Raw genomic sequence first — 57,671 nt, 5'->3', positions numbered from 1 at the left:
GCAGCAATTTATAGCGCCAGTGCAGCTCATGCTGTCGGTATAGACCAACCATTTAAACAAGCAAATGTTTTAAAGCCAGCTAGTTTCACGACTGAAGAAATCGTCAAATTAACAGAAGAATTTCATACCGCAGACTCGCATAGCATGCTGCAGAATGACGGTTTAAACGTGCAAGTGAATGGCCAAAAGAGCAAATTCAACGCAGAAGGCCTTGATGGCGAGCATGTTTATATTGTGACACTTCGTGAAAATTCAGTTGCTCTAGAAGCGCGTAATTTTGAATCACCGCTTGCCCGCACAATGAAGGCACAAGGTGTTAGCAAAGTATTTGAACAAGGCCAACCAGCGATTGCTGCGGTAACTGAATATCAAAATAAGTTATTAAGCAAACAGCAAACAGTGATGAGCACTGTAACCGCTGTAACAGGCCGTACTGAGATGCGCCGTCAATTCACGAAAGCACTCAACGGTTTCTCTGTAAAAATGACTGAGCAAGAAGCTCGCCGCGTAGCCGAGCTTGGCAGTGTCGCAACGGTGATGCGTTCTAAAAATTATGACTTATTGTCTGATGAAGGTCCAAAGCATATCGGTGCTGATCAAATTTGGAATGGCAGTAGTGTACCAAGCGGTATCAAGGGTAAAGGCGAAGGTCAAATTGTTGGTATTATCGATACCGGTATTAATACAGATCACCCATCTTTTGCAGCCGTTGGCGGTGATGGCTATGAGCACCAAAATCCGTTTGGCGACGGTGTTTACGTTGGTGACTGTGTTGAAGAACCTGAAGAAATTCAATGCAATAACAAACTAATTGGTGTGCGTTCTTATGACGTGATCACTGATGTTTATGATGCCATGATCCCAGGCTGGCCAGCCATTGGTGAAGATTACGGTGGTCACGGTTCTCACGTTGCTTCAACAGCAGCGGGTAACGTAGTTAAAAACGTACCTTACATGGTAATGGGATTAGGTGAGCAATCTGACGGTGTTGTCATCAAAGAAGATGTTTTCCCAGAAATCTCAGGTGTTGCACCGCACGCAAACATCATCTCTTATCAAGTGTGTTACCCAGACAGTGCTGACTATGCGGGTTGTCCGGGTGAGGCATTGGTTGCAGGTATCGAAGATGCGATTTCTGATGGTGTTGATGTAATCAATTTCTCTATCGGTGGTTCTGATTCAAATGTGTGGGCTGATGCTGTACAACTTGCCTTCTTAGCAGCGCGTGAAGCGGGTATCAACGTTGCGGCAGCCGCAGGTAACAGTGGTCAAGCATGTGGCTCAGCTGAATGTTTTGGCTATCTTGATAACTCATCGCCGTGGCTTGCTCAGGTCGCAGCTACAACGCATGGTCGTTCTGTTGTTGTTGAGACGGCTGTAGAGTTCGCTGGTTTTGCCGATGAAACGCTTGGTTCAGAAGTACCAAGTTGGTCAGAAACTGGTTTAATCGGTGGTGCGGTGAATGCCAATGAGATCACCGGTGTGGTTGTTTGGGCTAAAGACTATGAAGATGTAAATGGCTACAAAGACAGCAATGGCTATTGTACTGCTGAGTATCCAGAAAACACCTTTAATTTCTATAAAGACGGCACTGAAATCGCGGGTGCAGCGGATGGTAGCACCAATGTTATTGTTATCTGTCAGCGTCATGAACCAAGCGATCCTAATGCTAACGCACGTACTGCAAAAGTAGATAACGTAAAAGCGGGTGGTGCAGACGGTTATATCATGTTTAACCGCGATAGAGATCAAGCGACTGTAACTGAAGGTTATTCATTACCGGGTGTGCACTTTACATATGATCAATGGAATGGTGTTTACCCGAATGATGGTTTAGAAGACTGGGTTGATAGTTCTTCAGAAAAAGGTCACATGATCACCATCAAAGAGACCTTGATTGAACGCCAAGTAAATGAAGAAGATGCTGACTGGTTAGCAACATTCTCATCACGTGGTCCGTCTTATTCTAATGTTGAAATTCTTGCCCCAACACTTGCTGCCCCAGGTGTGAACATTCTTGCGGCTTACTCAGATGAGCATCCGTTTACAACGCCACACGGTCAAGATTATAACGCAATTAGTGGTACGTCTATGGCTTCACCACATGTTGCTGGTGCCATGGCGTTACTTCGTCAAATTCACCCTGATTGGTCAGCCACTGAAGTGCAGTCAGCATTAACCATGACTGCTGATAACGTGGTTAAATACCATCGCTTAAATGATAAAACTGACGTCGTTGATACTGCTGAAATTTACCGTGCTGGTGCAGGTCGTATTAATGTTGCTAAAGCTGCTAAAGTAGGCTTTGTAATGGACGAAACAGCAGAGAACTTCTTAGCTGCAGATCCATTCAATGGTGGTACTCCACATCAATTGAACTTACCTAACCTAGTTGATTTTACTTGTGCACCTGAATGTCAGTGGGTTCGTACTATCACAGCAACTGAAGATGGTACGTGGACGGTTGAGCACGGTGACGTGGTGAACTGGTCATTTGATACCAATAAACAAGCTGTTCAAAATGGTGTAAACATTGAGGTTTATCCGAAAACCTTCTCACTGAAAAAAGGCGAAACGCAAACTATCGTTGTGAAAGCATCAATCATGGATACCCAAGATTGGTTTAGTAACTCAGAAGTTGAGCTGCATTCAAACTTACACTTTAAAGCCGCTGAAGAAGGTATTTCAGACGCTCATTGGCCAATGGCATTTAAATATGACCGTGGTGATTTACCATCGCGCTTAAATAAGGTGATCCACACTGATCAAGGATCATTTACTGCACCTAACATTCAACTACCAAATGTTGATGCACCTGTTGCGCGTGTATATCAGCCTGTGAAAGCAGAAGTCGAAACGATTTCATTGCCTAAAGATAACGACAAAACTTATCCGTGGTCGATTAATCGTGTTGAAGGTTCAGTCGATGCGAGTGATGTACTGGATGAGGCAACATTCACTAAGTTCATCAGTGTACCTGCTAACAGTAAGCGTTTAACGGTTGAAATCATGGGTTCTGAATCAGAACTTGCTGGCACAAACGATGCTGGTAATGCCCTTATCTATGTAGGTAAAGACTACAACGGTGATGGTCAGATTCAAGTTCAAGACGAAATCCTATGTGTATCTAACCATAAACTTTATAACAACTTCTGTAATATCAATAACCCTGAAGAGGGTGAATATTGGGCTGTTATTTATAACTCATACAAAAATGATTACCCAGAAGGCGATATTATTGAGACATTTAGCTTCACAACAGCTGTTGTATCTGGGCAAGTATCAGAGCAGTTGAGTGCTACTTTACCGCAAAGCAATGGTATTAACACAGTTGATATGACTATTAACTGGGATATGGAAATGGACGTTGATGGCGTTTACTACTCGCTGGTTGATGTTGGCAGTTCTGCGACAAATATGGGCGATTTAGGTTCAATTCCACTTAAACTTATTCGTGGTAAAGACCACGTCCATGTTGATTCACCAAAAGCAAAAGTGAAAGCGGGCGACTATATCCCAGTAACGTTTGAAGTATTGGCGAATAACACTGGTATCGATAGTGAATATAGCTTTGAGCTTGATATTCCACATGGTTTAGCACTGCACAAAGATAACGTACTTATCTCGAGCACAACTGATGTCAATGTTGAAGTGGCTGATGGTAAGTTAGTACTTACTGGTACGCAGCTTGATACCAGTGATGTTGCACCAGATTATATCGTGACAAATAGCATCACTGACGAAATGTGTCGCACGCCTAATTTTGGTAACTCAAATCCGGGTGGTTATGTTGACTTGAGCGAGTTTGGCATGTCACCTGTGTTATCAGGTTTTGATAGTAGTGGTTTACCAAATTATCGTCGTGGTTGGATTATTCCTGTAACTCAAGTTTGGGGTAGTCAATGGGACCGTTTAAGTCTTTACAATAACTATGATCACGTAAACTGGTATAACAACTTTTTCCAAATTAAAGGTATCGGTACTATCGATAACCTAGGTTCACCGTATTTAACGCCTGCGCATAGCCCGTTCCCATACTTCTCGTTCCCGTATGAGAATATTGCACCATTATGGCGTGGCTGGGGTAATGGAACTGGCGGTTATAACCGAGATGTTCTTTCAATGGGCTTAAGTTCATCAGAAGGTATTACTGTTGCTGGTACATCAAGTGGTTGGGCAATTATTGAGTTTGATAACGCAGCTGACTACGGTGAGTTTAACCGCAACCGTGAAACCGGTCTGTACGAAGGTGTGCGTCGCGACAATAGCTTCGATTTCCAAACTATTTTTAATGCACAAACACGCTTTGGTAAAGGCGAGCATGAAATCTACTTTGCTTACGATAATATCGACTTTGGCTCAACAGATGCACGCGGTAGTATCGGTATCGCTGGTTATAAAGGCTTTATTAACGAATACGGTCCGTTAGAAGGCTTCTTAGGTGTCGATATTGCGTACAATAACCTAGATGAAGTGATTCAAGATGATCTTGTTGTATGTATGGACTACGTAGGTCCTGAATCTTCACAATTTGAAGTAACGGCTTGGATGGAAGTTTTACCAAGCGGTGCAGGGCAAACAATGGAGTTTGAAGCACGTACACAAATGTCGGGAACGATTGACAAAGTTGTGACAAATACCATTGAAGTTGCAGGTAACATCACTGTTGTAGCAATTGATGATATGGTAACTGAAGAGCAGACACCAATCAGTTTTGAAGTACATCACATCGACGAAACAAACTCTAAAAATGAAATCTCAATTATTGCTGAAAATGCAAGCTACGTTGTAGAAGGCGATACTGTGACGATTACACCAGATCAGTACTTCTATGGTGACATTGAGGTAACTGTGGTGGTATCAGATATCGAAAATCCATCTGATAAAGCGCAAACATCGTTTGTGTTAACGGTGAACTCAGATGGCGTTGAGAAACCAACAGAAGTAACGCCTGAACCAGAGGATGACTCTAAAAAAGGTTCAAGTGGTTCACTTGCATGGTTCACTGTACTACTTGCTGGTTTTGCTGGAGTAAGACGTCGTAAGCTAAAACGCGACTAATCTTTGCAAAAATGAGTGATTTAACAAAAGGGCTTCTTGGCCCTTTTTTCGTTTATTATTATTACCTTACATTGGTATGGGGGTATGTTTTTACAGCTATAAAGTAATTTTAATGTTAACGGTATGTACAAAACGCTACACAAATGTACACCTAAATTTAATTGTCCCTGTGGTTATATTGTAATCGCAAGCAGTGAAATGGATGTTCACAAGCTTGAATAATTATTCTAATTAACTATCCAGGGGATACTTTATGCAAGTGAAAACACTCTCGATTGCTGTTGCCGCAGCTCTCTACAGTGCTAGTGCTGCTCACGCAGTGGGTGTTGATAACAATCAAGTTAAACACCAATTAAAAGCACCAAACATCACATTTGAAGAAGTAAAAGCATTTAGCAAAGAGATTAACCAAGGTGACTCTAGCAACATGCTGCAAAACGATGGTTTGAATGTTCAGCTAAATAGCCAAGCGAATAAATTCACAGAAGAAGGTATTGATGGCGAACATATTTATATCATTCGTTTACGTGATAATTCAGTGGCACTTGAAGCCCGCGATTTAACGTCGCCATTATCGCAAACACTTCAAGCACAAGGCGTTTCAAAAGTATTTGAGAAAGGTCAAGCGACAGTTTCAGCCGTGACTGATTATCAAAATAAACTACTTTCAAAACAACGTACTGTAATGCAAAGCGTGACAGCTGTGACGGGGCGCACAGAGATGCGCCGTCAATTCACTAAAGCATTAAATGGTTTCTCTGTAAAAATGACAGAGCAAGAAGCAATGCGCGTTGCAGAACTTGGTGCAGTTGTTTCTGTGATGCGTTCGAAAAACTATGATCTTCTTTCTGATGAAGGCCCTAAGCATATCGGTGCGGATCAAATTTGGGATGGCTCAAGTGTTCCAAGTGGCATCAAAGGTAAAGGTGAAGGTCAAATCGTAGGTATTATCGATACCGGTATTAACTCAGACCACCCTTCATTTGCTGCCGTAGGTGGCGATGGTTATGAACATGAAAACCCGTTTGGCGCAGGTGTTTATGTAGGTGACTGTGTTGAAGAACCAGAAGAAATTCAATGTAATAATAAATTAATCGGTGTGCGTTCTTATGATGTGATCACGGATGCATTTGATGCCATGATCCCAGGCTGGCCTGCAATTGGTGAAGATTATCAAGGTCACGGTTCGCACGTTGCTTCAACAGCTGCGGGTAACGTCGTTAAAGACGTGCCATTTATGCTAGCAAGCTACGGTGAAAATACCGATGGTAATATCTTAAAAGAAGGTTTATTCCCTGAAATTTCAGGTGTTGCACCGCATGCAAATATCATTGCATATCAAGTATGTTACCCATCAAGTGAAGAATACGCAGGCTGTCCTGGTGAAGCACTTGTTGCGGGTATCGAAGATGCAATTTCTGATGGTGTTGATGTCATCAACTTCTCAATTGGTGGTGCTGATTCAAATGTGTGGGCTGATCCTGTGCAGCTTGCTTTTTTAGCTGCGCGTGAAGCAGGTATCAATGTTGCTGCGGCAGCAGGTAACAGTGGTCAAGCATGTGGCGCAGCTGAATGCTTTGGTTATTTAGATAACTCGTCTCCTTGGCTTGCACAAGTTGCAGCAACAACGCATGGTCGTACTGTTGCTGTCGAAACTGCGGTTGAATATGCAGGTTTTGCTGACGAAACTTTGGGTTCAGAAGTACCTAGCTGGTCAGAAACCGGTCTTGTTGGTGGTTCAATCAACAGTGAAGAAATTACCGGTGTTGTTGTTTGGGCTAAAGACTATGCAGACGTAGATGGTTTTAAAGATTACAACGGTTACTGTACAGCAGATTACCCAGAAAATACCTTTAATTTCTACAAAGATGGCACCGAAATCGCAGGTGCGGCTGATGGTAGCACCAATGTGATTGTGATCTGTCAACGCCACGATCCAAACGACTCAGCAGCCAATGCCCGTACTGCAAAAGTTGATCATGTGAAAGCCGGTGGTGCAGATGGTTTCATTATGTTCAACCGTGTCCGTGACCAAGGTACTGTAGCTGAAGGTTACTCATTACCGGGTGTTCACTTTACTTATGACCAATGGAATGGTGTTTATCCAGAAGATGGCTTAGAAGACTGGGTAGATAGCTACTCAGAAAAAGGTCATATGATCACCATCAAGCCAACAGTAATTGAACGTCGCGTTGATACGGACGATGCGGATTGGTTAGCAACCTTCTCATCACGTGGTCCATCATATTCAAACATTGAAATTTTAGCACCAACGCTTGCAGCACCAGGTGTTGATATTTACGCGGCATACTCTGATGAGCATCCGTTTGTAACTCCACATGGTCAAGATTATGCAGCGATCAGCGGCACGTCGATGGCATCACCACATGTTGCCGGCTCAATGGCGTTACTACGTCAAATTCACCCAGAGTGGACGGCGGCTGAAATTCAATCTGCATTATCAATGACCGCTGAAAACGTTGTTAAATATCACCGTTTAAATAGCGAAAGTGATGTTGTAGCAGATGCGAAAATCTACCGTTCAGGTGCAGGTCGCATCAATGTTGCATTGGCTGCTAAAGCGGGTTTTGTAATGGATGAAAGCGCGGATAACTTCTTAGCTGCTGATCCATATAATGGTGGTACGCCACATAAATTAAACTTACCAAACCTAGTTAACTTCTCATGTGCACCTGAGTGTCAATGGGTTCGTACCATTAAAGCAACAGAAGATGGTACCTGGACGGTAAGCCACGAAGATGTAGAAAACTGGGCGTTTGACGTAAATACGCAAGGTAAGCAAAATGGCGTAAACATTGATATCTTCCCGAAAACCTTCTCGCTGAAAAAAGGTGAAACACAAACAATCATAGTTAAAGCATCAATCATGGATACCCAAGATTGGTTTAGTAACTCTGAAGTTGAGCTTCATACAAACCTTGTTTTCCAAGCTGAAGAAGCGGACATTCCAGATGCACATTGGCCTGTCGCGTTTAAATATGACCGTGGTAACTTACCATCATCATTAGAGACGACAGCTCACTCAAACGTAGGTACTTATGTTGCTAAAGGTATCGTCTTACCAAGTGTTGAAGCACCTGTAGCACGTGCATATCAGCCTATAAAAGCAGACATCACCACGGTGACTTTACCAAAAGATGATGACCGTACTTTCCCTTGGGCTATGAATCGCACAGACGAAGTGGATGCGGCAGATATTCTAGATGAAGCAACATTTGCTAAATTTGTAACGGTACCTGCAAATTCAAAACGCTTAATTGCAGAAACAGTGAGTGTTGAGTCTGAACTTGAAGGCACTTTAAATGTAGGTAATCCTATCATCTATGTAGGTAAAGACTACAACGGTGATGGTATTGTACAGCCACAAGACGAAATCTTGTGTGTATCAAACCATAAGATTTATAAAAACTTCTGTAATATTAATAATCCTGAAGAAGGTGAGTATTGGGTTGTTGTTTATAACACCAATAAATCGTCAGTAGATGCAGTTGAAGAAACTTTTGAAATTGCGACTGCGGTTGTGTCAGACCAAGTTGCATCAGGTATGACTGCAAGCCTGCCGGGTAGTGATGGCCAAAATACTGTTGAAATGACAGTAAACTGGGATATGGATCTTGACGCTGACAGCGTGTACTACTCACTATTAGATGTAGGTACTTCGGCTGTGAACTATGGCAACCTAGGGTCTATTCCATTTAAGCTAAACCGTGGTAACGATGTTGCTCACCTTGATGCGCCATATACAGGTGCAAAAGTAGGCGATATGGTTCCTTACACGTTTGAAGTGTTAGCGAATAACTCAGGTGCTGATCGTGAGTTCTCATTGGAACTTGCTATCCCTGCAGGTCTTGATATCAAAGCTGAAAACGTTGCGGTTTCTACAGCATCAGAAATCAATGTTGAAATTGCAGACGGTAAAGTGATTGTAACAGGTACGCAAGCAGATACCCGCGATGTTGAGCCTGATTATATCGTGACAGATAACATTACCGATGAAATGTGTCGTACGCCTGATTTTGGTAACTCAAACCCGGGTGGTTATGTTGATTTATCAGAGTTTGGTATTACGCCAATTCTATCTGGTTTCGATGAAAACAATCTTTACAACTCACGCAGTGGTTATTCGTTACCAATCGCAAGTTTATACAACGGTGCTTATGACACATTTAGCCTGTATAACAATGCTGAAAATACCAATATCCAAAACTCGATAATCCAAATTCGTGGTATGGGTACAGTGAATACCAATGGTAGCCGTTACTTCTACCCGGTACATAATCCGTTCCCTTATAACTCATTCCCATATGAGAACATGGGTCCATTATGGCGTGGGTGGGAGTTCACAGATAGTGGCTTATTACGCTCAGTAATGTCAGTTGGTTTATCGTCTAGCGAAGGTATTTCACTCGCAAGTACCGCAACAGGTTGGGGTATTGTTGAGTGGGATAACGCATCAGACTATGACGATCCAGTGTACGACCGTACAACGGGTAAATACACTTACACCAAACGTGATAACTCATTTGATTTCCAAGTGTTATTTAATGCAAATACACGCTTTGGTAAAGGTGAGCATGAAATTTACTATGCATACGATAACCTAGATTATGGGTCGACACGTCCTGCAGGTAGTATCGGTTTACAAGGTTTCCGTGGTGCCCAGTATGAGTATGGTCCACTTGAAAACTACCGTGGTATTCAAATCGCTTATAACAACCTAGATGAAGTGATCAGCGATGGCTACGTGGTGTGTATGGACTATGTAGGTCCAGAGTCATCACAATTTGAAGTGACTGCATGGGCAGAAGTAATGCCATCAGCTGCAGGTCAAACACTTGAAATTGAAGCTAAAGCGGCAATCTCAGGTCTTAACGACATGACTTCAACGGCAACACTGGCCATTCCTGGCAACATCACTGTTGTAGCCCTTGATGACATGGTAACAACGGAAGAAACACCAATTAGCTTCGAGGTTCATCACATTGATGAGAAGAACTCGAAGAATGAAATCTCGGTAATTTCTGATGACGTAACCTATGAAGTTGATGGCGATACAGTCACGATTACACCAAATGAAAACTTCTCTGGTGAGACTGAAGTAACGGTTGTGGTGTCTGATATTGAGTATCCATCAGATGCTGCAAGCACGACCTTTATGTTAACGGTTGAAGCAGTCAATGACGCACCGGTAGTGGTTGTTGAAGCAAGTGCTCAGCAAGTTACGGAAGGCAGCGTGATTACCCTAGATGCATCAGCATCACATGATTTAGATAACGATGAGTTAACTTTCTCATGGGAAGGCCCAGGTACAATCGCAAGCCCAACATCAGCAATCACTGAAGTATCAGGCTTAACGGCTGGTGAGCATCAGTTCACTGTCACAGTAAGTGATGGTGTTGAAGCGATGGAACTTGGTGTTGCTGTGACGGTAACGGCACAAGAAACAACCGTGGTTCCTGAAGAAAAAGCGAAATCATCAAGTGGTTCACTTGCATGGTTAACTGTTCTATTAGCTGGTTTTGCTGGTGTTCGTCGCCGCGTAAAACGAGGCTAAGTACTCCCTAAGTATGTTATGTGACAAAGGGCCTTCGGGCCCTTTTTTTGGTCTAGAAAATCGTGTTGTATATTTTAATAACCAAAAAGAATAACTAACAACTGAAAACCTATGTAGCAAAATGTACAAGCTATTTTATATTTTTTTCAGTGTGTTAGTTTGAATGTGGGGCGTAAATCAGCTGTCTACGCCGTTTTGTTGGTCAAAAAAATTATACAATAAAGCGCGCAAACGATATGATCGTTCCCGATTGGGTAAAGACTAAATAGTTTTTAGTAGTATAGAGTTGTCATAATAATTCTTAATTATGACATAAAGGTGAATTGCGTTAATGAAGAAATTGTTTGGCTTAGTGTGTTGTTTATCTGCATCAACTGCGTTTGCGCAGGCTGATATTAAACAGCAACAATTAATTAAAAAGTCGACAATCCATGCCAGCATCACAGTGGGTTACGGGGGCATTGAGAACCCGGTACTTGATGCCGATGACGTCACTTCGCCAATCCTGCCAAGCTTTGCTTATTATGGTGATAACTGGTATTTCGATGACTTTTCTTTAGGCTACAGCCTCTATGAAACAGAGAACTTTTACGTTGATTTACTGGGGCGCTTTAATGATGATGGCTTTTTCTTTGAGCTGGATGGGGTAGATAAACTCTATGCCACCGGTGTTGTTCGTTCGAGCTCTGGGCGACCGGCATTACCCACCGCATCACCGATTAACCTAACACCTATAGAGCGTGACCTTTCTTACATGGCGGGGCTGTCATCTGCGGTAAACGTCTTCGATGCAATGTGGTTAAGTGCAGCCTATGTCCATGATGTAACCAATGTTCATAATGGTTATGAAATCCTGCTAAACGGCTATCAAGTATTTGAACTGTTTTCTGGTACTGCTGGCATTGAGGCGGGCATTAATTACAAAAATGAAGAGCTGATCGATTATTACTACACGGTGAGTCCATCAGAAAGCAAAACCCGTTTACTAAGCTACAACTTAGAAAGTGCCACTAACTATTATTTAAAAGTAAGTTACGAATTCCCTATTAGCGATAGTTTCACGCTTGATTTCAAACTCAAACATACATGGCTTGATAGCAACTTAGCTAACTCACACATGATCAATAAAAATGGTTACTTCTCAGGTTTTACAGGTATTACTTACCACTTTTAGGCCAGCGAATGGTGATCTCTGCACCGCCTGTTTGTGAGCTGTTAGCTAAGCTAATTTTACCGCCATGCCAGCTGGCAATACGATGCACGATATAAAGTCCCAATCCATAGCCACTCGCAAGCTTATCTCCTTCACCTTGTTTAAAAGGTTCAATGAGCGCATCCGCATTAATTGGTAAGCCAGGTCCATCATCAGTAATGCTTATAAAGTAATAGCCTGCTTGTTCTGCACTGCTTATATAAATAGTGTTTTTTGCGTATTTTGTGGCGTTGATCAGTAAGTTTTGTACTGCAATAGCCATAAAGCTTGCTTCGCAATAGGCTGTCTCTACCTCAAGGGATGGCGTAAATTTAAGTTCTTTGTATAAATCAAATTTAGCAATTTCTGTGTTGATCAGTTTAGTTAAGTTAACTTTCTCTTGATTAAACACACTTTGTTGGTGCTCTAAGCGAGCGAACGATAGGTATTGCTCCAAGCGTAATTCAATCTCATCAATATCGCGTTCTATTTGGCTACTTTCTTGCGATTCCAAATCGGCAATCGATAAAGCAAAGCGCATTCGGGTAAGGGGCGTGCGAATTTCATGGGAAATAATACGAGATAGGTCGTTATGTAGCTGAACAAATTTATTGATGCGTTCAGACATATGGGTGAAGGTGCTAGCTAATGGCGCAATGGATGAGTTAGGTTTTATATCAAGCTCTATCCGTTGCGGTTTTTTGCTGAAGCGGTAAGCTGCGCGTTGTAATAGGCTTAAATCACGAAAGACCGGGCGAATGAACAACAAAATCATCGCGCCAAGTAAAAAGTAAAAGGCAAAAAATGCAAACCAGTCAGTCTTTGCTTGCGAAATCAAAGAAATGGGGCCAACTTTTTGGATGCTGCCATTACTTCCTTTTAAGTATATAAACTGCTGATTGTTTTCGGTGACGCTGATAATGCCATCTTTATCGAAACTGGCTTGTAATGAATTAGGTAATACAAGCTCATTTTGATTAAAGGAGCTGATCCTCGTTTCTTTTTGTTCTGCAATTTTCGCAAGCTCTGCGACACTGATTTGTACGCTGGGGATCTGTTCAGAAAAAAACTGATTATAAAGCTGGCCAAAAGCTAAAACTAAAGCAATTAAGCTTACTGTGATAATTAAATAGAGCTTAAAAAATTGCTGCTTCATATTTTTGAAATATCCAAGCTGTATCCTTTACCTCGTACAGACTTGATATCTAACGCTTCTTTTTGATCGCTAATGGTTTCTTTAAGCTTTTTGCGTAAACGGCTAATTTTTAAATCAATCGCTCGGTCAAGTCCGTCATACTCACGGCCAATAACATGTTTGAATAAGACTTCGCGAGAAACTGGTTGTGGGGTATTTTTAGCAAGGTAAGCAATGATTTCAAATTCACTTTCGTTGAGATTCAACGCTGTATTATGAAAGTAGATATCGCGTTTTTTAGTATCGATACGCAAAATGTCAATTTGGTGTGAAAAGTTATCTTGGCCAACGGTGTGGGCAATAATCGTTTTTATCTTGGCGAGTAACAGTTCAGGCTTAATGGGTTTTACAAGGTAGTCGTAAGCACCTAGGTTTAAGCCCTTAATTTGTGATTGCACAGAATCCAGCGCCGTTAGAAAAATGACAGGGCAACTGTATTTTTCTTTCAATTGAGAAATTAACTCAAAACCATTGCCATCCGGTAGCATCACATCACAGATAATCAGTGATGGCATGAAGGTGATTTCACTGCTACGGTACGCCTCAGCAGTATTAAATACATCTATGGTATAGCCATGCTTTAACAAAAACGTTTGAATTAAGCTTGCTAATTTCACATCATCTTCAATTAAAAAAATATGCTGCATTATAAACTCCAGCCAAAGCGCCGTTTTATACGGTAATCTTTAGCTTCATAGCTTGCTATTGACAGTAGTTGTTGCTTAACAACTTGATTGTTCAATGGATTAATTAATTTGACCGTCAGCGGATGCTCAGTCTTAATCGTTAATTTCTCGACAATTAAACCACCTTGTTTGTAACACTGCGTATAGTGTGGACGTTGAGTTATCTCTAAACAAAGCTCTTTAAAGGGAGCAACACGAAAATGAATCTGTATATTAAATTCACAGGCTTTTTGTTTCGCGTCTGTCACACACACCGTGGGAGAGACTTTAAAAAAAGGTTGCTCGGGATTGTCATCACTTAAGCAAAGCGACGAAAAACAAAGACAAAAAAACAGTAATAGCCAACTTAATCGGTTTATCATTTAACCAAGTCTCTGTTTTTTAATAGTCTTTTTTTCAAAGTAACAATAACCATCGAAAGTTGATGTAACCCGCCCAACTCACTTTGAGTACTCATTTGTATGCCGCTTATTATAATTATTATTTATGCAGCCTATGAGTGGCGATTACACGATAAAAAAGCGGGTCTATCATACCTTATTTATCGTTATAGCTACAAATAGGTGCTATGCAAAGCCAGTATTTTCAGCCTATTGGCGTATTTTTTTATTGCTCTAAAGTTAGCTTGTTGTTTTAAAAAGAAAACTGAATTTATATTTAGTTTTAGCTAATAGTTTTTCACTATCTTTTAGCCGGGCATAAGTGTTTACTATTCTGGGTTATTTGTTAATTGTTTCGTACAAATTGATACAATTTAAATTTTCCCTATCGAAACCATTATTTTAGCTGATGTAATTTAACATTTGCTGAGTACGTGATTAATAATTAACAGATTCGACCTCTATTTTCATTTTATCTGGTAGTATAGTTAGGTTATAAGTAGTTTAAGCAGTGAACAATTATGTTAAGTCCTTATTATCAGCAACATGCTGATTACGTTTCTATCTCACGTGAACAAGGCTGTCGTTTCGCCAAGTTAGTGGCTGATGATTTCAATCCGTTACACGATAAAGATGCTAAAAAGTTTTGTGTGCCGGGCGATTTACTTTTTTCGCTGGTTTTAAACCGCTATGGCATCAGTGAAAAAATGGAATTCACGTTTGCAGGTATGGTTGATGAAAATTCAAAGCTGACTTTCCCTGAAGGTGCTGATGAATTTGCGATCACCGATGGCGAAAAAGTCATGTTAAAAGTGAAACGTGAAGGCGCTGTTAGCAAGTGCCCTGAGTTAACAAATAGCTTAATCAAAAACTATGTTGAGTTCTCTGGCACGACCTTCCCGCATGTTATCATTCCATTGATGAGTAAGCAGGATGTGATGATCAACCCAGCGCGTCCAATGGTGATTTACGAATCAATGCTGATTAACCTTGATCGCCTTGATATCAGTGCACCTGAATTACAATTTGCTGAGCCTGATTTTGAGTTTACGGGCAAACGCGGCAAAATTACGCTTCGCTTTGATCTGTTAGAAAATGGTGAGAAAGTAGGTTCAGGTGAAAAGCATATGCTTGTATCTGGCATTCGTGATTATTGCCAAGCAACGGTTGATGACTTAATTAGTTTTTATAATCAACGTAAAGAATCACTTAAACCGGTGTAGTCATTACAGATTGTATAAAGGGCGCTTATTGCGCCTTTTTTGTTGCTGATGTTCCGCGTACAATAGCGCTTTTATAGCTAAATGTACTTCAGACTATGTCAGCAGCGACCTTTTCAGAATTAAATCTTGCCCCTGCATTGCTAACAGCCTTGCAAGAAGAGAACTATCACACTCCTACAGCAATTCAAGCGCAAACAATCCCCCTTATTTTAGCGGGTGCTGATGTAATGGGTAGTGCACAAACGGGAACGGGCAAAACCGCCGCGTTTGTTTTACCACTACTACACAATTTGTTATCTGCTGAAGTACTTCCAGATGCTGTCAAAGTCCTAATTTTAACACCAACCCGAGAGCTCGCTCAGCAAGTATTTGCAAGTGTAGAGCGCTATGCTGCGCATACAGATATAAAAGCAGCACTGGCTTATGGCGGCGCCAGTATTGGCCCACAAATTAAAGCCATAAAAGGGGCGCAGGTCGTCGTTGCAACACCTGGGCGCTTACTTGATCATGTGATCAAAGGCAGTATTAAACTTTCAAGTATCAATGCGCTGGTATTCGATGAAGCTGATCGCATGCTTGATATGGGCTTTATTGACGAAATTAAACGTATCTTGCGCCATGTGCCAAAAGAGCGTCAAACGTTACTTTTTTCAGCCACATTTGACGACAGCATCTTTAAACTCAGTAAGCAGTTATTAAATGATCCTAAACTAGTTGAAGTGAATAAACGCAACTCAGCAGCGGTTGAAGTTGAGCAGCTAGTTTATGCGGTTGATGAAGACCGTAAGCGTGAGCTGGTATCACACATGATTGGCATGAAAAATTGGCAGCAAGTACTGATATTCACTCGCACTAAGCAAACCGCTGATGTGCTTGCGAAAGAAATGTGTAAAGACGGTTTAAAAACCGAGTCTATTCATGGTGATAAGAGCCAAGGTGCGCGCGATAAAGCACTACAAAATTTTAAATCAGGTGCGACAAGAGTACTGGTAGCGACGGATGTTGCTGCGCGTGGTCTTGATATTTCCTCATTAAAGTATGTGATTAACTATGAGCTGCCTTATGTGGCTGAGGACTACGTACATCGCATTGGCCGGACAGGGCGTGCTGGTGAGAAAGGGATGGCGATGTCGCTGGTTAGCATCGATGAACAGTGGCTATTAGACGAAATAGATATCTTACTCGACACCAGACTCACACCGCAGTGGTTACCAGGCTATGAGCCTGATTTAACCAAAGAGCCGAAGCAAGTTCGTAAAAATACGAATAAGGCACGCCGCTCTCGCGATAAAAAACGTATTTTAGGGCAAAAAAGTAGGAGACGTTCCTAAATCTGGCATATATTTATACTACCCTCCGGCTAAAGTTGAGAGTTTAGTATGTTAGAAGAGAATAAATGGACGTTCCGCCGCGCTGATAAACAGTTCTCCTTAGAAAAGTGGCAGAAAACAATTGATCTCATGACCGAGCTGTTTTCTGCTCCCGCAGGCTTCATCGTTCATAAAACAGATGATGTCTATCGCATTATCGTCTCCAGTGAGCAGCAAGAAAACCCTTACGATGCAGGGGCTGAATTAAGCGCTGACGATAATATTTTTTGCAAAAAAGTACTGCGTGATATGGCACCGCTCTATGTTGATCATGCCAGCCAAGATAGTCAATGGGATGACAGCCCGCTGGTAAAAGATGGCTTTGAGTCTTATCTTGGGGTGCCCATTAGTTGGCCAAGTGGTGATCCGTTTGGCACCTTTTGCGTTATGGATTTTAAACAAACCCATTACCAACCTAGCTTTTTAGAGTTAATCGAGCAGCTTCGCGATATGGTTGAAGATGACCTTGCACTGTTAGACAACTTTACGCAGATGCGTGAAATTGCCATGCTTGATTCACTGACCAATATTTATAATCGCCGTGCAATAGACCTGCTTTGCCAACATAAATTAAATATATCGAAACGTCTTGGTTTTGATATTAGTTGTTTATTTATCGATATAAACAGCTTTAAACCACTCAATGATACGTATGGTCATGAAGTGGGCGATCTCGCACTGATTTGTTTAGCTGACACGATGAAAGAATGCCTACGTGAAACCGATATTATCGGCCGCCTAGGGGGCGATGAGTTTATTGCGTTATTGCAAGTTCAGCCCGGTGATTGCATAGACAGCATCGCTGATAAGCTCAATACCACTTTCCAAGTGAATTTAGAGAAGCGTGGCATTCCTGTTACGAGCTTAAGTATTGGTTCAGGGGTAATAGCTCAGCCAAAAGAAAACTTTGCTGAGCTATTAAAACGAGCAGATGAAGATATGTATGAGAAAAAGCAAGCCTCTAAGGCAGCACGTTAAGCTATTTGCTTCTCAGCTAGGTTTAACTCCATGGTTGCTTTAAGTAAACGGTAAAGGTTAATTGACGCATCAATTTCTTCTTTACGGTTGGTTAAGCTCTCAATATTTAAACCTAGCGGTACATCTAAATGCGCGCAGCTTTGTAAAATTAAATCGAGATTTTCGCGGCAGATACGCACTGATTCACTCAAGGTGTTTTCCGAATCTAACATACGGTATTTAGTCGCTTCTGGTACAGAAATACCTAACCACTCCATAAATTCCAAGGTCTTTTCACCACCACACGGGGTAAACGTTAGAATAATGCGTTTTGGTGCTGTGCCTTGTGCTTTACAGCTACGCGCATAGCTAGTGATCAAATCAATCGTTGCTTGGGCATTGTAAACGGCTTGCGAGATGAAAAACTTACAACCTGTGCTGTTTTTTCAACTAAACGCTCATGTTCATTGCGTTTGCTGGCATGACGCTCGGCAATAGTAACGCCACCTAAAAACACATCATTGTCTTGCTTTGCTAAAGCTTTATACGCATCAGGTAGGCTCAATTTGATGTCACCATCAGATGATGGACTGCCTACTAGCACTAAATTTTTTAATTCAAAGTCATTGCGTGTTTCATTTAACCACTCACTAAATTCAGCTTCACCACGCTGAGCTACGCTTTTATATGTGATCACATCAAGTTGCGACAAGCTGCGTAGTAACTGACTGTATTCACGAGGATCGACAGTCTCTTTAAACGGAAAAGGACGGGGCTTTGCAATACGGCTACTTTCATCTTGAATGTCGTAAATGATTACACCGTCGTATTCAATTTCGTGTAAACGACCAAGTAGCTTTTGGGCAATGGTCTCAAGCTGTGCTTTATCAGTACCTGACTTTGGCGGTGTGGTACCAATTAGGTAGACGCCTTGATTGGTGTCTTCAATTTTCTCTTGTAATGATAAAGCCATAATCCTCATTCCAGCTCGTGCTAATGTCTATGACAAACAATATAGCAGCCATTTAGACGTCTAGATAGATTTTTTTATTGAAAGTTTTTCAATCACTATGAATTTTACTCAAGTTGAATGCTGGGCGTTTCGCTAAATTGACACACCTGTTTACATAAATAATTGCGCTGACCCTCATATTTTCTGGCACTTTGATGCATAATCAAGCAGCAATGAAGATGAGAAAAATAACTAACAAGGGAACATTATGAAATTTAGATTATTAGCAACCAGTGTTGCTGTAACATTGGCGCTGAGTGGCTGCGCAAGTAATTCACAGTCAACCATGGTTAAAGAAGTCGAAATTGAGCAGCTAGTAAGCCAAGACGATAGCCGTGTATTTAGCCAAGATTACCTATTAGAAGAGCTTGAAAATGGCCTTCGCGTGATGGTAGTAAAAACTGATTACCCTGATGTCGTATCACTGCAGATTCCGGTATCGGTTGGTTCACGTAATGAAGTTGAAGCAGGTAAAACCGGTTTTGCACACTTCTTTGAGCATATGATGTTTAAAGGCTCTGAAAAATTTCCGCAAGATGTGTATTCAGATATTTTAAAGAACTCAGGTGTTGATAATCGTGCATACACAACCAATGATTACACTAACTACCACTTAAACTTTTCAAAAGAGCATTTAGATAAAGTACTTGAAATCGAAGCTGATATTTTCCAAAACCTGACTTACAGCGAAGAGCAGTTCCGCACTGAGGCGCTGACTGTAAAAGGTGAATATTTAAAGAATAATGCCAGCCCAATTCGTAAGTTACTTTCTGCCGTTCGTAACGAAGCATTCGAAAAGCATACGTATAAGCACACCACTATGGGCTTTTTTGAAGACATTGAAGCCATGCCTGATCAAATGGCGTACGGTAAAGACTTCTTCGCTAAATTTTATAAGCCTGAGTATGTATCTTTAGTCATAGTTGGTGATGTGGATCCACAAGAAACCATGGCAATGGTGAAAAAGCATTGGGGTAATTGGAAAAAAGGGAATTACCAAGCAGATATTCCTGTTGAACCTAAACAACAAGCAGCAAAATACATCCATGAGAAAAATGATGGTTTACCAGGTCACTGGTTGCTTGTGTCTTACAAAGGCACGGCATGGGATCCTACTCAAAAAGACCGTGCAGCCCTTGATTTGATCTCGCAGCTGTATTTCTCTAACAACTCGGCACTTTATCAAGAGCTTGTTGTTGATAAACAAATTGCCAGTCAAATGTTTACCTATAACCCAGATACTAAAGATCCGGGTTTATTACATGTGTTTGTAAAAGTCGAAAACGAAGCGGACCTTGCTAAAGCCCGTGATGCGATTAACCGTACTTATGCACAAGCACGTACTGAGTTAGTTGATGCACAAAAGTTAGCGGATTTAAAATCTAACTTAAAATACAGCTTCATTAATGGCTTAGATTCATCACAGTCAATTGCTTCAACACTTGCAAGTTACATGCATTTTGAGCGCGACCCAGAGGTGATTAACCAACTGTACGCCACGGCTGATAGTATCACGCCAGAAGATATCAAAGCGGTAGCAAACAAGTATTTTGTTGATTCAAGCCGTACCACGGTGACAATGTCGGCGCTTGATACAGTGCCTGGTTTTGAGCAAGAAGTTGATTTAAATGCCTTGGTTGCCAGTATCGAGCAAGCCCCAACAGAGCGTCATTTTAAAGTACTTGATAAAACCAATAGCTCACCACTGGTTGATGTGAACTGGTTATTTAATACTGGTGCAGCAGCTGATCCACAAGGTAAAAAAGGCTTAGCGGCACTCACAGCTGCGATGCTAGCGCAAGGTGGCTCAGAAACCATGAGCTACAAAGATATTCAAAAAGCGCTATACCCACTGGCGGGAAGCTTTGGCTATCAAATCGATAAAGAGATGATTTCTTTACGTGGTCGTGTACATAAAGACAATGCTGCGAAGTGGTATGCACTTGTTAGCGATCAGATGCTAAACCCTGGCTTCAGAGAAGATGATTTTAAACGCCTGAAAAAAGAGCTTATTGATAGCATTAAAGCAGGTCTGAAAGCGTCAAATGACGAAGAGCTAGGCAAAGAAGTGCTTTATCATCAGCTTTATAAAGGCCACCCGTATGAAAGCTATAACTATGGTGATTTATCAGACCTTGAAGCACTGACGCTTGACGATGTAAAAGCGTTCTATGCTAACCAGTTTACCCAATCTAAGCTAACCGTGGGTCTAATTGGTGCGATTCCGAGTGATGTTAAATCGACTATGATGAAAGATTTAACATCGCTTCCACAAGGTAAAGAAAGCCGCTTAACGATCCCTGATGCGCCAGTGCTAAAAGGTCATCATGCAACGATTGTTGAAAAATCAGCGCAATCTACCGCTGTGTCATTTGGTTTCCCAATCGATACAATTCGTAGCAGTGATGACTGGACAGCGCTTTGGTTAGTGCGCTCTTACTTTGGTGAACACCGCAGCTCAAACAGCTTCTTGTATCAGCGCATTCGTCAAACCCGTGGTATGAACTATGGTGACTATGCATATATTGAGTACTTCCCGCGTGGTATGTTCCAAACTAAACCTGATGCTAACTTAGGTCGTTCAGAGCAAATTTTCCAAGTGTGGTTACGACCGCTTCGTTCAAATAACGATGCGCACTTCGCAACGCGTACGGCATTATTCGAGCTTGATAAGCTGATTAAAAATGGCATCAGTAAAGAAGATTTTGAAGCGACTCGTAACTTCTTAATTAACTTTGTGCCACAAATGGTTGCAAGCCAAGATCGTCAGTTAGGTTATGCGCTTGATAGTGAGTTCTATAACACAGAGAGCTTTGTTGACTATGTGCGCGGCAAGCTTGAAAAGCTAACCCTTGATGATGTTAACCGTGTTATTCGCGATAACCTGCAAACAGAGAATATTCACTATGTGTTTATTACTGGTGACGGCAAAGACATGCAAACACGTCTAGCCTCAGAGCAAACATCACCTATGGTGTATAACGCTGAAAAACCAGCAGAACTTGTTGCTGAAGATAAAGTGATTGCAGACTATAAGCTTGCAATACCTGCAAAAAATATCGCAGTACTTGATGTCGAAAAAGTATTTCAGTAATAACTGGATTAATAGACTCTAATCAATGCCCCTTACTAGGGGCATTGTTCTATGTTTAATGGCTCGATGTTATCAGCAATCACAAGCTGATTTCGGCCTGCTTCTTTTGCTTGATAAAGCGCGCTATCAGCCATTTCAATGAGTAACATGGCATCATCACTGCTACTAGGGTAAATAGTTGCTAAACCAATACTAACCGTCAAGGGATGACCGGCAAGCTCTGGTAATTGAAGCGTATTCAGCGCTGCCATAAAACGCGTCACGAGTTTTTGTGCTTGATGGCTTTGCGTATTACCGAGTACCAGTACAAATTCTTCACCGCCGTATCTAGCGCACAAGTCGCCAGGTCTGCGAGTATAATCTGGTAATAGTTTTGCCAGTTCTTTTAAGCAAATATCACCCACCAGATGACCAAAGTTGTCATTAAGAGACTTAAAGTTATCAAGGTCGATCATCGCTAACGACAAGGGGTGCTTTAAACGTGCGCAGCGACTCCACTCTTGCTCATAGAAATCGTCAAAATGACGTCGGTTAGCTATTTGCGTGAGACCATCGATACGAGCAAGTTCTCGTACTTGCTGCTCGGCGATTTTACGTTCGGTAATATTTAAGTGGCTGATCACAACATAACCTGTTGTGCCAAGTTTTAAAGGCACTGCGCGCATCATGAACCAGCGGCTTTCGGTATCACTATGGCATGGGTATTCAAGGTAAAATTCGGTGAGTTGTTGATTGATAACTTGGTTTATTCCGGTGTAGGCTTTTGCACCAAATTCATCGCCATGGACTGCGGCTGATTTGCAAATAGCAAGGTAGTTTTGATCTTCCCATTGGGTGTTACACTGGCAATTATTCTCATCGCCAAAGGTCTGCCAACTACGATTTACAAACTTGATATCACCCGAATCATTAATCACCACAATATGCTCTGAGATCGTATCGAGTATTGATTTTAGAAACTCTTTTGATTCAACCACATTCGTTCCTAGCCATTGCCACTTCTTTAAGATTAGCAATAAATGCTGGGTTTTCACCGTGGTTTGTATAAATAACAATTAATAAGGTGTTGTCTTTTATTTATAGCTTGGCTATTTGAAAGTAGATATCTACAGATATTTGTAGGTGCTGATATGTAAAAACTGCCAGCACCTAGCTCAACGCTCAGTTCTGACAGTTATATTTTATTTATATGCTTGGAAATACTAAAGCATTGCGCCAATTTTAACTGCTAGCGCAAATAGCATGGTTGCTATTACAAAGCCGAACAGTGTGGCGTGGCCGCGTTGTTCTTTGGTCATCTTTCACTCCTAAAAAATAACAAATACCGTTGCCATACCAAGGGCAAAACTGACAAACGAAGAAGCGGCTACGATTGCAGCGAGATTCTGCTTACTCACAGCATGTGTTGTGCTTTGTTCTGATACTTCGTCATCGAGCTTAATGAGTTCACCTTGGCGTACTTCAAACACTGCACATAGGCTCATGGTGGTTTCTTTTGATGCCGCACCCTCTTTTTCAACTCGTTGAATGGTACGTAGGCTTACATCACAGGCATCGGCCAGTTGCTGCTGCGTCCAATCGAATTTAAGCCTAAGTGCTTTTATTGTATTGGGGTTCAGTTGCATTACTTACTTCCCAAGAAATGGTTCAATAAAAGTAACGACAGCGTAACCCGATATTGCGCCACCAAGAAAACAGCCTAAGGTAACCAAAGCCACTTGTTTTGGATTATCAGTAAGTGAGGTTTGAGTACTCTGTTTTACTAATTTACCGGCTTTATAAAACGAACATTCAACCTTGCCTGTGAGTATATTTTGCATCTCGAATTTGACTGTATAAGCATTACCTTGGTAGTTAAAGTCATGATTGCTTTTAAAGCCAAAGCTGCGCTTTTCACTCACCAATTCGTCGTTTACATATATTTTTTCTTTACCGCTCATGATGTGACCAAAGCAGGCGATTTGGTTATCACCATCTTGAAAGTAAAATTTATTGCCTAGCTTATGTGAGTTTAGTACGTCGTTTTTCATCATCGTTTCCTTGTTAAGTTGATGATGTAAATTTAATGATTATTTTTGTTTTTTACGCCGTCAGCGATATGTCAGTGCCTATTTTGGCATATGACAAACAAGATGTCATATCTGTCTTGTTATTGAAAAATAAGCACTTTAATTAAATAGCTCGCCTATCATCTTAATTTGTTACTGTCATATGAGTTTGCCTAAAAAGCGCCTATGAATCAGTAAAGAAGACGTTTGTTGTTCTGGTTATTAGATATAACCAGAACAAATAAACAACGGGTTAGTACATCTTGCTACAAATCCGTTAAACTTAAGGCTTAGCAGTTAGGTACAACTAGAAAGGCAATATTATGCGTCATGAAATTTGGCAAAAGCTTCGAGATGAAGCAAACGAAGTCGTTTCCCGTGAACCGCTTTTAGCAAGTCACGTTTATTCGTGTGTGTTGAATCATGAATGCTTAGGATCGGCGCTCAGCTTTATTGTGGCAAATAAACTTGCTGATGCAGTAGTATCGGCATTTACTATTCGAGAATTATTCGACCAAGCCTTTGTTAAATGTGACCTAATGCTGACGCATGTAGCCCATGATATAAAAGCAGTTAAAGATCGTGACCCTGCGGCCGATAGTTATTTAACTGTAATTTTGAATCTTAAAGGCTTCCATGCAATACAAGCACATCGACTCGCACACTGCTTATGGCTGCAAAACCGAAAAGAGCTTGCTCGCTTCATTCAGAGCAGAACCTCAGAAGTATTTGGCGTTGACATCCATCCTGCTTGTAAAGTTGGTCATGGTATTATGTTTGACCATGCAACTGGGATTGTAATTGGTGAAACAGCGGTTATTGAAGATAACGTATCGATTCTACAATCTGTAACCTTAGGTGGTACAGGTAATGAGCAAGGTGACCGCCACCCTAAAATTCGCGCCGGTGTTTTGATTGGCGCAGGTGCTAAAGTACTGGGTAACATCGAAGTAGGAGAGGGTGCGCGTATTGGTGCAAACTCTGTCGTGTTAAGTGCGGTTCCAGCGCACACGACAGTGGTTGGGGTGCCAGCTAAAGTGGTCGGCAAACCGAGCTGTCCCTGTCCAGCAGAAAGCATGAACCAAAACTTTTTAGACGATGGTACGACTACCGCTAGTAATGCCTCTCACACCAGTGCTATGTTGTAGTTTTACACTATAAAAGAGCAATGGAATTGTCTAAATTATTCTTCGGATTAGCTGTTACAGCGTCATTTATATGTGGCGCTGTCGCTATGTCACTTTTTCAATCTACTCCACAACAGCCACACACTTATCAGCAACAATTTGTTGAAGAACAAATAGCTCAAGCACCAGAGCAGCAAGCCACTGCTATAGCGCCTGTTATTAATAAACAAGTTGTTGAAATTAATTCAGATAGTTCAGCAGCTGTTAGCAAAAGCGAGCTTGAGCAACAAGTCGCAGAGCTAAAGTTGCAAGTTCAAAACCAACAAGCGGTGATTGCCAGTTACCGTTCAAGTGCGATACCTCCACAGCAAATCGACTCACATCTAGATGAACTTTATACCTTGTTAGAAGAGCAATCTCGCGATGAGGCGTGGGCTTATCAAGTGGAAACAGCCATGAGTGATTTTTTAATCATGGCAGATTTACCTGTGCAACCACAGCTGAGTGTTTCTTCATGCAAAAGCTCGGTGTGTCAGTTTAAGCTATTACAACCAGAGGGTGTTGATGACTTGCCAAGTCATTATTGGCGCAACATGACCGATAAAATGATGGAACAAAGCTGGTGGAAGCAATTTAAATTTACCTCCACCACCTCAAGTGACGATAGTCTAACAATCATCGCAAGCACGCAGTGATATCAAAGATATCAAACAACTTTTGATTGTAGTTGACCATCAGCAAGCTCGGTGGTTATAAGCTCACCAGAGCTTACATCGTTAACTGATTTCACCACGCCACCGAGCTGGTTTTTAGTAATACTATAACCACGCGCTAACACACTGAGAGGGCTCACAGAATCTAAACGGCTCGCTTGTAATGAAAGCTGGTTTCGAGAACTTGAAAGTTGCTGCTGCATCGCTTGTGTAAGCCTTGCATGTAATTGCGCCAGTTGATGCTCGCTTTTCGCTAGCTGCTTTTCGGGTGAGCGTTGCATTAAGCGTGGTGTTAGGTTGGCAAGTGCTCGCTCATATCGCTGGATTTTGCCACGCATTGCGCTGTGTAAGGCCAAACTAAGTTCATCTAGTTTTTGCGTTTGTTGGTTAAGTTGATTGCGCGGATGGCAAAGCTGTAAGCGGTGTTCAAATTGAGTCGCGGTACTGCGCTTTACTGCTAAAGCGTGTTTAAAGGCGTGATTTAAGTGCCTAACTAACTGCGTAACCTTGTTATATAGCTCCTCGGTATTTGGGCTAACAAGTTCTGCGGCTGCAGAAGGGGTTGCGGCGCGAATATCGGCGACATAATCACTAATCGTGGTATCGACCTCGTGACCAACGGCGCTAACGATGGGTAAGTGACTGGCAAAAATAGCGCGGGCTAGTTGCTCATGGTTAAAACACCATAAATCTTCAAGTGAACCACCACCGCGTCCTAGTATGAGCACATCTACTTCGTTACGCTGGTTGGCGATGTTTATTTTTTCTATTAATTGGCTGTGGGCATCTGCGCCTTGCACCATTGCTGGGTAAATCACGACTTCAAGCTGCGGTGCACGGCGTTTAAGCACCGTCAGAATATCGCGAATAGCCGCTCCTGTGGCTGAGGTGATCACCCCAACACGGTTAATATTAGTTGGTAATGGTTTTTTGTGGGCTGAGCTAAATAGGCCTTCGGCAGCTAAGCGCATTTTAAGTGCATCAAATTCTTGTTTTAGTAAACCTTCACCCGCAGGGGCCATGTGTTCAACAATTAGTTGATAATCACCACGAGGTTCATACAAAGATACGCGGGCACGCACGGTTACTTGTGCACCATTGCTCGGGCGAAAAGTTTGGCCGCGATTATTGCCGCGCCACATCGCCGCTTTTACTTGAGCTCGGTCGTCTTTTAACGTGAAGTACCAGTGTCCTGATGCTGGGGCTATAAAGTTAGAAATTTCGCCATTTAAGATAAGCGATGAGAAGCCTTGTTCTAAAACATGGCGAATTTCCTTATTTAGGCGCGAGACCGTATAAACAGGCTGTGTTGAGTGCGTAAAAGCCATTAAAAACCCCAGTAAAAAATTCTCTGTGTACTTTAACACAAATAAATGAATAATTTTATTTACTCGTGCTCATAACGCTGATAAAATTTGGCCGCAATTCCTTATACTCAGATCCACATGTGAGAAGTTGCACTATGCTAAGAATCGCTAAAGAAGCTCTTACCTTTGACGACGTACTACTTGTACCAGGTCATTCTACTGTTTTGCCACACACGGCAAATATTTCAACTCGCTTAACGCGTGGTATCAATCTTAACTTGCCGCTAGTTTCAGCATCTATGGATACTGTAACTGAAGCACGCTTAGCGATTGCTCTAGCGCAAGAGGGCGGTTTAGGTTTCATCCACAAAAACATGACAATTGAAGAGCAAGCTAAAAACGTACGTAAAGTTAAAACGTACGAAGCGGGCATTGTTTCTTTCCCTGTTACTGTGACTGCGGATCTTACAATTGCTGATGCTATCGCACTTTCAGAAGAAAAAGGTTTTTCAGGTTTCCCTGTAACCGACGCTGACAATAACCTTGTAGGTATTGTTACAAGCCGTGATATGCGTTTTGAAACGAAACTTGAGCAGCCTGTTTCTACAGTGATGACGAAAAAAGATTCGTTAGTAACTGTTAAAGAAGGTGCAGACCGTGATGAGATCTTAGGTCTAATGCACGAGCACCGTATTGAAAAAATTCTTGTTGTTGATGATGCATTTAAACTAAAAGGCATGATCACTGTAAAAGATTATCAAAAAGCACAAGACAAGCCACACGCATGTAAAGATGAGCAAGGTCGTCTTCGTGTAGGTGCCGCTGTTGGTGTTGGTCCTGGTACTGACGAGCGTATCGCAGCTCTAGTTGAAGCAGGTGTTGACGTATTACTTATCGATACATCACATGGTCACTCACAAGGTGTAATCGACCGTGTTGCTCAAACACGTCAAGCATACCCAGATCTACAAATCGTAGCAGGTAACGTTGCAACAGCTGAAGGTGCGATTGCCCTTGCTGATGCGGGTGTTGACGCTGTTAAGGTAGGTATTGGCCCAGGTTCTATCTGTACTACTCGTATCGTAACAGGTTGTGGTGTACCACAAATTACAGCGATTTCTGACGCAGTTGAAGGCTTAAAAGGCCGCGATATTCCTGTTATCGCTGACGGTGGTATTCGTTTCTCAGGTGACATCGTAAAAGCACTTGTTGCCGGTGCATCATGTGTAATGGTGGGTTCAATGTTAGCGGGTACTGAAGAAGCACCGGGTGAAGTTGAGCTATACCAAGGTCGTTACTACAAGTCTTACCGTGGTATGGGTAGCCTTGGCGCTATGAACCAAAAAGAAGGTTCATCAGACCGTTACTTCCAAAAATCGAACGAAGCAGACAAGCTTGTTCCTGAAGGTATCGAAGGCCGTGTTGCTTATAAAGGTCCTATCGCGACAATCATTCACCAACAAGTGGGCGGTCTTCGCAGTGCAATGGGCTTAACAGGCTGTGCAACAATTGAAGAGTTAAATACTAAACCTCAATTTGTTCGCGTTACTTCAGCGGGTATGGGTGAGTCACACGTTCACGACGTACAGATCACTAAAGAAGCGCCAAACTACCGCTTAGGTTAATTACCTTAAGGTATTGAAATTACATGGGCTAGCTTTTGCTAGCCCTAATTTATTTATCATCTCCCTTTGGGAGAGCAGTTCCTGACTAACGAGATACTCCATGAGCAAAGACATTCACGATTCACGAATTCTCATTTTAGATTTTGGTTCGCAATACACACAGTTAATCGCACGTCGTATACGTGAGATTGGTGTTTACTGTGAGCTATGGGCATGGGATGTAACTGAAGAGCAAATCCGCGAATTTAATCCACAAGGTATTATTTTGTCGGGTGGCCCTGAGTCTACAACACTTGAAAACAGCCCACGTGCTCCTGAGTATGTATTTAATGCAGGCGTTCCAGTACTTGGTATTTGTTACGGCATGCAAACAATGGCAATGCAACTGGGTGGTAGTGTACACAGCTCTGATAAGAAAGAGTTTGGTTATGCGCAAGTTGAGAAAGTAGGTAACTGTGCGTTATTCGATGCTATCGAAGACCACATTACTGACGGCGGTGCTGGTGTACTTGACGTTTGGATGAGCCACGGCGATAAAGTGATGGAAGTACCAGAGACTTTCAAAACAACTGCTAAAACATCAACATGTCCACATGCGGCAATGTCATGGGAAGAAAAGCGTTTCTACGGCGTACAGTTCCACCCAGAAGTAACTCACACTCATCAAGGTCAACGTTTACTTGAGCGTTTTGCAATTGATATCTGTGGCTGTGAAAAGCTATGGACACCAGCTAAAATCATCGATGATGCTATTGAGCGTATTAAGCAAACAGTGGGTGATGACGAAGTTATCCTAGGTTTATCAGGTGGTGTTGATTCATCTGTTGTGGCTATGCTTATTCACCGTGCAATCGGCGACAAGCTAACGTGTGTATTCGTTGATAACGGTCTTCTTCGTTTAAACGAAGGTCAGCAAGTTATGGACATGTTTGGCAACAAGTTTGGCCTAAACATTGTTAAGGTTGATGCTGAAGATCAATTCTTAGCTGACTTAGCTGGTAAATCAGACCCAGAAGATAAGCGTAAAGCGATTGGTCATACCTTCATTAAAGTATTCGATGAGCAAGCTAAAAAGCTGAAAAATGCTAAATGGTTAGGTCAAGGTACTATCTACCCAGACGTAATAGAATCTGCTGCATCAGCAACAGGTAAAGCACACGTAATCAAGTCTCACCACAACGTTGGTGGTTTACCAGACGACATGAAAATGGGTCTTGTAGAGCCATTACGTGAGCTATTTAAAGATGAAGTACGTAAAATTGGTCTTGAGCTTGGCCTACCTTACGACATGCTTTACCGTCACCCATTCCCGGGTCCTGGTTTAGGTGTTCGTGTACTTGGTGAAATCAAGAAAGAGTACTGTGATTTACTACGTCGCGCAGATGCAATCTTCATCGAAGAGCTACACAAAGCTGAGCTTTACCATAAAGTAAGCCAAGCATTCACTGTATTCTTACCAGTTAAATCGGTAGGTGTAATGGGTGATGCACGTAAATACGACTGGGTTGTATCACTACGTTGTGTAGAAACAATCGACTTTATGACGGCACGTTGGTCACACTTACCTTATGAATTCTTAGGTGTGGTTTCAAACCGTATCATCAACGAAATCGATGGTATCTCACGTGTTGTTTACGATATTTCAGGTAAGCCACCGGCAACAATCGAGTGGGAATAATTTTATTATTCTGACCTGAATTGGTACAAAAACGGCGAATTAGCTTGCTAATTCGCCGTTTTGTTTATTTAAGAAGCAGTTAAACTAAAAACTGTGTTTTTTTACTTTACCTTTGAAAAAAGCTCTATATAATTCGACGACATTGCAGGGGCGTAGTTCCAATTGGTAGAACAGCGGTCTCCAAAACCGACGGTTGGGAGTTCGAATCTCTCCGCCCCTGCCATTTCTTCCTTCTTTACTTTAATCGCAAATCTCCCTATATTACTTGCTCTTAATCATGATTGAGTTGTTATGAATCCAAGTTACGCTGCGATATTCTCTGTACAATCTTTAGAGTTAAATCAACACTATCGAACTGCGCCTGATATTTCTGGCGAACAGATGCCAAACACTCAACAAGAAACCCTCACGCTACCGTTACAGTTTCACCAAGATCTCGAGAAAGCGTTTGCGCCGTTAGTGATCACTCAAATCGTAAAAGCAGCAAGTATTAGTTGGCAACAGGGCTGTTTAGCTTTACCTAGCGAGAAGCTTAACAGTGAACAGAAAAAACAACTTTGGTCTTTAATCGGTGAGCAACTTGATAAGCTTTAAACCTGTAGATGCAAGCTATATTAGCCAGTTAATGGCTATTGAAAACGCCTGCCATAGTCACCCGTGGACAGAGAAAACCATGCTGTCGTGTTTAGCTGGGCGTTACTTTAACCTGGCTGCTTTTCAAGGCGATGACATGCTTGGATTTTATATCGGTGAACAAGCGGGCCCTGATTACACCTTAATGGATATTTGTGTTGCGCCTAAGTATCAAGGGCAGGGCATTGCTAAGCAATTGTTAAATGCCTTTATTGAGCATGGCGAGCAGCACCAAGCTGAAAATCTTTTCTTAGAAGTGCGTGAGTCTAATGCACCCGCTATTGGCCTGTATGAAAGTGCTGGCTTTGCACATATGTCGGTGCGTAAGAACTATTACCCAACCGCGACAGGCAACGAAGACGCTATTTTAATGGGGATGAGCTTTTCCCTTTAAGATGCCTCTTCAAGGGCATCGATAAGTGCGTTGTAACATTGTTCAACTTGCTCTGTTTGATTACTGCGTAATGCATTTTCAAGTTGGCCTGCGGTCTTATGAATTGCTTCAAAACTAAAACACCCCGCACTGCCTTTAAGACTGTGCGCCAATGAGCGGAGTGCTTCCCACTCTTTAGCACGATACAACTGCACGACTTGAGATAAGTAATCAGGTAGTTTTGAACGGTAGTTGTCGTTAATTTGTTGGAACTTTTCACTTTTCAGTAAGTTTTCCCACTTGTTTTGACTGTCTTTTTCAATGTGTAGGTAGCTTACAAGCACTTGCTCTAGAGCATCTTTGTCGATTGGTTTGGCTAGAGCTTCATCACAGCCAGCCTCTATGTAGGTATCGACATCGGTTTTCATTACATTGGCCGTAAGCGCAATGATAGGGCCATCATAGGCTGCGTGACGTAACATTTGCGTTGCTTCTAAGCCGCCCATGACAGGCATCTGCATATCCATGATGATCAGCTGATAATCATTTACCAATGCCATTTCTACTGCTTCAGCCCCATTTTTGGCAATGTCTGGCTCAAGCCCCCAAGTTTGTAACAGTAGTTTGATCAGTAACTGGTTATCTGGGTTATCTTCGGCTACCAGAATATTGGCATCAAAGCTATTCGCTGCGAATGACAGCTGAACGTCTTTACTTGGTGAGAGCTGCTCATAGCTATGAATAAAGCCTTCATTTTGTAACTGCTCGGCATTTAAATGGGCAGCAACTTGGACGGTAAAACAACTGCCGTTTCCAGGTTCGCTAATAAGTTGCACATCACCGCCTAGCAACTGGGCTAAGTTCTTCGATATACACAAGCCAAGGCCTGTACCACCGAAGCGGCGTGTGGTCGTCGCATCGGCTTGTTCAAACGGTTTGAACACCCGTTCAACCTCACGCTCTGACATACCAATACCGGTATCTTGAATCGCAAACTCTAAATGTTGTTTATTGCTGTTGTAACTTATATCGATTGAGATGCTGCCTTTCTCAGTGAACTTAACTGCGTTGCTGGCAATATTGATTAAAATTTGTTTTAAACGTGTGGTATCGCTATTAATGGTTTTGGGTACTGGCAGCTGGTAGTTAATATTAAACGCCAGTTGCTTTTCATTAGCCAACGGGCGAATAATCGAATCAATATCATGAATAAGCTGCACCACATTGCATGGGCCGCGTTCAACAGCCAGTTTTTCAGCCTCAATTTTTGATAAATCAAGAATGTTATTAATAAGCTCAAGTAAGTGCTTAGAATTACGTAAAATAGTACTTAAATGCTGCTCATCATTCACCGCATCTTTGTTGTGCAGGAGCTGCTCTGTAAAGCCCATAATTGCGGTTAGTGGGGTGCGAATTTCATGACTCATATTCGCTAAAAAGCGGCTTTTCAGTTGGTTGGCTTGCTCAGCTTGGGCAATGGCCACTTCTAGCTTGCTATTCATTGCTTCGAGCGCTTTGGTACGGCTTTCTACTTTTTCTTCTAGGTGATGCTTATATTCCTCAAGTTCGTCTTGGTAATGACGAATTTGACTCACCATGTGGTTAAAGTCGTTGAAAAGCACACCTACTTCATCGTTTGTATGGGCAGGTAAGTAAACAGATAAATCACCATCACCCACCCGATGGCTTGCAGCCCCTAATAATTCGACTGGGGTGAGGAGTAAGTTGCGCACCACAATGTAGATCAAAATAGGCAGTGAAATCACAGAGATAATTACAATTAACGCAGTAATTAAGCTGATGGCTTTACCTGATTGATACAGCAAATCTTTGGGAGTGGTTGAGATAAAGTAATCACCGTCGGTCATTTGTACCGCGTAGATAATGCGCTCTTCTTTGTCGATACTCGATAGTTCAATACTGGCTAGTTTACCGTAATCAGCCAATCGCTTAATTTGTTCAAGCTCATATTCACTTAAATAGCTGCCACGTAAGTCATAGTCTGAGCTAAATAAAATCTGCCCCTTAGTGGTCAAAAACAAATTTAAGGTGTTATTAAATGGCGCTTCTAAAATGCTGGCGTTTAGTATTGATGGTTCAACATGAACAACAATAAACCCTAGCTGCTGCGGCTGTTTTAAGTAGTAATCGATATTATAAATTGGGTGCACAAAGTACAGGCTAGTTGAGCCATCTTCTTTGGGGATCATAAATTGCTGTTGACGTAAGTTTGACTGCAGCACTTGATCAAAAAACGGGTAGCTGTCGGGAGCTGGGGTTAATTGACTTGAATAAAACGCATCGCTTTTACCATCTGGGGCAACATAGTTGATACTCACAATATCAGGGTAAGCTTCTGAATAGCTGGCAAATACATTCATCAACTCGCCAAGGCGCTCAATATATTGATTTTTTGATTCGGGTTCGCGGGCTAAAAAGTCTGCCAATACCGGGGAGGTCGAAAGTAACCGAGTAATCGAATGAAATGAGTCAATGTAATTGAAGATTTTTTGCTGCTGCTGCTCTACAAAGCGACTGACAATTAGCTCAGCTTGTTTTTTTGTTGAATTGGTCACATTGGTTAACGTAAAGCCACCTAAAAACAACAAAGGTAAGATCACTAATGGTGTGATATACCATAATAATCGAATACTGAGCTTACTGGTTTTCATGACCTAAATTGATATCCCTCCGTGCAATTTATCAATAGTATGCGTTACAACTTGATTACACAAGCTTAGCAAAAAAGTGAACAACGAAAATAGCAAAGCAAAGGTGAATAATTACTTACAATCGCTGCTTTTTTGGCTAAGACAAACAAGGTATAATGCTTGGCAATTCTATTTTATTTTTACAGTGCGCACCGAGCTTTATAATTTATAAGGCAGTTAAGTGCGCTTTGTTATGACTAAAAGCAGCTTACATGTCTAATTTAACTACCGAAATTAATAAACGACGCACCTTTGCGATCATCTCGCACCCGGATGCGGGTAAAACCACCATTACAGAAAAAGTTCTGTTATTCGGACAAGCGATTCAAAAAGCGGGTACCGTAAAGGGTCGTGGCTCAAACCAGCACGCAAAATCAGACTGGATGGAAATGGAAAAAGAACGTGGTATCTCGGTAACTACGTCTGTTATGCAATTTCCTTACAATGAACGTCTGGTTAACTTACTTGATACTCCAGGACACGAAGACTTCTCTGAAGATACTTACCGTACATTAACGGCGGTTGACTCGTGTCTAATGGTTATCGACGCGGCGAAAGGTGTTGAGGATCGTACCCGTAAATTAATGGAAGTAACACGCTTACGTACTACGCCTATCGTAACTTTCATGAATAAGTGTGACCGTGATATTCGTGATCCAATGGAGTTATTAGACGAAGTTGAGACTGAGCTTAACATCGCCTGTGCGCCAATCACTTGGCCGATTGGGTGTGGTAAAGAGTTTAAAGGTGTGTATCACATTCACCGTGAAGAAACGATTTTGTATAGCACAGGTCAAGGCCACACAATCCAAGAAGTGCGTGTTATTAAAGGCTTAGATAATCCTGAGCTTGATACTGCAATTGGTAGCGAACTTGCTGAGCAGTTGCGTGAAGAACTTGAGCTAGTTGTCGGTGCATCACACGAATTTGACTTAGATCTGTTTTTAGCGGGCGAGCTATCACCGGTGTATTTTGGTACGGCATTAGGTAACTTTGGTGTTGACCATGTACTTGATGGTTTAACTGAGTGGGCACCTGCGCCATTACCTCGCGAAACAGAAGACCGCCAAGTAGCAGCAACAGAAGAGAACTTCTCTGGCTTCGTATTTAAAATCCAAGCGAACATGGACCCTAAACACCGTGACCGTATTGCCTTTATGCGTATTGTATCTGGCAAATATAGCCAAGGTATGAAAATGAGCCATGTGCGTATTGGTAAGCAAGTCAGTATTTCTGATGCCGTAACCTTTATGGCTGGTGATCGTGAGCGAGCGCAAGATGCGTACGCGGGTGACATCATTGGTTTACACAACCACGGTACAATTCAAATTGGTGATACCTTCACACAAGGCGAAAAAATGAAGTTTGGTGGTATTCCTAACTTCGCACCAGAATTATTCCGCCGTATTCGCTTAAAAGATCCTTTAAAACAAAAGCAATTGTTAAAAGGCTTAGTTCAGCTATCTGAAGAAGGTGCTGTGCAAGTATTTAGACCGCTTATTAATAATGATCTTATCGTTGGTGCGGTCGGTGTACTACAGTTTGATGTGGTTGTTGCGCGTTTAAAAGCAGAATACAACGTAGATGCGATTTACGAAGGTGTCAGTGTAAATACAGCACGCTGGGTACACTGTGATGATGCGAAAAAATTCGAAGAGTTTAAGCGTAAGTGCGAAAGCAACTTAGCGCTTGATGGTGGCGATAACCTTACTTATATCGCGCCAAGCCGTGTAAATCTAAACTTATCGATGGAGCGCTATCCAGACATCAAGTTTAACCACACACGCGAAAACTAATACGCTAAGTCTGCTTCAAATTTAAGTGCCCGCACAGCGGGCCATAAAGGTAAAAATTACAATGAATATTCGTACTCTTTTAATCGAAAAAGCAATTGCTGCAATGGTTGCAGCAGGATTACCAGAAGATACAAATCCAGCGGTAACGCAAAGCACACGTCCGCAGTTTGGTGATTACCAAATTAATGGTGCAATGGGCGCGGCTAAAAAATTAAAATCAAACCCGCGTGAACTAGCACAAAAAATTATCGATAACCTAGACCTTGCTGATATCGCAGAAAAAACTGAAATCGCAGGCCCAGGTTTTATCAACATTCACTTAAAGCCTGAGTTTTTATCAGCAAGCTTAAAAGCGGCAAACGAAGACGAAAAGCTGGCTGTTGCACCACATGCAACGGCGCAAAAAGTGGTTGTTGATTACTCATCACCTAACCTTGCTAAAGAAATGCACGTAGGTCACTTACGTTCAACCATCATTGGTGATGCGGTTGTTCGTGCCCTTGAGTTCCGTGGTGATGAAGTTGTTCGTCAAAACCACATGGGTGACTGGGGTACTCAGTTTGGTATGTTAATCGCGCACTTAGAAGATCAAATCAATCAAGGTGTTGATTTAGACAAAGTGGCGCTTGCTGACCTTGAAACCTTCTACCGCGATGCGAAAAAACGCTTTGATGATGAAGAAGGGTTTGCTGATAAAGCGCGTGATTACGTTGTTAAATTACAAGGTGGCGATGCACACTGTGAAAAACTGTGGAAGTTATTCATCGCGACTTCTGTAAAGCACTCTGAAGAAGTTTACAAGCGTCTAAACGTAACACTTACAGCAGATGACATCATGGCTGAAAGTGCATACAACAGTGAACTTGCAAACATCATCGCACTATTAAAAGACAAAAACATTGCTGTTGAATCTGATGGTGCACAAGTGGTGTTTTTAGATGAGCTTGCTAACAAAGACGGCGAGCCTTCAGTGTTTATCGTACAGAAATCAGGTGGTGGTTTCTTATACGCGACGACTGACTTAGCGGCCTGTGATTACCGTTCAAATAAACTAGGTGCTGATCGTATCCTAATCTTTGTAGATGCACGTCAAAGCTTACACTTCAATCAAGTTGAGCTAACAGCACGTAAAGCAGGTTTATTACGTGATGAAACAAGTTATGAATTCTGCCCATTCGGCACCATGATGGGTGAAGACGGTAAGCCATTCAAAACTCGTACTGGCGGTACGGTTAAACTTGCTGATTTACTTGAAGAGTCAATCACTCGTGCAGCAGCTAAACTTGCTGAGCGTGAGTCAGATTTAAGCGACGAAGAGCGTAGCGAAATTGCCCGTAAAGTAGGTATTGGCGCAGTGAAATATGCGGATCTTTCTAAGCACCGTACTAGCGACTATATCTTCAACTGGGACACAATGCTGAGCTTTGAAGGTGCGACAGCGCCTTACTTACAATATGCATACACACGTGTTCGAAGTATTTTCCGTAAATCAGGTATCGATGCTGCCTCATTAACAGCTGACGTTGCAATCAACGAGCCACAAGAAAAAGCGCTGGCGCTTAAACTTCTTCAGCTAGAAGAAGTACTGGATCTAATGATCAGCGAAGCAACACCGCACGTATTATGTGGATACCTATACGAGCTAGCAAGCCTATATATGACGTTCTACGAAGCATGCCCAGTTCTAAAAGAAGGCGTAGAGCCAAGTGTTCGTGACAGCCGTTTAGTACTGTGTAATTTGGTTGCGAAGACACTGAAATCAGGATTGGATCTGCTAGGTATCGAAGTAATGGAGCAAATGTAATCTGCTTCGTGTAGTTCGCTTTAGCTGCGTTAATGAGTTTATTTAGCCTAAGTCACATACAAAACACGTATGCTCCTTGGCATAAATAAACTCATTGCCTTGCTAGCACTCCTACACTTGCAGAACGTTTAAGAACTCATAGCTTCGTAGGTTGGGTAGAGCGCAGCGAAACCGAGTATAAATCGCAGGCCCTAGACTCTAGGCGCTAGGGGAGTAGCTTGTAGAACCTAGAACCTAGAACCTAGAACCTAGAACCTAGAACCTAGCACCGTAGGTTGGGCAGAGCGTAGCGAAACCCAACATAAATCGAAGGCCCTAGACTCTAGGCGCGAGGGGAGTAGCTTGTAGAACCTAGAACCTAGAACCTAGAGCCTAGAGCCTAGAGCCTAGAACCTAGAACCTAGAACCTAGAGCCTAGAGCCTAGAGCCTAGAGCCTAGAGCTTTGAACTTAGAACTTAGAACCTAGAGCCTAGAACCTAGAGCCTAGAGCCTAGAACCTAGCTTCGTAGGTTGGGTAGAGCGTAGCGAAACCCAACAAATTGACAGCTCAACAACCTTGATTAATCTTTAGCTGATAGCTGATAGCTGATAGCTGATAGCTGATAGCTGATAGCTGATAGCTGATAGCTGATAGCTGATAGCTGATAGCTGATAGCTGATAGTAGCGATAGAGGGAATTTTATGAAACTTGAAGATATTCGCCGTGAATATTTACAGGATGGTTTATCTGAAGACATGCTTGATGCATCTCCAATCAAGCAGTTTGAAAAATGGCTTGAACAAGCTGTTGCCACTAATTTGCCTGATCCTACGGCGATGGTCGTTGCAACGGTTGATGAACATGGTCAGCCTTCGCAGCGTATCGTGCTGTTAAAGCATCTTGATGAAAATGGTTTTGTGTTTTTTACCAATACTGGCTCGCGCAAGGCGCAGGAGCTCAAAGGTAATAACAAAATCTCTCTGCACTTTCCATGGCACCATATGGAGCGACAAGTCATTGTTTATGGTGAAGCTAAACCTTTACCAACAACGGCTGTGGCTAAGTACTTTTTATCGCGTCCTAAAGAAAGCCAGTTAGCAGCATGGGCATCTCAGCAGAGTCGTCCTGTGTCATCACGTAAGGTATTAATGGAAACATTTGCGAAAATGAAGCAAAAGTTTTCTGAGGGTGAAATTCCATTGCCTGATTTTTGGGGAGGCTACTGTGTTGAGCCTACTAAAATCGAATTTTGGCAAGGCGGAGCACACCGCTTACACGACCGCTTTATGTATCAACGCCAAGCCGACGGCAGTTGGCAGTTTGGTCGTTTAAATCCGTAAATGCGTTTTATCGATTCCCACTGTCATCTTGATTTTAGCGAATTTGATGAGACTCGCACAGAGCTCATCACTGCATGCAAGCAAGTAGGGATCGAGCATTTTATTGTGCCGGGTGTGAGCTTGGCACAATCTACAAAACTATTCTCTTTTGCTAAATCAGAGCCAAGTATTTCAATTGCTTTAGGCTTACATCCTTATTTTTTATCAGATCACCAAACTCATCATCTCGCTGAACTGGAGCAGTTAGCAAAAAACCATTCAGGGCAGTTTATTGCCATCGGCGAGTGCGGACTTGATCGCAGTATCGACAACCTCGATAAGCAAACACAGCTTTTTGAAGGACAAATAGAGCTTGCCAATCAACTCGCTCTACCACTGATTGTGCATCACAGACAAAGCCATGATTTAATTGCTCGCTCATTTAAACGCTGCAAGCCAAAGTTTGGTGGTGTGATTCATGCTTTCTCAGGCTCAGAACAACAAGCTCAGAGTTATATTAAACAAGGGTTTAAGCTTGGTGTCGGCGGTGTAATAAGTTACCCGCGCGCTGCTAAAACTCGTAAAGTCATAAGCGCAATTGAGCCACAGCATTTAGTGCTTGAAACCGACTCGCCATCAATGCCGTTAGTTGGCTTTCAAGGCCAAGTTAATACGCCGCTAAAGGTGCGTGATCTATTCACTTGTTTATGTGAGCTTAAAGGCGCGACAGGGGATGCAAAGCAGCAATTGGCTGCTGAACTTTATGATTCTTGCTCAGCGCTTTTTTTGATGTAACGGTTGATTTGCCAGTGTTTTAACCCACGGCCTAGCTGCCAAGTAAAAATACAGGTGATCACTAACATTAATAATACTTGGCGGCCCAAATCATGAAAACTACTGTGGCTAGTTGCAATAGAAGCCTGCGTTAAATAGGTAATTGACACAAAACCAATTGGTCTTTCATCATCACTTATCACTGGTTCTACAAATGGGGTTTTGAGTCTGCTAATACCCGGCGTTGAATCGGGTAATAAACCAAAGGTGTGGTGACTTTGCCAATTATCGCTGGCAGCAATTTGGATACCTTGTTGATCGTAAATCGTTGCCGCTAACACATACTCATCTTCAGCAATATGATTACATAACGCATTTAACTCGGGTTTGTTTTTTTCTTGCAGTGGGGTTTTTGCATTTAGTGCCATAAACTTGGTTAAGCTTATCGCTGTGCTGTCAGCGCTATCATAAAGTAATTGGTGGCTTTGAAAGCTACTATTCATGGCAACCCAACTTAACAGCACAAAACAGGCCGCAGCCAAGCTTAAACGCACAACACGTTGGCGATAAGTGGCTGAAAAGGGAATTTTAAGTTGGTTATTTTTCATAGTCACCGTATACGTTACTGACAGCTTTTAAATTTGATGGTACAACATGATAACTTTAACAGCCCCTTGAGTGCGAGTAGCAAATGCACGACCAAGGACAGACATAAGTCTAATGTGGAGCCACTATGTCACAGCTTAGCTTAGCTGCTACACCTTCAGCAAATTTAGCAGAACAAATCAGCCTAAATTGCTGGTATAAAATTGAAAACAAACACCTTATTACAACAGACTTTACGCCAAAAGCAAATCAAGGCGTGTTTAGTGTTGCTTTTGGTAATGAGCTTAATGCTGAGCAATTGCTTGCGATTAGCGAATTTTTAGCAGCGCAAGGGGCTAGCAATTTATCGCTTTGTTGCTATCAGCCAATTGCCGATTTGCCAGCAGCGTGGAGCTTTCATAGCGATACAACAAGCGTACTAAGTCCGCTGGTATTAGTTGAGTTTGCTAAGCAATTGGGGATTCAACTGGTGCAATTAACGAATCCACCCACGGTGAATGAACCAGGTTTATTACTAATGGATATGGACTCAACAGCCATTACTATTGAGTGTATCGACGAAATTGCGCGCCTTGCCGATGTGTATGACGAAGTTGCCGCTGTAACCGCGCAAGCTATGGCCGGGCAGCTCGACTTTGCACAAAGCTTAAAGCAGCGTGTCGCGAAGCTTGAGGGCATCGATGTAGATTTAATTGACGGCTTAAAAGCGCGTTTACCGCTTATGCCGGGCGTGAGTGAATTATGCCAATACCTAAAAGCGCATAACTGGCATTTAGCAATCGCATCGGGTGGCTTTGTGCCTTTTGCAGAGCAAGTGCAGTCACTGCTTGATTTAGATGAAGTGCATGCGAATACTCTCGAATTTAAAGATAACCGTTTAACAGGCAAGGTGATAGGCACAATTGTTGATGCAGAAGAAAAAGCCCGTGTACTTAAACGAATCGAACAAAAGCTGACTTTAAATAACCGCCAAACTGTTGCCATGGGTGATGGTGCTAATGATTTAAAAATGATGGCTGCGGCAGGGCTTGGTGTTGCTGTGCACGGTAAACCGAAAGTGGTTGAGCAAGCACAAACTGCAATTAATGAAGGTTCATTACTGCAAGTTGCTTACTTACTCACTCTCCCGTTAGATTACTCGCTTTAACCAAGTTGCTTTGCGTTTACTCATTTCCGTGATCAGCCTTTGGTCAATATCAAAATGGGTAAGCGCTTCTTCGGTTATATCAATCAAATCACCCACACCGGCTACTGCCCATAGCGCTTCTTCTAGGTCTTTTGCTTTGTGTAATGCGTACTGACTAATATATTTCAGCTCATTCGCTAAGTAATCAATATCTGGGCGGCCAGTCCGTGACACATACAAGCGAAACACAAAGACTAAATCGTTTTTCAGCGCTTTTTTCACAAACAAAGTTTGTGGTTTGTAGTCATCTTCACTAATACAACGACTGGTAATTGCATCGCTGATCACAGCTTGGCGCGGATCAAAGCGAACAAACAGGGTAAATGGTAAGGGGGGATCTTGGCGACTGCGGTCTTTGATTAATGGGGTGATCACCTCAGAGATTTGATCCGTTGATAAGAATCCATCAATGCTGGTTGTCTCATTTAATAACGCAAAGTTTTGCAGCAATACATGAAGAGGGCTAGGGTATAAGCCTTGGCCAATAGCGCCAGCTTTAAAGTGAGCTGCTTCTTTGTGTAAATAAAACGGAAATTGGCATACGCTTTTGGTCACCATATTTCTAAGTGCGGTCGATAATCCCGGAATTTTTGGGGTTTCTTCACAAACACGTAATTTGTCTTTGTTGTTATCGATTAATACAGTAAAAAACTTAATTGCCATATGGGGTAAGTCACCAATACGATGCACTTTTAAGTTCACTGTTGTCAGTGATTTACTCACTGCCATCACTTCATAAGCCAAATTTGTTAAATCATGCTTTTTGGTAATTTTTTGCAAATCAGGCAAGTTTAACTTAATGATATCGCCTTTTTTGAACTCAACCGGATGGTCACACTCTATTTGTAAGCCCATCACAGATAAGTCACGGGTGTGGCCCGTGATAAGCTCTTCACCTTGAGTAATAGAGACTGCGGTTTTGTACAAGTAGCGTTTATGTGCCCGAAGGTTCACATATTCAAGCGCCACTGGCTCTAAATGAGGAGGCGTTTTATGTTTGCTGTGACCAAATTGCTTAAGCTGATTTACTGCATCTTTATTGTAATCAAGTTGCTGGTACGTTTGTTGCTCAAACTTAGTGCCGATCGAGGTCAATATCAGTAGGTATTTAACATCTTTGATCAGCCCTTGCACCCGTGGTGTAGGGGGCTTATTAAGTTTTTCGATATTTTTACCAGCACTACTAGGTAGAGATAACGGAATGTATGAATCTTCCGGGTGGCTTGGCATCAACTGAAGCTTAAAGCATTGCCAGCTGTCTTTTTGGCTACCAAATCCGAGGAATAAATCTCTCAGTTGTGGCTGACTCTCAAGCTCAGTTCGAGTGGCTGAATAATAATAAATCTTGCCCGCTACGGTGTGAGTGAAGGTATACAGGTATTCTTCTTTTACGGCATCGGGTGAGCTGAGTAGATGACCTAAGCGCTGCTGATTTATAATGCTATATAAGCATGACAACTTACGTTCATCACAAAAATAGCGCTGAATAAAAATATTATTCTCAGTAGTGAGCGCAAGGCTAGGGTAAAGCTTATCGCCTTGTAAGCTTAAAAAAGTGTAAAACGAGGTAACACGTGGAATGTAGTATTGCTCGTAGCCTTTCGATACAACTGCATCCAGGGTATTGTCTAAGTTCACTTTATAGCGACGTTTGTTGCCATGAATAAAGCTTTCTAAGAACTCATCAAACTTTTCATTATTTTCAATAAAAGTGCGTTTTAAGCGTACATGATTGTACTCACGAGAGACTTTTTCTACCGCAACTACTTCATATTGAATACCGTTTTTTAAGCCCAGCTCAAAGTCTTGTTCTAGGCCGACTAAGCGCAGACCAATTAATTGGCCTTTTTTAACTTGATAGCGAGGCGCTAATTTTATTTTCGCACCACTTAGGGAAATATCCGAGGTAGATGCCGCAACTTTACTGTCTTTATCAAGCTCAACGGTGATTTTAATTGAATAGTTCATCCGCTCTTCGCGGCGACTTTCATAGGATGCAAACTTAATAACCTTGGCAGATTGTTCTGGGGCTGTACTATCGTCCGTTAACGCTTGTTCTGCGGCTTTTTTTTGCATCACTCGGTGATTATTTTCGGTGTTCATTACCGCTTCGTAAACGGCAAGTGTGTAACCACCGTGGCGTTTTATAGCATCTTCAAACACTTCAATGGCGGTATCGTCCATAAAGTGTTGCTTGCCATCATATTCGTAGGGTTTGACTTGTCCGGTTACTTGACCACGTAAATCAATAAAGCGTGCCACTGGCTGAGATAAGCGCGACATTTCCATTTTGATCAGAAACTGCTCTGGCTTAGTTAAGCTAGCTGTCTTTGATTTAAACAGTTTGTCGAACTGGGGAGTGCCTAAATGTGCCTTTAGTTCTTCAACTAGGCTTTCATATTTAAGCAGTATGTCTTCAGCCATTTATAAAACCATCACCGTCTATCTAAAAAAGTAGGTATACTAACGGGCTATTTAAAGCCAAAGCAGTGTAACTACTTTTTTATTTTATTCGTTATTGTTATATGTATTCGCCAATTAAATGGCAAGCACTGTAAAGTTTTATTTGTAAGCAAAAACTGTGCCCTTAACTATTTCTTAATTAAGCACTTAGCTAAATTAAGCGTTTTTCAGGGGGTCAAGTTACAACATATTATCTTTTGTGATTATAAAAATGACTCTCACTTAATCGTCTGAGTCATAAGTTTTACTTTAGCTATTATATGCTTGAAAATACAGAAATAGTCACAAATCAGCTACAAAAATAGGTAAGGCCGAATGGCAAAATCAGCAAAAATCGAATTTGTCTGCACTGAGTGCGGCATGAACTATCAGCGTTGGCAAGGACAGTGTAAATGCGGAGCATGGAATACGCTGGCAGAATTTAAGCCTTCAGCAGGGCAATCAAAGCAAGCGGCAAGCCGTGCGGTAGTGGCAGGTTATGCCGGTATCGCAGGCGGTGGCTCAAAGAAAATAAATGAAGTGGCAACCACTGAGGCCGAAAAACGCCTTACCGAAATCGGCGAGCTAGACAGAGTATTGAGCGGTGGTGTAACGACAGGTTCAGTTAACATTATCTCTGGCGACCCTGGCGCTGGTAAAACTACCTTGCTCTCAGATTTAGTTGCACGTATGTCAAAACTGATGCCGTCTTTATACTGTACAGCTGAAGAGTCTCTATCGCAGTTCAAAAACCGTGTGAATCGCCTACGTTTAGATTACAACGAAGACGAGCTTTACTTACTGTCTGAAACCAGCGTTGAAGCCATCATTGAAGAACTTGATAAAAACAAAATCAAGTTCGCGGTGATTGACTCAATTCAGGCTGTGGTAACAGAAACGGCAAATGGTAGCCCAGGCTCGCCATCGCAGGTTAAAAGTGCAGCGCAAGCTTTAACACAATATTGTAAGCAAAATGATGTAACTATGTTCATCATTGCCCATGTAAACAAAAATAACGAAATTGCAGGGCCGCAAACACTCGTGCATATCGTTGATGCTTTATTGCATATCGATACCAACGATGGGCAAATCAGAACTTTACGTGCTAATAAAAACCGTTTTGGCGATATCGACACCGTGGGTATTTTCAGAATGTGTGAGCGCGGAATGCTGAGCGTTGATAACCCAAGTGAAATCTTTTTGTCAGGCTCGAGTACTGAATCTCCGGGCTCTGCAATCACCTGTATCCGTAAAGGTAACCGTAATTTACTACTCGAAATCCAATGTTTAACCACAGAAACCGAAGCTGAATTCCCGCAGCGAGTATGTGTTGGTTTAAACATGAACCGCATCAAGATGCTGACGGGCATTTTGCGTAAGCACACAAAAACAAAAATCTTTCACGACACTTTTTTCAACATTGTCGGTGGCTTAAAAATCGATGAGTCAGAAACCTGTATCGATTTAGCATTAGTAACAGCGTTATTAAGCAGCTTGAACGAGTTTGTTGTACCCCGCACCACCTGTATTATGGGCGAGCTAAGTTTAAATGGTGATGTAAGACCAATCGACAGTGGCGTACCTCGAGTCAAAGAAGCTGCTCAGCATGGTTTTACCGAGATTTTTATCCCGCATCGCAATTACCATAAATCAATGGAAGGCCTTGGGGCGAAGATCACGCCGGTGAAAACGGTGCATGAACTATTGTCGTTAATAAACTAAATACAATTTGATACACTGATAAAAAAATTACACCAATTAAAGGAAATAAAATGAAGAAGTTAATTATTGCAGCGGTTGTTGCTGCGGCTGTCGGTGGCGTGGCTTACGCAAATTACGCAGCTACACAGGAAGTGAAAAAGGTGGTTGATAAGCAAATTAGTGCGTTATCAATTCAAAGCGGTGTAGATATTAAATACAGTGATATCTCAGCAAGTATTTTTGATAGCAGCATGCAGTTATCTGATATCACTGTTTCAAATAGTTTAAGTAATGAGCCTGTTGCAACTATCGACAGCATTGATGTGTCAGGTTATGAAGTTGATGCGATACCACCGCACACAGGCTTTGTGATGACTAACTTTCGTTTTAGCGATGAGTTCTTAGCACAGCTACCAGAAAACTCAAATAACAAGCTAGCATCAACAAGCTATAACGTAAATTCATCACTTGATTACAATAAAGACTCAGGCGACAGTGACTTTGCACTTAAAGTGACTGCGAATGAGGTGGCTGATGTGAATTTCAATCTTGGTTTAGCTAAAACCACAGCGTTAATGGAAGCATCACTTGCTGCGAGTCAAATGCAAAATGAAGCAGCGGATGGCCAGCTAACCTTAGAGCAGCAGTTACAACAGCAATCAAAGATGATGGCAGCACTCACTCAGTTAGAGCCGCGCCGTATTAATCTGTCGATAGCTGATGAAGGTGAGCTTAAAGCCGTGGTCGATAGCTTCTTAACTTCGCAAGGTATGACGCATGAGCAATTTAAGCAAGTAGTAGCTATGCAATTACAGCAAGTTCCTGTGAGTGAAGAACTTGCGGCAGCGATCACTAATTTTGTGAATGGCTTATCGTCTTTCTCTGTGTCGGCAAAATTACCTGAAGGTAAAGGCATGATGGAGATTAATCAGCAAATTCAAATGCTGATGGGTCAACCAGAAGAGCTTGCGAAATTTATCAACCTGCAAGCAAGCGGCGCATAATCTCAAGCCCCTCTGTAAATCTAGCCTTAAAGTGATGGGTGATTGAGCTTACTCACTTTAAGGTTGTTTTTTATCTGCATCACACCTTGGCTATGCTCTAAAAATTTTTGTGCTAAAGCTCGTTGAAAGCCTGTTTCTGCAATGCCTTTTAGTTCAACAGTATCACCATCAACAATCACTTGTAGGTTTTCAATTCGAAAATTAGGATTGCTTGTTAATTTCTGCAGTGCCATTTGCTGTAAGCGCGGTTGAGCCGATGTACTAGTCGTTAGTACGCTAGTATTGGCGCTTACGTTCGTTGCGCATGCAAGTAAAAAAATACAGCTTAATGATGTAAGTACTACGGTTAATTTGAAGCGGCTCATACAATTCCCTCGTTAATGTAGTCTGCTGTGAACTATTGCTGAACCAGTTACAATTATTATTCCAAAGTTTAACCTTTTGATTTTAATGAGTTTGATTTGTATTAATGGGATGGGTGGGTAATAAAGTGTGAACTAATTACACACTCATTATGTAAAAACGGGTAGGGTACAAAAATGCCGAGACAAGCTCGGCATTTTTCAGTAAGGGTAATAAAGCTACTTTTTCTTCTTCACTTTAGCTTTGGCTTTTTTCTTAGCCTTCATTTTTACTGGATCTTTTTTCTTTTTAGAGGGGATTTTCGCTTCTTTGTGCTGTGGCTCAAAGCCTTTAATCACTCGGCGTTTAAGCTTTTGCTCTATGTAGCGCTCAACCTTGCCTAAAATTGCCACGTCGTGTGCTTCAACAAATGAAATCGCAATACCTTTTTTACCAGCGCGGCCAGTACGGCCAATACGGTGTACGTAAACGTCTGCGGTACGAGGCATATCAAAGTTGATAACATGGCTGATATCAGCAACATCAATACCACGTGCAGCCACATCCGTTGCAACTAAGATATTATTGCGACCTGAGTGAAAATTTTCCATCGCTTTCATGCGTTTATCTTGTGGCATTTCACCGCGTAACCAAGCAACACGAAGGCCTTCGTTGTTTAACTCACCAATTAATGTTTCTAAGCGCTCACGAGTTTTAACAAACACAATCGCTTTATGAATGTCGTCACCATTTAACGTTTCAACCAACATTTTAAGTTTGTGGTCGTAGTCATCCGCAAGGTGAACCCATTGGTGGATTTTGCCTTTCTCTTTACGTGAAGATTCGGCTTCAAGGAGTGCCGGATCGTTTAAGATACGCTCCGCAAATAACTCTACGCTGTCACCTTCAAGGGTGGCTGAGAATAAGAAACATTGGCGACGGTTACGTGCTTCATCACAAATACGAAGCATTTCTTTACGAAAACCCATGTCTAACATGCGGTCAGCTTCATCAAGAATAAGCACCTCAACATTTTCAGCATGGAAGTTCTCTGTTTCAAGGTACTCCATTAAACGCCCTGGTGTGGCAATGAGAATGTCGTTATTGCTTTCGAATATTTCTCTGTGTGTCCCGTAGTTTATACCACCTGTCACAACCCCAATTTTAAGATGAGTTTGTGCTGCAAGTAATTCGCATTGCTCATGAATTTGATAAGCAAGTTCACGGGTTGGCGTCATGATCAATACGCGCGCAAAGCCAGGATCGCGACGTGGGAAATCAAGCAAGTATTGAATTGCAGGGATCAAAAACGCGGCTGTTTTACCCGTACCAGTAGGGGCAGATGCCAAAATATCACGACCTTGAAGAGCTTCAGGGATCGCTTGTTGTTGAATACTGGTTGGCGTATCAAAACCCATTTTATTAATGGCATTTAACAGCTTGTTATCGATATCAAATTCAGAAAATTGCATAGAGTGACATAAATAGAGGACAATTGAGCCTAATTATACGCGTTAACGCGGCTGTGGTGAATGAAAAGGTGAAAAAATGTCAGGCTTTGTGTTTAAACAATTTACGGTAACGCAAACACGCACGGCGATGAAAGTGTCGACCGATGGTATTTTGTTAGGTGCATGGGCTGATATAAATAAAGCTAAGCGCATTTTAGATATAGGCACAGGCACTGGATTACTGGCGCTTATGGCAAAACAAAGAGTGTCTGATGCAAGTGTGAGTGCCATTGAAATAGACACGGGTGCCTGCAGTGATGCCCGAGATAACTTTGCCGCTAGCCCTTGGCCAGAAATAAACCTTTTCGAAGGAGCAGTACAGTCGTTTAGCGCAGCAGAGCCTTTTGATGCGATCATCACCAATCCACCGTATTTTAATGGGAGCCTAAAAGGTGAAAATGATGCTCGAAATACTGCCCGTCATACTGACGGCCTTAGCTTCAGCGAATTGATAGAAGCGTGTACTAGGATTAGCCACGGCAAAACGCTTTTGAATGTGATTTTGCCTTGCGTAGAGGCAAAACAATTCATTGCGGTAGCTGAGCAGGCAGGCTGGTACTTAAATCGCCATTGCTTGGTACGTACAACCGAGAAAAAACAACCAAGTCGCAGCTTGTTGCTACTCAGCCAAAACAACGGCGAATGTGATACATCATCGTTAACCATACATGCAGCTGATGGCAGCTATAGCCAAGATTATAAAGAGCTATGTAAAGCTTTTTACCTAAACATGTAATTATATCTGTGATTTTTGTATGGAAGGTGGTTGTAATTGCATGACTTCATCAAGCTGAATTTGCTGAACATATTCAAGCTCTAATAGGGCGTCTAACACGGCTTTACTGTGCGACTTTTCTATTTCGGCGCTGCAAAAATCAATAATGCTAAAGCGGCGTTTGATTAGCAGACCTTTGATGTCAGGTAAAGGCTCTGTGGTTTCAATTAGTACGCGGGTTGTTGGGCAAGGGTCGGCATAGCCTGAGCGTAATAACTTTTTTAAATTAAACAAGTTATCATCAAGCCGACCTAGTTCAATGGCGGCTTTAGCGCTATCAGGAATAAATAATGGCTCAGCAAAGCGATTTATTTTTATTTCGCCAATGGCGTTTATTGTGGCAACCTGATTACTGTCGTAACTGACAATATCACCGGTAATTAATGTGAATTGACTCATTGTGTTCCCTCGCAATGTGTTGTCTTTGTATGATCATAACAAAATGGTGTGATTAACCAAGCCCTGTTATAGTGCCAATGTCTTAAATTTTATACGAGTTTTTTATGTTACGTTTATCAATTGCTTTATCTGCCTTATTATTTTCTCAATTGAGCTTTGCCGCAATGACGCCTGTGGGTCTTTGGAAAACCATTGACGAAGAAACCAATGAAGCGAAATCTTTAGTACGTATTAGTGAGCAAAATGGTGTATTGGTTGGCAGTGTCGAAAAAATCCTTAACCCAGCTAAACAAGATGCAATCTGCGAAAAGTGTAAAGGTGATAAGAAAAATCAGCCTATTTTAGGGTTACAAATTATTGAAGGTGCTAAAGATGCTGGTGATGGTAGCTGGCAAGAGGGTGAAATTTTGGACCCAAACAATGGTAAAACCTATACCCTTAAACTAACTCCACAAGAACAAGGCAAGGTGTTAGAAGTGCGCGGTTATATTGCGTTTTTCTATCGTAATCAATATTGGCAACGCGTTGAATAACCATTAAAAAAGCCAAGCAATGCTTGGCTTTTTTATTCATGATTTACAAACTTTCGCTGTACTCAGTCATGACCTGTTCAACCCAGCTTGCAATACGCTCATCGCTGAGCTCGTATTGGCTGTCTTCATCAAGGGCTAGACCTACAAATTGTTTGCCATCTTCGCTGAGTGCCTTTGAAGCCTCAAATTCATAACTTGCATCGTTAGGCCATTTACCAAGCAAGGTAATGCTTTGATCACAAATTTCATCATGTAACATGCCAAGTGCATCTTGGAACCACTGACCATAACCTTGTTGATCGCCCATACCAAACAGAGCCACGGTTTTGCCGTTTAGGTTAACATCTTTAATGTCGTCCCAAATTGATTCCCAATCTTCTTGCAACTCACCAAAATCCCAAGTTGAAATGCCGAAGATAACGAAATCAAATTGCTCTGCATTTTTTAATGGTTCATCTTTGATATTGTGAAGGCTCACGATGTCGTGACCAATAATATCGCGAATTTTCTCGGCTGCTATTTCTGTGTAGCAGGTTGTAGAACCATAAAATAAACCAATCTGCATCGTATTTATCACTGTGTATTTGCCTGATATGATAGGCGTAAGTTTACCGTAAGGTATAATCAATTGATACCTTGATAAGGATGAGAGTACGCGTGGCTGATAATAATTCACAAGCCCAAAAAGGTGTAATGACACAAATAACGCCGAACATTTAGAGTTATTTTTAGATACGCTGTATCTTGAGCAAGGAGTTAGCGAAAATACATTAGCCGCTTATCGCAGTGACCTTGAAAAGTTTTGCCAATTTTTAAAAGATAAAGACCTACTGGCTGTCCGCTCAGATGATATTGAAGCGTATTTAGCATACCGTGTTGATTTAGGACTGAAGTCGCGCAGCACAGCGCGTAGCATCAGCGCGCTGAAGCGTTTTTATCAGTATTTTGTGCGCGAAAAAGCCATTACCGATTCGCCGATGGTCAATATTGCTCAGCCAAAAGCTGGGCAGTCATTACCAAAAACACTGTCAGAAGCAGAAGTAGAAGCACTGCTTGCAGCCCCAGATATAGAAGATGCAATGGGGCTTCGTGATAAAGCCATGCTGGAGCTGTTATATGCCACAGGGCTTCGTGTTACAGAGCTGGTGGGACTTAGAATGGAGCAAATTAATTTGCGTCAAGCGGTGGTTTTTGTAAAAGGTAAGGGTAATAAAGAGCGCTTAGTTCCCCTAGGTGAAGAAGCTATGTACTGGCTTGAGCAGTTTTTAAAAGTGGGCCGTTCGCAAATGATTAAACATGCCACTGACTTTGTGTTCCCATCTAAGCGCGGGATTGGCATGACACGACAAACTTTTTGGCATCGCATCAAACACTATGCTATTTTGGCATCAGTTGAATCGCCGTTATCACCGCATACGCTCAGACACGCGTTTGCAACGCATTTGCTTAATCATGGGGCGGACCTTAGAGTCGTGCAAATGATGTTAGGTCACAGTGACTTATCAACAACACAAATTTATACCCATGTAGCGAATGAAAGATTGAAGTCGGTACACGAGCAACATCATCCACGTGCTTAGTGCAAGATTTTTAAAGATGTACCGGTCTATATAAAAAATGATCAGGATATAGGATATTTATGAAAAAGTTAGTTTTAGCCACAGCACTACTAGGCACAAGCTTAAATGTGTTTGCCAATGGCGTATCAACAACAGACGCTGCTGATGCCCCGATTATTGCTAAGTTTGCTGAATTAGGCGTAACCGTTAAGCAAATCAATCCAAGCCCAGTGGCAGGCCTTAAAGAACTAATTACTGACAAAGGCGTGCTGTATGCAAGCCCTGACGGTCAATTTCTAATGCAAGGAACACTGATTGACCTTAATAACCGAGTCAATCTAACAGAACATGCACTGAGCGATGTACGTAAAGAAGGCATTGCTGAGTACGAAGATTCGATGATCGTTTATAAAGCGAAAAACGAAAAGCATTCAATCACGGTATTTACCGATATCAGCTGTGGTTACTGCCGTAAGTTACACCGTGAACTTGATGATTTCTTAGAAGCGGGTATCACCGTTAAATACCTTGCTTTCCCACGTGGTGGTTTACGTGGTAAAGGTTACCAAGATTTAATGAATGTATGGTGTGCTAAAGACCCTGCTGAAGCATTAACAGAAGCAAAAGCAGGTGCAGAAGTCGCTGCAGTGCCTGGTTGTAACGCACCAATTGCAGAGCACTACCAGCTAGGTCAAAGCTTTGGAATGTCGGGTACTCCAGCAATTATTTTAGAAGATGGCACCATGATCCCAGGTTATCAATCAGCTGCGCAAATTAGCCAAGCGCTTGATGCCTTACCAAAAACATCTTCATAACTGATTTTTTAACGAAAAGGCCTATTTGTCGTAGGCCTTTTTTATTTGTCTTAAGCTAAGAAGTACCGTTTCCGACATGGAAAAAATAATTCAAGCTCGTCCTCGTGTTGATGATTCGCATCTACCACACCATTTACACCCTGTAATTAAGCAAATATATGCGACTCGTCAGGTGCAAAATGCCACTGAACTCGATAACAGTGCTGCGACATTACATGACTTTAAGTTGTTTAAAGATATCGACAAAGCTGTGGTGCTATTGCAACAAGCCCTCGCAGCTCAAAGTCGCGTGTTAATCGTCGGAGACTTTGATGCCGACGGCGCAACCAGCACTGCAACCTTAATGCAAGGTCTTGCTATGTTTGGCTTAAAGAACCTTGATTACTTGGTACCAGACAGATTCAGCCTAGGTTATGGCTTAAGTCCTGCGCTTGCTGAGCAAATAGTGACTATGCAACCCGAGCTGGTGATCACTGTTGATAACGGTATTTCATGTATTGATGGCATTGCCATTGTAAAGCAAGCGGGTATTAAGGTACTGGTTACAGATCACCATTTGCAAGGTGAAGCCCTACCAGATGCCGACGCTATCGTGAATCCGAATCGCCATGATTGTCAGTTTCCATCGAAGTCGATAGCTGGCGTTGGGGTTGCTTTTTATCTGCTCATTGCTTTACGTAGCCACTTACGTGAACAAGGATATTTTCAGCATCAGCCAATGCCAAATTTGGCTGAGTTACTTGATATTGTAGCCCTTGGTACCGTGGCCGATGTGGTCGCGCTTGATGCCAATAACCGTACCTTAGTTCATCAAGGTTTAGCACGTATTCGTAGTGGTAAAACACGACCTGGTATTAGTGCTCTCATTGAAGTGGCAAATCGCAATGCAGCCCGTTTAAGTGCCAGTGACTTTGGCTTTTCATTGGCGCCACGCTTAAATGCAGCAGGGCGTTTAGATGATATGAGTTTAGGTATAGCCTGCTTGTTATCTAATGATATAAACCAAGCACGCCGAATTGCTGGTGAGCTCGACAGCCTCAATCATGAGCGCCGTGAAATAGAGCAGGGCATGCAAACGGAGGCACAAGCTGTGCTTGACCGTTTAGCATTTAAAACTGAGTCAGTACCTGATGCCATTTGTTTATATCAAGCTGATTGGCATCAAGGTGTCATTGGTATTTTGGCTGGCCGCTTAAAAGAAAAGTATCACCGTCCTACGATTATTTTTGCCGCTGGCGATAATGGCGAAATCAAAGGCTCTTGCCGCTCTATTGAAGGGCTGCATATGCGAGACTTACTCGAGCGAGTAAATACACTCTATCCGCATTTGATCAGTAAATTTGGTGGTCATGCTATGGCGGCCGGACTGAGTATCAATGAGCAGTGTTTTACTGAATTTAAAACCGTGTTTGAGCAAATGGTGACAGACACACTCACTGAAGAGCATAAGCAAAGTATTTTACTTACCGATGGTGAATTACCTAATGAGTGCTTTTCGATGGAATTTGCCAACTTACTAAAAAATGCCGGCCCCTGGGGACAGCAATTTCCAGAACCAGTGTTCGAACATGTATTTGAAGTAATACAGCAGCGCATTGTTGGTGAAAAACACTTAAAACTGGTTTTAAAACATCAATCTGGACGGTTAGTTGATGGCATTGCCTTTGGTGTTGATGTGCGTGCATGGCCAGATACCGAAGTGCGTTATGTGAAAGCTGCTTATCAACTCGATATAAATGAATTCCGTGGTAAATTCTCGCTACAGTTGATTATTCGAGAGCTACAAAAAGCGACATAAAAATATCGTTATAATCGACATAAAAGGCTAATAAAACGCTCGGTTTTTTGTTAAAATCGGGCGTTTTTAATATTTGTAGATAATTTACCGTATTTATTGTCGATATCGGTGCGCGGTAAATCAGCCATTTTGGAGTAATGTACATGTTTGAAGTGAATCCTGTGATTAATCAAATCAAGGAAATTCGCGAACGTACTGAACTGCTTCGGGGGTACCTTTGACTACCCTCTTAAGAAAGAGCGGTTAGAAGAAGTTAACGCAGAACTTGAAGATTCAGCAGTGTGGAATGAGCCAGAGCGAGCTCAAGCACTTGGCCGTGAAAAGTCGGCACTCGAAGCTATCGTTGAGACCATTGATAATCTAGTGTCAGGTACCGAAGATGTTGAAGGGTTAGTCGAGCTTGCTGTTGAAGCTGAAGATGAAGAAACCTTCGCTGAAGCTGAAGCTGAATTAGGCGATTTAAACGCACAGCTTGAAAAGCTAGAGTTCCGTCGTATGTTCTCAGGCGACCATGACCAAAACGATGCTTACCTTGATTTACAATCAGGTTCTGGCGGCACTGAAGCCCAAGACTGGTGTAACATGCTACTGCGTATGTATTTACGTTGGGGTGAAGCAAAAGGCTTTAAAGTTGAACTTGTTGAAGCAACTGATGGTGATGTGGCTGGTATCAAGGGCGCAACTGTGCGCTTCGTGGGCGAATATGCATACGGTTGGTTACGTACAGAAACAGGTGTTCACCGTTTAGTGCGTAAGAGCCCGTTCGACTCAAGTGGTCGTCGTCATACCTCGTTTGCATCGGCATTCGTTTACCCAGAAATCGACGATAATATCGAAATTGATATTAATCCGGCAGACTTACGTATTGACGTTTACCGTGCATCAGGCGCAGGTGGTCAGCACGTAAATACAACAGAGTCAGCGGTTCGTATTACCCATATACCAACCAATACGGTTGTACAGTGCCAAAACGAGCGTTCACAGCACAAGAATAAAGACCAAGCAATGAAGCAGTTAAAAGCGAAGTTGTTTGAACTCGAAATTCAAAAGCAAAATGCTGAGAAACAAAGCCAAGAAGATGCTAAATCTGATATTGGCTGGGGTAGTCAAATTCGTTCATACGTACTTGATGACTCGCGCATTAAAGACTTACGTACCGGCGTTGAAAACCGTAATACACAAGCGGTTCTTGACGGCGACTTAGATAAATTTATTGAAGCCAGCCTTAAATCTGGCCTATAACCACCAAGCTAAAAAAGAGCTAAAAAATGACTGATCAAATCCAAGACGAAAATAAGTTAATCGCTGAGCGTCGTGGCAAATTAGACGCAATCCGCGAAAATTGCCCAGCCAACGGTCATCCAAACCAATTCCGTCGTGAACATTACACGGCTGATTTGCAAGCTGAGTTTGGTGATAAATCGAAAGATGAATTAGTTGCTGAGCAGCACGTTGTATCAGTAGCAGGTCGTATCCTTGCTAAACGTGGTCCTTTCCTTGCGTTACAAGACATGAAAGGCCAAATTCAAGCGTACGCGTCAAAAGACGTACAAAAAGAATTAAAAGCAAAATACGGTCAACTTGATATCGGTGACATCATCGGTGTTAAAGGCGCACTAAATAAATCTGGTAAAGGCGACCTATACGTTGAAATGACAGAGTATGAGTTACTGACTAAGTCATTACGCCCGTTACCTGAAAAATTCCACGGTTTATCTGACCAAGAAACTAAATACCGTCAACGTTATGTTGACTTAATTACTAATGAAGCGACACGTGAAACCTTCCGTATTCGCTCAAAAGTTGTTGAAGGTATCCGTCGTTTCTTAGCAGATCGTGACTTCATGGAAGTTGAAACACCTATGCTACAAGTGATCCCAGGTGGTGCGTCTGCTCGTCCATTCGTAACACACCACAATGCACTTGATATCGACATGTACTTACGTATTGCTCCTGAGCTTTACTTAAAACGTCTAGTTGTGGGTGGCTTTGAGCGTGTATTCGAAATCAACCGTAACTTCCGTAACGAAGGTTTATCAACGCGTCATAACCCAGAATTCACAATGATCGAATTCTACCAAGCATACGCTGACTACATTGACCTGATGAACATCACTGAAGACATGCTACGTACTGTTGCGACAGACGTACTTGGTTCACCAATTGTTGTAAACACAACTAAAAACGAAAATGGTGAAGTGGTAGATTCAGTAGAGTACGATTTTGGTCAACCTTTTGCTCGTTTAACAATGAGCGAAGCTATCCTTAAGTACAACCCAGACTTTGATGCTGCAGTATTTAATGACCCTGAAAACCATTTTGAAGAGCTTAAAGCGTACGCGAAGCAAGTACACGTTAAGATCCCAGAAAACTGCGTATGGGGCCCAGGCAAGTTCTTATGTGAAATCTTCGAAGAGACTGCTGAGCATAAGTTAATTCAACCGACTTTCATTACCGCTTACCCGTGGGAAGTATCTCCACTTGCACGTCGTAACGATGAAAACCCATTTGTAACTGACCGTTTCGAATTCTTCGTAGGTGGTCGTGAATTAGCGAATGGTTTCTCTGAGCTTAACGATGCACAAGATCAAGCTGAACGTTTTGCGCGTCAAGTTGAAGAGAAAGACGCCGGTGATGATGAAGCAATGCACTACGACGAAGATTACATTCGTGCGTTAGAGTACGGCTTACCGCCAACAGCGGGTGAGGGTATTGGTATCGACCGTCTAGTGATGTTATTTACTGACTCACCAACAATTAAAGACGTGATCCTGTTCCCACACATGCGTCCTCAAGCTGATTAATCAGCTAAAAGTCTTGAAAACGCCGCTTTTTAGCGGCGTTTTTGTTATCAGAAATTTCTGATTTTTATTGCGTGTAACTTAACTACTAAAATGTAATTACCTGATCTAAAAAGGAATGCTGAATTAGTCTTCCAACAAAGTTACTAAGTTGTAAAATTTTTCTACAAATCCCAAGGCCAATAGTATTATTTTTAGCCAAAATATGACATCATTGCGCAATTCTCGTTCAATGCATAAATGGACTTAATAATAATGACAAAAAAGCCTTCGCAGTTGCCAACAGATACAAATAAAAGCGAGCATCAGCGTGAAGTTTTTTACCGTGCCTGCATCGCCGAATTCCAACAATTGGGCTATCAAGATCAATATCTCGCAGAGTTAACTGATGAATTGATCCCATTGACGGGTCTTGAGCCATTGAGTGATAAAGAAAAAACGGCGAAAGGCTAGACAAAACTGAGTTGTTTTTGTTCGTAGTGGACAATCTATAACCATCTATACGATTTTCCTTGAAAAGTGTTTGACATATTTTCTGAAATCTTTATTATACGCCCCACAAGAC

At 42.1% G+C, this 57,671-nt stretch carries 41 protein-coding genes, 1 tRNA gene and 2 pseudogenes (1 of these 44 only partly in view); 29 read left to right on the top strand and 15 right to left on the bottom strand.

What is annotated here, in order from left to right:
* From C2M25_RS22210 to C2M25_RS12530, 3 genes are all read left to right on the top strand, one after another.
* Positions 1 to 5,061: the 3' portion of a S8 family serine peptidase gene (locus tag C2M25_RS22210; protein WP_105181242.1), read on the top strand. It extends 33 nt beyond the left edge of the window; the window shows 5,061 of its 5,094 coding nt (coding positions 34-5,094); its start codon lies off the left edge, out of view; the stop codon is at positions 5,059 to 5,061.
* A gap of 253 nt (positions 5,062 to 5,314) precedes the next feature.
* Positions 5,315 to 10,636, top strand: a complete 5,322-nt coding sequence (locus C2M25_RS22205; protein ID WP_105174816.1) for a S8 family serine peptidase — start codon at positions 5,315 to 5,317, stop codon at positions 10,634 to 10,636.
* A gap of 331 nt (positions 10,637 to 10,967) precedes the next feature.
* A complete protein-coding gene (locus tag C2M25_RS12530; RefSeq protein WP_063703325.1) occupies positions 10,968 to 11,810 on the top strand; it encodes a MipA/OmpV family protein in 843 nt (280 codons plus the stop codon).
* On the opposite strand, the gene C2M25_RS12525 is transcribed toward C2M25_RS12530, so the two are convergent.
* Genes C2M25_RS12525 through C2M25_RS12515 form a run of 3 tightly spaced genes read right to left on the bottom strand, consistent with a single transcriptional unit; the run spans position 11,794 to position 14,071 of the window.
* Entirely contained in the window at positions 11,794 to 12,984 is a 1,191-nt protein-coding gene (locus tag C2M25_RS12525; RefSeq protein WP_063703326.1) for an ATP-binding protein, read from the bottom strand. The genes C2M25_RS12530 and C2M25_RS12525 overlap by 17 nt on opposite strands.
* Positions 12,981 to 13,670, bottom strand: a complete 690-nt coding sequence (locus C2M25_RS12520; protein WP_063703328.1) for a response regulator transcription factor — start codon at positions 13,668 to 13,670, stop codon at positions 12,981 to 12,983. The genes C2M25_RS12525 and C2M25_RS12520 overlap by 4 nt, the downstream gene beginning before the upstream one ends.
* Positions 13,670 to 14,071, bottom strand: coding sequence for a DUF3019 domain-containing protein (locus C2M25_RS12515; RefSeq protein ID WP_138625483.1), 402 nt, complete (start codon positions 14,069 to 14,071; stop codon positions 13,670 to 13,672). The genes C2M25_RS12520 and C2M25_RS12515 overlap by 1 nt, the downstream gene beginning before the upstream one ends.
* A gap of 539 nt (positions 14,072 to 14,610) precedes the next feature.
* Here C2M25_RS12515 and C2M25_RS12510 point away from each other — a divergent pair.
* The 3 genes from C2M25_RS12510 (at position 14,611) to C2M25_RS12500 (ending at position 17,660) form a co-directional block, all read left to right on the top strand.
* On the top strand, positions 14,611 to 15,312 hold the full coding sequence (locus tag C2M25_RS12510; protein WP_105181241.1) for a DUF3581 domain-containing protein: 702 nt from the start codon (positions 14,611 to 14,613) through the stop codon (positions 15,310 to 15,312).
* A 95-nt stretch (positions 15,313 to 15,407) separates the two neighbouring features.
* Positions 15,408 to 16,643 carry a DEAD/DEAH box helicase gene (locus tag C2M25_RS12505; protein WP_105181240.1) on the top strand — a complete coding sequence of 412 codons (1,236 nt, stop codon included), beginning with the start codon at positions 15,408 to 15,410 and terminating at the stop codon, positions 16,641 to 16,643.
* Between the two features lie 48 nt (positions 16,644 to 16,691).
* Positions 16,692 to 17,660, top strand: coding sequence for a sensor domain-containing diguanylate cyclase (locus tag C2M25_RS12500; RefSeq protein ID WP_063703337.1), 969 nt, complete (start codon positions 16,692 to 16,694; stop codon positions 17,658 to 17,660).
* Here C2M25_RS12500 and C2M25_RS12495 read toward each other — a convergent pair.
* A pseudogene (locus tag C2M25_RS12495) lies at positions 17,657 to 18,612 on the bottom strand (methylenetetrahydrofolate reductase). The gene C2M25_RS12500 and the pseudogene C2M25_RS12495 sit on opposite strands and share 4 nt — an antisense overlap.
* A gap of 247 nt (positions 18,613 to 18,859) precedes the next feature.
* Between C2M25_RS12495 and C2M25_RS12490 the strand changes: the two are divergent.
* Complete coding sequence (locus tag C2M25_RS12490; RefSeq protein ID WP_105181239.1) at positions 18,860 to 21,745, top strand: M16 family metallopeptidase; 2,886 nt, start codon at positions 18,860 to 18,862, stop codon at positions 21,743 to 21,745.
* 35 nt (positions 21,746 to 21,780) lie between these two features.
* Here C2M25_RS12490 and C2M25_RS12485 read toward each other — a convergent pair whose 3' ends face one another.
* The 3 genes from C2M25_RS12485 to C2M25_RS12475 form a co-directional block, all read right to left on the bottom strand.
* Entirely contained in the window at positions 21,781 to 22,722 is a 942-nt protein-coding gene (locus C2M25_RS12485) for a sensor domain-containing diguanylate cyclase (protein WP_105181238.1), read from the bottom strand.
* Between the two features lie 330 nt (positions 22,723 to 23,052).
* Positions 23,053 to 23,370, bottom strand: a complete 318-nt coding sequence (locus tag C2M25_RS12480; RefSeq protein WP_063527559.1) for a helix-turn-helix transcriptional regulator — start codon at positions 23,368 to 23,370, stop codon at positions 23,053 to 23,055.
* Between the two features lie 3 nt (positions 23,371 to 23,373).
* The gene (locus tag C2M25_RS12475) at positions 23,374 to 23,778 is read right to left on the bottom strand and encodes a hypothetical protein (protein ID WP_063703346.1); all 405 of its coding nucleotides are present in this window, start codon (positions 23,776 to 23,778) and stop codon (positions 23,374 to 23,376) included.
* 338 nt (positions 23,779 to 24,116) lie between these two features.
* On the opposite strand from C2M25_RS12475, the gene cysE reads away from it, so the two are divergent.
* Together cysE and C2M25_RS12465 are read left to right on the top strand one after the other, a co-directional pair.
* Positions 24,117 to 24,941 (top strand): serine O-acetyltransferase, encoded by an 825-nt coding sequence (cysE, locus tag C2M25_RS12470; protein ID WP_063703348.1) that lies wholly within the window; start codon positions 24,117 to 24,119, stop codon positions 24,939 to 24,941.
* Between the two features lie 86 nt (positions 24,942 to 25,027).
* Entirely contained in the window at positions 25,028 to 25,615 is a 588-nt protein-coding gene (locus C2M25_RS12465) for a hypothetical protein (protein WP_063703350.1), read from the top strand.
* An 11-nt stretch (positions 25,616 to 25,626) separates the two neighbouring features.
* Here the strand turns inward: C2M25_RS12465 and xseA are convergent, their stop codons facing one another.
* Positions 25,627 to 26,961 (bottom strand): exodeoxyribonuclease VII large subunit, encoded by a 1,335-nt coding sequence (xseA, locus tag C2M25_RS12460; RefSeq protein WP_105174812.1) that lies wholly within the window; start codon positions 26,959 to 26,961, stop codon positions 25,627 to 25,629.
* A 134-nt stretch (positions 26,962 to 27,095) separates the two neighbouring features.
* Between xseA and guaB the strand changes: the two genes are divergently transcribed.
* The 5 genes from guaB (at position 27,096) to rimI (ending at position 31,270) form a co-directional block, all read left to right on the top strand.
* Positions 27,096 to 28,565 carry an IMP dehydrogenase gene (gene guaB / locus C2M25_RS12455; protein ID WP_105174811.1) on the top strand — a complete coding sequence of 490 codons (1,470 nt, stop codon included), beginning with the start codon at positions 27,096 to 27,098 and terminating at the stop codon, positions 28,563 to 28,565.
* A 100-nt stretch (positions 28,566 to 28,665) separates the two neighbouring features.
* Positions 28,666 to 30,243 (top strand): glutamine-hydrolyzing GMP synthase, encoded by a 1,578-nt coding sequence (gene guaA / locus C2M25_RS12450; protein ID WP_063703357.1) that lies wholly within the window; start codon positions 28,666 to 28,668, stop codon positions 30,241 to 30,243.
* A 146-nt stretch (positions 30,244 to 30,389) separates the two neighbouring features.
* Positions 30,390 to 30,466: transfer RNA gene (locus C2M25_RS12445), tRNA-Trp, on the top strand.
* Between the two features lie 68 nt (positions 30,467 to 30,534).
* The gene (locus C2M25_RS12440) at positions 30,535 to 30,837 is read left to right on the top strand and encodes a hypothetical protein (protein ID WP_063703359.1); all 303 of its coding nucleotides are present in this window, start codon (positions 30,535 to 30,537) and stop codon (positions 30,835 to 30,837) included.
* A complete protein-coding gene (gene rimI, locus C2M25_RS12435; RefSeq protein ID WP_182911190.1) occupies positions 30,824 to 31,270 on the top strand; it encodes a ribosomal protein S18-alanine N-acetyltransferase in 447 nt (148 codons plus the stop codon). The genes C2M25_RS12440 and rimI overlap by 14 nt, the downstream gene beginning before the upstream one ends.
* On the opposite strand, the gene C2M25_RS12430 is transcribed toward rimI, so the two are convergent.
* Entirely contained in the window at positions 31,267 to 33,921 is a 2,655-nt protein-coding gene (locus tag C2M25_RS12430) for a hybrid sensor histidine kinase/response regulator (RefSeq protein ID WP_105181237.1), read from the bottom strand. The genes rimI and C2M25_RS12430 overlap by 4 nt on opposite strands.
* Before the next feature lie 251 nt (positions 33,922 to 34,172).
* On the opposite strand from C2M25_RS12430, the gene prfC reads away from it, so the two are divergent.
* From prfC to C2M25_RS12410, 4 genes are all read left to right on the top strand, one after another.
* Positions 34,173 to 35,756, top strand: a complete 1,584-nt coding sequence (prfC, locus tag C2M25_RS12425; RefSeq protein WP_063703365.1) for a peptide chain release factor 3 — start codon at positions 34,173 to 34,175, stop codon at positions 35,754 to 35,756.
* A gap of 61 nt (positions 35,757 to 35,817) precedes the next feature.
* On the top strand, positions 35,818 to 37,560 hold the full coding sequence (gene argS / locus C2M25_RS12420) for an arginine--tRNA ligase (RefSeq protein ID WP_063703367.1): 1,743 nt from the start codon (positions 35,818 to 35,820) through the stop codon (positions 37,558 to 37,560).
* 682 nt (positions 37,561 to 38,242) lie between these two features.
* Positions 38,243 to 38,881: a pyridoxamine 5'-phosphate oxidase gene (gene pdxH, locus C2M25_RS12415; RefSeq protein WP_055020972.1), complete on the top strand. Its 639-nt coding sequence runs from the start codon at positions 38,243 to 38,245 to the stop codon at positions 38,879 to 38,881.
* Positions 38,882 to 39,655, top strand: a complete 774-nt coding sequence (locus C2M25_RS12410; RefSeq protein WP_105181236.1) for a TatD family hydrolase — start codon at positions 38,882 to 38,884, stop codon at positions 39,653 to 39,655.
* On the opposite strand, the gene C2M25_RS12405 is transcribed toward C2M25_RS12410, so the two are convergent.
* Entirely contained in the window at positions 39,622 to 40,242 is a 621-nt protein-coding gene (locus tag C2M25_RS12405) for an AhpA/YtjB family protein (protein WP_105181235.1), read from the bottom strand. The two genes, C2M25_RS12410 and C2M25_RS12405, sit on opposite strands and share 34 nt — an antisense overlap.
* A 125-nt stretch (positions 40,243 to 40,367) precedes the next feature.
* Between C2M25_RS12405 and serB the strand changes: the two genes are divergently transcribed.
* Positions 40,368 to 41,387 (top strand): phosphoserine phosphatase SerB, encoded by a 1,020-nt coding sequence (serB, locus tag C2M25_RS12400; protein ID WP_105174810.1) that lies wholly within the window; start codon positions 40,368 to 40,370, stop codon positions 41,385 to 41,387.
* Here the strand turns inward: serB and C2M25_RS12395 are convergent.
* Positions 41,370 to 43,850, bottom strand: coding sequence for a PilZ domain-containing protein (locus C2M25_RS12395; protein ID WP_063703374.1), 2,481 nt, complete (start codon positions 43,848 to 43,850; stop codon positions 41,370 to 41,372). The two genes, serB and C2M25_RS12395, sit on opposite strands and share 18 nt — an antisense overlap.
* 354 nt (positions 43,851 to 44,204) lie before the next feature.
* Between C2M25_RS12395 and radA the strand changes: the two genes are divergently transcribed.
* Positions 44,205 to 45,590 (top strand): DNA repair protein RadA, encoded by a 1,386-nt coding sequence (gene radA, locus C2M25_RS12390; protein ID WP_063703376.1) that lies wholly within the window; start codon positions 44,205 to 44,207, stop codon positions 45,588 to 45,590.
* A gap of 50 nt (positions 45,591 to 45,640) precedes the next feature.
* The gene (locus C2M25_RS12385) at positions 45,641 to 46,573 is read left to right on the top strand and encodes a hypothetical protein (protein WP_063703378.1); all 933 of its coding nucleotides are present in this window, start codon (positions 45,641 to 45,643) and stop codon (positions 46,571 to 46,573) included.
* A 26-nt stretch (positions 46,574 to 46,599) separates the two neighbouring features.
* On the opposite strand, the gene C2M25_RS12380 is transcribed toward C2M25_RS12385, so the two are convergent.
* Positions 46,600 to 46,938 carry a BON domain-containing protein gene (locus tag C2M25_RS12380; protein WP_063703380.1) on the bottom strand — a complete coding sequence of 113 codons (339 nt, stop codon included), beginning with the start codon at positions 46,936 to 46,938 and terminating at the stop codon, positions 46,600 to 46,602.
* A gap of 216 nt (positions 46,939 to 47,154) precedes the next feature.
* Entirely contained in the window at positions 47,155 to 48,387 is a 1,233-nt protein-coding gene (gene srmB, locus C2M25_RS12375) for an ATP-dependent RNA helicase SrmB (protein ID WP_105181234.1), read from the bottom strand.
* Positions 48,388 to 48,463: 76 nt separating this feature from the next.
* On the opposite strand from srmB, the gene C2M25_RS12370 reads away from it, so the two are divergent.
* Positions 48,464 to 49,162 carry a tRNA1(Val) (adenine(37)-N6)-methyltransferase gene (locus C2M25_RS12370; protein WP_105174809.1) on the top strand — a complete coding sequence of 233 codons (699 nt, stop codon included), beginning with the start codon at positions 48,464 to 48,466 and terminating at the stop codon, positions 49,160 to 49,162.
* On the opposite strand, the gene C2M25_RS12365 is transcribed toward C2M25_RS12370, so the two are convergent.
* Positions 49,163 to 49,600, bottom strand: a complete 438-nt coding sequence (locus tag C2M25_RS12365) for a hypothetical protein (protein WP_063703387.1) — start codon at positions 49,598 to 49,600, stop codon at positions 49,163 to 49,165.
* Positions 49,601 to 49,704: 104 nt separating this feature from the next.
* Between C2M25_RS12365 and C2M25_RS12360 the strand changes: the two genes are divergently transcribed.
* Entirely contained in the window at positions 49,705 to 50,133 is a 429-nt protein-coding gene (locus C2M25_RS12360; protein ID WP_063703389.1) for a DUF2147 domain-containing protein, read from the top strand.
* A 43-nt stretch (positions 50,134 to 50,176) separates the two neighbouring features.
* Here C2M25_RS12360 and fldB read toward each other — a convergent pair whose 3' ends face one another.
* Positions 50,177 to 50,698 carry a flavodoxin FldB gene (gene fldB, locus C2M25_RS12355; protein WP_063703534.1) on the bottom strand — a complete coding sequence of 174 codons (522 nt, stop codon included), beginning with the start codon at positions 50,696 to 50,698 and terminating at the stop codon, positions 50,177 to 50,179.
* Positions 50,699 to 50,843: 145 nt separating this feature from the next.
* Here fldB and xerD point away from each other — a divergent pair.
* The 6 genes and pseudogenes from xerD to C2M25_RS12325 all read left to right on the top strand — a co-directional run.
* Positions 50,844 to 51,713 (top strand): annotated as a pseudogene (xerD, locus tag C2M25_RS12350) (site-specific tyrosine recombinase XerD); the annotation flags it as partial.
* 59 nt (positions 51,714 to 51,772) lie between these two features.
* The gene (gene dsbC / locus C2M25_RS12345) at positions 51,773 to 52,507 is read left to right on the top strand and encodes a bifunctional protein-disulfide isomerase/oxidoreductase DsbC (protein WP_063703393.1); all 735 of its coding nucleotides are present in this window, start codon (positions 51,773 to 51,775) and stop codon (positions 52,505 to 52,507) included.
* Between the two features lie 76 nt (positions 52,508 to 52,583).
* Positions 52,584 to 54,305, top strand: a complete 1,722-nt coding sequence (recJ, locus tag C2M25_RS12340) for a single-stranded-DNA-specific exonuclease RecJ (RefSeq protein ID WP_063703395.1) — start codon at positions 52,584 to 52,586, stop codon at positions 54,303 to 54,305.
* A gap of 143 nt (positions 54,306 to 54,448) precedes the next feature.
* A protein-coding gene (prfB, locus tag C2M25_RS12335; RefSeq protein WP_105181232.1) for a peptide chain release factor 2 occupies positions 54,449 to 55,547 on the top strand; the annotation gives its coding sequence in 2 pieces (ribosomal slippage) (positions 54,449 to 54,523 and positions 54,525 to 55,547; 1,098 coding nt in all).
* A 26-nt stretch (positions 55,548 to 55,573) separates the two neighbouring features.
* Positions 55,574 to 57,109: a lysine--tRNA ligase gene (lysS, locus tag C2M25_RS12330; protein WP_063703397.1), complete on the top strand. Its 1,536-nt coding sequence runs from the start codon at positions 55,574 to 55,576 to the stop codon at positions 57,107 to 57,109.
* A 252-nt stretch (positions 57,110 to 57,361) separates the two neighbouring features.
* A complete protein-coding gene (locus C2M25_RS12325; RefSeq protein WP_063703399.1) occupies positions 57,362 to 57,559 on the top strand; it encodes a hypothetical protein in 198 nt (65 codons plus the stop codon).
* Positions 57,560 to 57,671: the final 112 nt, after the last annotated feature.

This window comes from Pseudoalteromonas sp. T1lg21 (genome assembly GCF_002964625.1).
In the GTDB taxonomy this organism is placed as follows: domain Bacteria; phylum Pseudomonadota; class Gammaproteobacteria; order Enterobacterales; family Alteromonadaceae; genus Pseudoalteromonas; species Pseudoalteromonas gelatinilytica.
This window is presented reverse-complemented; position numbering and strand designations above follow the sequence as displayed.

Excerpts from the sequence above, each read along its gene's own strand:
- C2M25_RS22205 (WP_105174816.1), top strand. The coding sequence starts at position 5,315 with ATGCAAGTGAAAACACTCTCGATTGCTGTTGCCGCAGCTCTCTACAGT.
- C2M25_RS12530 (WP_063703325.1), top strand. The coding sequence starts at position 10,968 with ATGAAGAAATTGTTTGGCTTAGTGTGTTGTTTATCTGCATCAACTGCG.
- C2M25_RS12525 (WP_063703326.1), bottom strand. The coding sequence starts at position 12,984 with ATGAAGCAGCAATTTTTTAAGCTCTATTTAATTATCACAGTAAGCTTA.
- C2M25_RS12520 (WP_063703328.1), bottom strand. The coding sequence starts at position 13,670 with ATGCAGCATATTTTTTTAATTGAAGATGATGTGAAATTAGCAAGCTTA.
- C2M25_RS12515 (WP_138625483.1), bottom strand. The coding sequence starts at position 14,071 with ATGATAAACCGATTAAGTTGGCTATTACTGTTTTTTTGTCTTTGTTTT.
- C2M25_RS12510 (WP_105181241.1), top strand. The coding sequence starts at position 14,611 with ATGTTAAGTCCTTATTATCAGCAACATGCTGATTACGTTTCTATCTCA.
- C2M25_RS12505 (WP_105181240.1), top strand. The coding sequence starts at position 15,408 with ATGTCAGCAGCGACCTTTTCAGAATTAAATCTTGCCCCTGCATTGCTA.
- C2M25_RS12500 (WP_063703337.1), top strand. The coding sequence starts at position 16,692 with ATGTTAGAAGAGAATAAATGGACGTTCCGCCGCGCTGATAAACAGTTC.
- C2M25_RS12490 (WP_105181239.1), top strand. The coding sequence starts at position 18,860 with ATGAAATTTAGATTATTAGCAACCAGTGTTGCTGTAACATTGGCGCTG.
- C2M25_RS12480 (WP_063527559.1), bottom strand. The coding sequence starts at position 23,370 with ATGCAACTGAACCCCAATACAATAAAAGCACTTAGGCTTAAATTCGAT.
- C2M25_RS12475 (WP_063703346.1), bottom strand. The coding sequence starts at position 23,778 with ATGATGAAAAACGACGTACTAAACTCACATAAGCTAGGCAATAAATTT.
- cysE (WP_063703348.1), top strand. The coding sequence starts at position 24,117 with ATGCGTCATGAAATTTGGCAAAAGCTTCGAGATGAAGCAAACGAAGTC.
- C2M25_RS12465 (WP_063703350.1), top strand. The coding sequence starts at position 25,028 with ATGTCACTTTTTCAATCTACTCCACAACAGCCACACACTTATCAGCAA.
- xseA (WP_105174812.1), bottom strand. The coding sequence starts at position 26,961 with ATGGCTTTTACGCACTCAACACAGCCTGTTTATACGGTCTCGCGCCTA.
- guaB (WP_105174811.1), top strand. The coding sequence starts at position 27,096 with ATGCTAAGAATCGCTAAAGAAGCTCTTACCTTTGACGACGTACTACTT.
- guaA (WP_063703357.1), top strand. The coding sequence starts at position 28,666 with ATGAGCAAAGACATTCACGATTCACGAATTCTCATTTTAGATTTTGGT.
- C2M25_RS12440 (WP_063703359.1), top strand. The coding sequence starts at position 30,535 with ATGAATCCAAGTTACGCTGCGATATTCTCTGTACAATCTTTAGAGTTA.
- C2M25_RS12430 (WP_105181237.1), bottom strand. The coding sequence starts at position 33,921 with ATGAAAACCAGTAAGCTCAGTATTCGATTATTATGGTATATCACACCA.
- prfC (WP_063703365.1), top strand. The coding sequence starts at position 34,173 with ATGTCTAATTTAACTACCGAAATTAATAAACGACGCACCTTTGCGATC.
- argS (WP_063703367.1), top strand. The coding sequence starts at position 35,818 with ATGAATATTCGTACTCTTTTAATCGAAAAAGCAATTGCTGCAATGGTT.
- pdxH (WP_055020972.1), top strand. The coding sequence starts at position 38,243 with ATGAAACTTGAAGATATTCGCCGTGAATATTTACAGGATGGTTTATCT.
- C2M25_RS12410 (WP_105181236.1), top strand. The coding sequence starts at position 38,882 with ATGCGTTTTATCGATTCCCACTGTCATCTTGATTTTAGCGAATTTGAT.
- C2M25_RS12405 (WP_105181235.1), bottom strand. The coding sequence starts at position 40,242 with ATGAAAAATAACCAACTTAAAATTCCCTTTTCAGCCACTTATCGCCAA.
- serB (WP_105174810.1), top strand. The coding sequence starts at position 40,368 with ATGTCACAGCTTAGCTTAGCTGCTACACCTTCAGCAAATTTAGCAGAA.
- C2M25_RS12395 (WP_063703374.1), bottom strand. The coding sequence starts at position 43,850 with ATGGCTGAAGACATACTGCTTAAATATGAAAGCCTAGTTGAAGAACTA.
- radA (WP_063703376.1), top strand. The coding sequence starts at position 44,205 with ATGGCAAAATCAGCAAAAATCGAATTTGTCTGCACTGAGTGCGGCATG.
- C2M25_RS12385 (WP_063703378.1), top strand. The coding sequence starts at position 45,641 with ATGAAGAAGTTAATTATTGCAGCGGTTGTTGCTGCGGCTGTCGGTGGC.
- C2M25_RS12380 (WP_063703380.1), bottom strand. The coding sequence starts at position 46,938 with ATGAGCCGCTTCAAATTAACCGTAGTACTTACATCATTAAGCTGTATT.
- srmB (WP_105181234.1), bottom strand. The coding sequence starts at position 48,387 with ATGCAATTTTCTGAATTTGATATCGATAACAAGCTGTTAAATGCCATT.
- C2M25_RS12370 (WP_105174809.1), top strand. The coding sequence starts at position 48,464 with ATGTCAGGCTTTGTGTTTAAACAATTTACGGTAACGCAAACACGCACG.
- C2M25_RS12365 (WP_063703387.1), bottom strand. The coding sequence starts at position 49,600 with ATGAGTCAATTCACATTAATTACCGGTGATATTGTCAGTTACGACAGT.
- C2M25_RS12360 (WP_063703389.1), top strand. The coding sequence starts at position 49,705 with ATGTTACGTTTATCAATTGCTTTATCTGCCTTATTATTTTCTCAATTG.
- fldB (WP_063703534.1), bottom strand. The coding sequence starts at position 50,698 with ATGCAGATTGGTTTATTTTATGGTTCTACAACCTGCTACACAGAAATA.
- dsbC (WP_063703393.1), top strand. The coding sequence starts at position 51,773 with ATGAAAAAGTTAGTTTTAGCCACAGCACTACTAGGCACAAGCTTAAAT.
- recJ (WP_063703395.1), top strand. The coding sequence starts at position 52,584 with ATGGAAAAAATAATTCAAGCTCGTCCTCGTGTTGATGATTCGCATCTA.
- lysS (WP_063703397.1), top strand. The coding sequence starts at position 55,574 with ATGACTGATCAAATCCAAGACGAAAATAAGTTAATCGCTGAGCGTCGT.
- C2M25_RS12325 (WP_063703399.1), top strand. The coding sequence starts at position 57,362 with ATGACAAAAAAGCCTTCGCAGTTGCCAACAGATACAAATAAAAGCGAG.